General features: G+C 69.2%; 54 protein-coding genes (1 of these 54 running past the window's edge). 21 read left to right on the forward strand and 33 right to left on the reverse strand.

Annotated elements, in window-relative coordinates:
- A protein-coding gene (locus HEP74_RS06405; protein ID WP_185815701.1) for an MFS transporter crosses the window boundary here: on the reverse strand, nucleotides 1-84 show its start. Its footprint begins 1341 nt before the window's first position; 84 of the gene's 1425 nt are visible here — the first part of the coding sequence; it begins with the start codon at nucleotides 82-84; its stop codon lies off the left edge, out of view.
- A gap of 99 nt (nucleotides 85-183) precedes the next feature.
- On the opposite strand from HEP74_RS06405, the gene soxR reads away from it, so the two are divergent.
- Nucleotides 184-621 carry a redox-sensitive transcriptional activator SoxR gene (gene soxR, locus HEP74_RS06410; RefSeq protein WP_185815702.1) on the forward strand — a complete coding sequence of 146 codons (438 nt, stop codon included), beginning with the start codon at nucleotides 184-186 and terminating at the stop codon, nucleotides 619-621.
- 356 nt (nucleotides 622-977) lie between these two features.
- Here soxR and HEP74_RS06415 read toward each other — a convergent pair whose 3' ends face one another.
- The 4 genes from HEP74_RS06415 to HEP74_RS06430 all read right to left on the reverse strand — a co-directional run bounded on the left by HEP74_RS06415 (nucleotide 978) and on the right by HEP74_RS06430 (nucleotide 4454).
- Nucleotides 978-1436, reverse strand: coding sequence for a DUF4426 domain-containing protein (locus HEP74_RS06415; RefSeq protein WP_255427903.1), 459 nt, complete (start codon nucleotides 1434-1436; stop codon nucleotides 978-980).
- Nucleotides 1437-1449: 13 nt separating this feature from the next.
- The gene (gene proC, locus HEP74_RS06420; protein ID WP_185815703.1) at nucleotides 1450-2292 is read right to left on the reverse strand and encodes a pyrroline-5-carboxylate reductase; all 843 of its coding nucleotides are present in this window, start codon (nucleotides 2290-2292) and stop codon (nucleotides 1450-1452) included.
- Between the two features lie 149 nt (nucleotides 2293-2441).
- Nucleotides 2442-3470 (reverse strand): hypothetical protein, encoded by a 1029-nt coding sequence (locus HEP74_RS06425; protein WP_185816528.1) that lies wholly within the window; start codon nucleotides 3468-3470, stop codon nucleotides 2442-2444.
- Nucleotides 3471-3767: 297 nt separating this feature from the next.
- On the reverse strand, nucleotides 3768-4454 hold the full coding sequence (locus HEP74_RS06430; protein WP_185815704.1) for a YggS family pyridoxal phosphate-dependent enzyme: 687 nt from the start codon (nucleotides 4452-4454) through the stop codon (nucleotides 3768-3770).
- 88 nt (nucleotides 4455-4542) lie between these two features.
- Between HEP74_RS06430 and HEP74_RS06435 the strand changes: the two genes are divergently transcribed.
- From HEP74_RS06435 to HEP74_RS06475, 9 genes are all read left to right on the forward strand, one after another.
- The gene (locus HEP74_RS06435; protein ID WP_185815705.1) at nucleotides 4543-5580 is read left to right on the forward strand and encodes a type IV pilus twitching motility protein PilT; all 1038 of its coding nucleotides are present in this window, start codon (nucleotides 4543-4545) and stop codon (nucleotides 5578-5580) included.
- A 99-nt stretch (nucleotides 5581-5679) separates the two neighbouring features.
- On the forward strand, nucleotides 5680-6810 hold the full coding sequence (locus tag HEP74_RS06440; protein ID WP_185815706.1) for a PilT/PilU family type 4a pilus ATPase: 1131 nt from the start codon (nucleotides 5680-5682) through the stop codon (nucleotides 6808-6810).
- A 157-nt stretch (nucleotides 6811-6967) separates the two neighbouring features.
- Nucleotides 6968-8236: a WD40 repeat domain-containing protein gene (locus HEP74_RS06445; RefSeq protein ID WP_185815707.1), complete on the forward strand. Its 1269-nt coding sequence runs from the start codon at nucleotides 6968-6970 to the stop codon at nucleotides 8234-8236.
- A complete protein-coding gene (locus tag HEP74_RS06450; protein WP_185816529.1) occupies nucleotides 8233-9729 on the forward strand; it encodes a GGDEF domain-containing protein in 1497 nt (498 codons plus the stop codon). The genes HEP74_RS06445 and HEP74_RS06450 overlap by 4 nt, the downstream gene beginning before the upstream one ends.
- 110 nt (nucleotides 9730-9839) lie before the next feature.
- A complete protein-coding gene (locus tag HEP74_RS06455) occupies nucleotides 9840-10382 on the forward strand; it encodes an MFS transporter permease (RefSeq protein WP_255427905.1) in 543 nt (180 codons plus the stop codon).
- A gap of 169 nt (nucleotides 10383-10551) precedes the next feature.
- Entirely contained in the window at nucleotides 10552-11226 is a 675-nt protein-coding gene (locus tag HEP74_RS06460) for a YitT family protein (protein WP_185816530.1), read from the forward strand.
- Between the two features lie 735 nt (nucleotides 11227-11961).
- Nucleotides 11962-13194 carry a hypothetical protein gene (locus tag HEP74_RS06465; protein WP_255427906.1) on the forward strand — a complete coding sequence of 411 codons (1233 nt, stop codon included), beginning with the start codon at nucleotides 11962-11964 and terminating at the stop codon, nucleotides 13192-13194.
- 36 nt (nucleotides 13195-13230) lie between these two features.
- The gene (locus HEP74_RS06470) at nucleotides 13231-15282 is read left to right on the forward strand and encodes a LodA/GoxA family CTQ-dependent oxidase (RefSeq protein ID WP_185815709.1); all 2052 of its coding nucleotides are present in this window, start codon (nucleotides 13231-13233) and stop codon (nucleotides 15280-15282) included.
- A gap of 8 nt (nucleotides 15283-15290) precedes the next feature.
- Nucleotides 15291-16433: an FAD-dependent monooxygenase gene (locus tag HEP74_RS06475; protein WP_255427907.1), complete on the forward strand. Its 1143-nt coding sequence runs from the start codon at nucleotides 15291-15293 to the stop codon at nucleotides 16431-16433.
- A gap of 73 nt (nucleotides 16434-16506) precedes the next feature.
- Here HEP74_RS06475 and HEP74_RS06480 read toward each other — a convergent pair whose 3' ends face one another.
- The 4 genes from HEP74_RS06480 to HEP74_RS06495 form a co-directional block, all read right to left on the reverse strand.
- The gene (locus HEP74_RS06480; RefSeq protein WP_185815710.1) at nucleotides 16507-17424 is read right to left on the reverse strand and encodes a DUF72 domain-containing protein; all 918 of its coding nucleotides are present in this window, start codon (nucleotides 17422-17424) and stop codon (nucleotides 16507-16509) included.
- 100 nt (nucleotides 17425-17524) lie between these two features.
- A complete protein-coding gene (locus HEP74_RS06485; protein WP_185815711.1) occupies nucleotides 17525-18772 on the reverse strand; it encodes a hypothetical protein in 1248 nt (415 codons plus the stop codon).
- Nucleotides 18754-19293: a DNA-3-methyladenine glycosylase I gene (locus HEP74_RS06490; protein WP_185815712.1), complete on the reverse strand. Its 540-nt coding sequence runs from the start codon at nucleotides 19291-19293 to the stop codon at nucleotides 18754-18756. The genes HEP74_RS06485 and HEP74_RS06490 overlap by 19 nt, the downstream gene beginning before the upstream one ends.
- A 15-nt stretch (nucleotides 19294-19308) precedes the next feature.
- Entirely contained in the window at nucleotides 19309-21117 is a 1809-nt protein-coding gene (locus HEP74_RS06495) for a DUF4153 domain-containing protein (protein WP_185815713.1), read from the reverse strand.
- Nucleotides 21118-21223: 106 nt separating this feature from the next.
- On the opposite strand from HEP74_RS06495, the gene HEP74_RS06500 reads away from it, so the two are divergent.
- The 7 genes from HEP74_RS06500 (at nucleotide 21224) to HEP74_RS06530 (ending at nucleotide 30838) form a co-directional block, all read left to right on the forward strand.
- Nucleotides 21224-21790, forward strand: a complete 567-nt coding sequence (locus HEP74_RS06500; RefSeq protein WP_145701939.1) for a YqgE/AlgH family protein — start codon at nucleotides 21224-21226, stop codon at nucleotides 21788-21790.
- Complete coding sequence (gene ruvX / locus HEP74_RS06505) at nucleotides 21783-22280, forward strand: Holliday junction resolvase RuvX (RefSeq protein ID WP_185815714.1); 498 nt, start codon at nucleotides 21783-21785, stop codon at nucleotides 22278-22280. The genes HEP74_RS06500 and ruvX overlap by 8 nt, the downstream gene beginning before the upstream one ends.
- A gap of 19 nt (nucleotides 22281-22299) precedes the next feature.
- A complete protein-coding gene (locus HEP74_RS06510) occupies nucleotides 22300-23247 on the forward strand; it encodes an aspartate carbamoyltransferase catalytic subunit (protein ID WP_185815715.1) in 948 nt (315 codons plus the stop codon).
- Between the two features lie 273 nt (nucleotides 23248-23520).
- A complete protein-coding gene (locus HEP74_RS06515) occupies nucleotides 23521-25524 on the forward strand; it encodes a M1 family metallopeptidase (RefSeq protein ID WP_185815716.1) in 2004 nt (667 codons plus the stop codon).
- Between the two features lie 114 nt (nucleotides 25525-25638).
- A complete protein-coding gene (locus HEP74_RS06520; protein ID WP_185815717.1) occupies nucleotides 25639-26556 on the forward strand; it encodes a hypothetical protein in 918 nt (305 codons plus the stop codon).
- A gap of 460 nt (nucleotides 26557-27016) precedes the next feature.
- A complete protein-coding gene (locus tag HEP74_RS06525; RefSeq protein WP_185815718.1) occupies nucleotides 27017-28081 on the forward strand; it encodes a pectate lyase family protein in 1065 nt (354 codons plus the stop codon).
- A gap of 516 nt (nucleotides 28082-28597) precedes the next feature.
- Complete coding sequence (locus tag HEP74_RS06530) at nucleotides 28598-30838, forward strand: methyl-accepting chemotaxis protein (protein ID WP_185815719.1); 2241 nt, start codon at nucleotides 28598-28600, stop codon at nucleotides 30836-30838.
- Between the two features lie 369 nt (nucleotides 30839-31207).
- Here the strand turns inward: HEP74_RS06530 and HEP74_RS06535 are convergent, their stop codons facing one another.
- Nucleotides 31208-31690 (reverse strand): hypothetical protein, encoded by a 483-nt coding sequence (locus HEP74_RS06535; protein WP_185815720.1) that lies wholly within the window; start codon nucleotides 31688-31690, stop codon nucleotides 31208-31210.
- A gap of 698 nt (nucleotides 31691-32388) precedes the next feature.
- On the opposite strand from HEP74_RS06535, the gene HEP74_RS06540 reads away from it, so the two are divergent.
- Nucleotides 32389-33783 (forward strand): amino acid permease, encoded by a 1395-nt coding sequence (locus tag HEP74_RS06540; protein WP_185815721.1) that lies wholly within the window; start codon nucleotides 32389-32391, stop codon nucleotides 33781-33783.
- A gap of 153 nt (nucleotides 33784-33936) precedes the next feature.
- Here HEP74_RS06540 and HEP74_RS06545 read toward each other — a convergent pair whose 3' ends face one another.
- The 17 genes from HEP74_RS06545 to HEP74_RS06625 form a co-directional block, all read right to left on the reverse strand.
- Nucleotides 33937-35205 (reverse strand): arsenic transporter, encoded by a 1269-nt coding sequence (locus tag HEP74_RS06545; RefSeq protein ID WP_185815722.1) that lies wholly within the window; start codon nucleotides 35203-35205, stop codon nucleotides 33937-33939.
- Between the two features lie 435 nt (nucleotides 35206-35640).
- Nucleotides 35641-36090: a hypothetical protein gene (locus HEP74_RS06550; RefSeq protein ID WP_185815723.1), complete on the reverse strand. Its 450-nt coding sequence runs from the start codon at nucleotides 36088-36090 to the stop codon at nucleotides 35641-35643.
- A 310-nt stretch (nucleotides 36091-36400) separates the two neighbouring features.
- Nucleotides 36401-37234: a carboxylesterase family protein gene (locus HEP74_RS06555; RefSeq protein WP_185815724.1), complete on the reverse strand. Its 834-nt coding sequence runs from the start codon at nucleotides 37232-37234 to the stop codon at nucleotides 36401-36403.
- A gap of 225 nt (nucleotides 37235-37459) precedes the next feature.
- Nucleotides 37460-38818 carry a magnesium transporter gene (mgtE, locus tag HEP74_RS06560; protein ID WP_179566246.1) on the reverse strand — a complete coding sequence of 453 codons (1359 nt, stop codon included), beginning with the start codon at nucleotides 38816-38818 and terminating at the stop codon, nucleotides 37460-37462.
- A 338-nt stretch (nucleotides 38819-39156) separates the two neighbouring features.
- The gene (gene ptsP, locus HEP74_RS06565) at nucleotides 39157-40863 is read right to left on the reverse strand and encodes a phosphoenolpyruvate--protein phosphotransferase (protein ID WP_185815725.1); all 1707 of its coding nucleotides are present in this window, start codon (nucleotides 40861-40863) and stop codon (nucleotides 39157-39159) included.
- Between the two features lie 58 nt (nucleotides 40864-40921).
- A complete protein-coding gene (locus tag HEP74_RS06570) occupies nucleotides 40922-41191 on the reverse strand; it encodes an HPr family phosphocarrier protein (protein WP_009591660.1) in 270 nt (89 codons plus the stop codon).
- On the reverse strand, nucleotides 41184-41576 hold the full coding sequence (locus HEP74_RS06575; RefSeq protein ID WP_179566242.1) for a PTS sugar transporter subunit IIA: 393 nt from the start codon (nucleotides 41574-41576) through the stop codon (nucleotides 41184-41186). Before HEP74_RS06575 ends, HEP74_RS06570 begins: the two co-directional genes overlap by 8 nt.
- Nucleotides 41577-41716: 140 nt before the next feature.
- On the reverse strand, nucleotides 41717-42595 hold the full coding sequence (gene rapZ / locus HEP74_RS06580; RefSeq protein ID WP_179566240.1) for an RNase adapter RapZ: 879 nt from the start codon (nucleotides 42593-42595) through the stop codon (nucleotides 41717-41719).
- Nucleotides 42592-43542, reverse strand: coding sequence for an HPr(Ser) kinase/phosphatase (gene hprK, locus HEP74_RS06585; RefSeq protein ID WP_185816533.1), 951 nt, complete (start codon nucleotides 43540-43542; stop codon nucleotides 42592-42594). The genes rapZ and hprK overlap by 4 nt, the downstream gene beginning before the upstream one ends.
- 2 nt (nucleotides 43543-43544) lie before the next feature.
- Nucleotides 43545-44000, reverse strand: coding sequence for a PTS sugar transporter subunit IIA (locus tag HEP74_RS06590; protein WP_185815726.1), 456 nt, complete (start codon nucleotides 43998-44000; stop codon nucleotides 43545-43547).
- Nucleotides 44001-44039: 39 nt separating this feature from the next.
- Complete coding sequence (gene hpf / locus HEP74_RS06595) at nucleotides 44040-44357, reverse strand: ribosome hibernation-promoting factor, HPF/YfiA family (RefSeq protein WP_003478125.1); 318 nt, start codon at nucleotides 44355-44357, stop codon at nucleotides 44040-44042.
- A gap of 58 nt (nucleotides 44358-44415) precedes the next feature.
- Nucleotides 44416-45864, reverse strand: a complete 1449-nt coding sequence (locus tag HEP74_RS06600) for an RNA polymerase factor sigma-54 (protein WP_185815727.1) — start codon at nucleotides 45862-45864, stop codon at nucleotides 44416-44418.
- Between the two features lie 43 nt (nucleotides 45865-45907).
- Entirely contained in the window at nucleotides 45908-46627 is a 720-nt protein-coding gene (gene lptB, locus HEP74_RS06605) for an LPS export ABC transporter ATP-binding protein (RefSeq protein WP_185815728.1), read from the reverse strand.
- Nucleotides 46627-47214, reverse strand: coding sequence for a lipopolysaccharide transport periplasmic protein LptA (gene lptA, locus HEP74_RS06610; protein WP_185815729.1), 588 nt, complete (start codon nucleotides 47212-47214; stop codon nucleotides 46627-46629). Before lptA ends, lptB begins: the two co-directional genes overlap by 1 nt.
- Nucleotides 47192-47758 carry an LPS export ABC transporter periplasmic protein LptC gene (lptC, locus tag HEP74_RS06615; RefSeq protein WP_185815730.1) on the reverse strand — a complete coding sequence of 189 codons (567 nt, stop codon included), beginning with the start codon at nucleotides 47756-47758 and terminating at the stop codon, nucleotides 47192-47194. Before lptC ends, lptA begins: the two co-directional genes overlap by 23 nt.
- The gene (locus HEP74_RS06620) at nucleotides 47755-48303 is read right to left on the reverse strand and encodes a KdsC family phosphatase (protein WP_184410662.1); all 549 of its coding nucleotides are present in this window, start codon (nucleotides 48301-48303) and stop codon (nucleotides 47755-47757) included. The genes lptC and HEP74_RS06620 overlap by 4 nt, the downstream gene beginning before the upstream one ends.
- Nucleotides 48304-48394: 91 nt before the next feature.
- On the reverse strand, nucleotides 48395-49396 hold the full coding sequence (locus HEP74_RS06625) for a KpsF/GutQ family sugar-phosphate isomerase (RefSeq protein WP_185815731.1): 1002 nt from the start codon (nucleotides 49394-49396) through the stop codon (nucleotides 48395-48397).
- 53 nt (nucleotides 49397-49449) lie between these two features.
- On the opposite strand from HEP74_RS06625, the gene HEP74_RS06630 reads away from it, so the two are divergent.
- From HEP74_RS06630 to HEP74_RS06640, 3 genes are read left to right on the forward strand one after another with little or no spacing between them, the layout of a single operon-like run.
- Nucleotides 49450-49680: a BolA family protein gene (locus HEP74_RS06630; protein ID WP_185815732.1), complete on the forward strand. Its 231-nt coding sequence runs from the start codon at nucleotides 49450-49452 to the stop codon at nucleotides 49678-49680.
- Nucleotides 49681-49727: 47 nt separating this feature from the next.
- Nucleotides 49728-51002, forward strand: a complete 1275-nt coding sequence (gene murA, locus HEP74_RS06635) for a UDP-N-acetylglucosamine 1-carboxyvinyltransferase (RefSeq protein WP_185815733.1) — start codon at nucleotides 49728-49730, stop codon at nucleotides 51000-51002.
- Nucleotides 50999-51334 carry an EF-hand domain-containing protein gene (locus HEP74_RS06640; protein ID WP_185815734.1) on the forward strand — a complete coding sequence of 112 codons (336 nt, stop codon included), beginning with the start codon at nucleotides 50999-51001 and terminating at the stop codon, nucleotides 51332-51334. Before murA ends, HEP74_RS06640 begins: the two co-directional genes overlap by 4 nt.
- A gap of 231 nt (nucleotides 51335-51565) precedes the next feature.
- Here HEP74_RS06640 and HEP74_RS06645 read toward each other — a convergent pair whose 3' ends face one another.
- The 6 genes from HEP74_RS06645 to purM all read right to left on the reverse strand — a co-directional run bounded on the left by HEP74_RS06645 (nucleotide 51566) and on the right by purM (nucleotide 55933).
- Complete coding sequence (locus tag HEP74_RS06645) at nucleotides 51566-52249, reverse strand: DUF3108 domain-containing protein (RefSeq protein WP_185815735.1); 684 nt, start codon at nucleotides 52247-52249, stop codon at nucleotides 51566-51568.
- 2 nt (nucleotides 52250-52251) lie between these two features.
- Complete coding sequence (locus HEP74_RS06650; RefSeq protein WP_185815736.1) at nucleotides 52252-53097, reverse strand: DUF3108 domain-containing protein; 846 nt, start codon at nucleotides 53095-53097, stop codon at nucleotides 52252-52254.
- Nucleotides 53098-53168: 71 nt separating this feature from the next.
- Nucleotides 53169-53822, reverse strand: coding sequence for a phosphoribosylglycinamide formyltransferase (gene purN, locus HEP74_RS06655; RefSeq protein ID WP_185815737.1), 654 nt, complete (start codon nucleotides 53820-53822; stop codon nucleotides 53169-53171).
- Nucleotides 53819-54265 (reverse strand): hypothetical protein, encoded by a 447-nt coding sequence (locus HEP74_RS06660; RefSeq protein ID WP_185815738.1) that lies wholly within the window; start codon nucleotides 54263-54265, stop codon nucleotides 53819-53821. The genes purN and HEP74_RS06660 overlap by 4 nt, the downstream gene beginning before the upstream one ends.
- 10 nt (nucleotides 54266-54275) lie before the next feature.
- A complete protein-coding gene (locus tag HEP74_RS06665) occupies nucleotides 54276-54902 on the reverse strand; it encodes a DUF2238 domain-containing protein (protein WP_185815739.1) in 627 nt (208 codons plus the stop codon).
- Nucleotides 54903-54907: 5 nt separating this feature from the next.
- Nucleotides 54908-55933, reverse strand: coding sequence for a phosphoribosylformylglycinamidine cyclo-ligase (purM, locus tag HEP74_RS06670; protein ID WP_185816534.1), 1026 nt, complete (start codon nucleotides 55931-55933; stop codon nucleotides 54908-54910).
- Nucleotides 55934-55972: the final 39 nt, after the last annotated feature.

Here is a 55972-nt window from a genome sequence, read left to right on the forward strand (position 1 = left end):
GCCGGACGCTGCGGTTGCCGCGGCATCCGGCAACGCCGGTGCGGCGCCATGGGGCTCGTTGCTGGAAGGTGTGGCGTGATTCATCGAAAAGCCTCGTGCGGTGCAAGCAGGCTACCAGCGCACGCTTGCGCGGCGGGAAGCGGACGCGCAGCATGCAACCTCAACCGGACTCGAGGTCAAGCGATGCACGAGGAACTGAGCGTGGGGCAGGTGGCCGAGCGCAGCGGCGTGGCGGTGTCCGCGCTGCATTTCTACGAGAAGAAGGGCCTGATCCACAGCCTACGCACCGCCGGCAACCAGCGCCGCTATGCGCGCGACGTGCTGCGCCGGCTGGCGGTGATCCGCGTCGCGCAGCGCGTCGGCGTGCCGCTGGACAGCATCAAGGCCGCGTTCGCGCAGTTGCCCGATGCGCGCACGCCCACGCGCGCGGAGTGGGCGCGGATGTCGGCGGCCTGGCGCCAGGAGCTGGACGCACGCATCCTGCAACTGACCCAGTTGCGCCACCAGCTCACCGATTGCATCGGCTGCGGCTGCCTGTCGCTGCGCCGCTGCCGCTTGAGCAATCCTGCCGATGCACTGGGCGCGCAGGGCGAAGGGCCGCAGCGCTGGACATCGCCCTGAGCACGCCGATGCTGGGCGCCACGTCACGTCACGGCGGAAGCGATGCGATGAAGGTGGCGGTGTACAGCGCGCGACGCTACGACGTGAAGTTGCCGGTGCAGGCCAATGCCGCATGGTCATGATCTGTTGTTCGTGCAGGATGCGCTGAGCGTGGTGCCGTTGGCTGCCGGCGCCTGATGTCGTTTCCGAACGTCATCGTCACCGGCCACCAGCGTTCTTCACCGAAGAGGTGATCGGCCAGATCATGGCGGCTGGACAACATCGGCGCCTTCGAACGCGGCGCGCCGGTGCCGAACCCGATTCCGTTGCCGCTCCCGCCCGGCGCCGCAGACGGCGGCGGTTGAAGCGAAACCGCGCTAGAAGCTGCGGCTGAAGCGCACCGTGCCCGCGCCATCGGCGCTGCGCACGTCCACCACGAAATTCAGCTGATCGTGCTCGCTGGTGCGCACCGTGCCGACATAGTCGGTATAGGCGTCGGTGACCGCTTCGCGCAAGGCGATGGGTTGCCGGCGGCCGCTCAGGTCGGCGGCCACGGCACGCACCTCGCCGGTGGCCGGCAGTTCTTCGCCGCTCTGCACGCGGCGCAGCGCGATCATCACCAGGGCGGTATCGGCGGCGCGCACGATGCCGTAGCGGCGCGCCACGCTGTCGCTCATCGCCAGCGTCGGCAGTGCGTTGTAGTGCACCCGCAGCGCACCCAGATCGGCCTGTGCGGGCGTGGCCGCGACCAGCGTGGCGGGGCGCGGCGCGTCCTGCGCCGAGCAGGCGGCCAGGGCCAGGCACAACAGCACGATGGCAGGCAGGCGACGCATCATCGGCGACTCCGGGTCAGTCGTTGGCGGCGGACAGGGCGCGGCCGCGTGCGGCGGCGGCAGCGATGGCGGTGGCGGTCAGCGCTTCGAAGCCGCCGGCCTGGAAGGTCTCGATCGCGGCCTGGGTGGTGCCGTTGGGCGAGGTCACCCGCCGCCGCAGCTCGCTCGGCGCCTCGCCGGATTCGGTGAGCATGCGCGCCGCGCCGAGCACGGTCTGCAGCACCAGCGTGCGCGCCGCGGCGGCCGGCAGGCCCTGGGCGATGCCGGCCGCTTCCATCGCTTCGGCGAGCAGGAACACGTAGGCCGGACCGCTGCCGGAGACCGCGGTGACCGCATCGATCAACGCCTCGTCCTCGACCCAGACGGTGACGCCGGCGGCGGCCAGCAAGCGTTCGGCCTGAAGCTTCCGTTCGGCGCTGGTCTGCGCGTTGGCGAACAGGCCGGTGACCCCGGCGCCGAGCAGTGCCGGCGTGTTCGGCATCGCCCGCACCACCGCATGCGCGCCGCCCAGCCAGCGGTCCAACTGCAGCGCGGTGATGCCGGCGGCGATGGACAGCAGCAGCGGCCGCTGCGCCGCGGCCAGCGCGCTCAGTTCGCCGCACACGCTGCGCAGCACCTGCGGCTTGACCGCGAATACCCACAACGGCGCGCCGTCGGCTGCCTCGGCCGCCGCGGCCACGGCGTGCACGCCATAGTCCGCCACCAGCGCTTCGCGCAGTGCCGGTACCGGCTCGGCGACGCGGATCGTGTCCGCTGCGATGCCCTGGCGGACCAGCCCGGCGATCAGGCTGCGGGCCATGTTGCCGCCACCGATGAAGGCGATGTCGGCGCTGGGGGAGCCGGAGCGGGTAGAGGGCATGGACAGGCACCGAGAACGCGAGGAGCCCCTATGGTAGCGGCTGCGTCGCGCGCCGGCAGTGCGGCCGCCGTCGGCCGTCGAGCGGGCTTAGGGCGGCGTCTGCCGAGAGGTCCGCGCTGGCGACAGGCCGCATCGCCAGCGCGGCTGGCTCAGTTGGCCTCGGTGAAGGTGATCGACGGCGTGGATCCGCCGGCGGCGGAACAGCTGCCCAGGTTCAAGTTGTTGGTTTCGCCGGTGGTGCCGGCATTGGCGGCGCAGATCGGTGCGGCGGTGGAACCGTTGGTGGCGGCCACCTTGACCGTGATCGACGAGCCGGTGTTGAAATTCGCGCTCGAACCGCCGGCATTGCCGACCACGTTGAACTCGGACAGCTTCCACACCGTCGCCAGTTTGACCACGCTGTCCTTGGCGCTCATGCTGTAGGCGGTGTTGCCGTTGGCGAAGGTGATGGTGTCGTTGCCGTTGGCCGTCGCCGAGCCGGTCAGCTTCAGGTTGGCCAATTGCGTCGCGGGCACGTCGGGGGCGCTGACCGCATTGCTGTTGCGGTAGCAGTCCGTGCCGCCATCGCTGAGCCAGCCGCTCGGGCAGCTGGAACCGTAGCCGATCAGCCAGTACTGCATGAACACCGCCGCTTCGCCCTGGGTCTCGTAGTCGGTCGCGTACACGAACTGCTGCCAGACCGTGCAGCCGGAATGCCCGTTGCAGACGCTGGTGGTGCCGTCGTAGTTGGAGTTGATCTGCAGCGAATACTCGTTGGGTCCGAGAATGCCGCCGCCGCCGAAGGCGGCCACGCCGACGCCCTTTTCGGAGGTGACGCCGCTGACCTGGGGGAAGCTGCCGACGGTCTTGCTGATCAGGCTGCTGGACTGCAGGGCGTAGTCGTAGCCGTTGCCGGTGGTTTGCGACGCACCCCAGTGGACGCGGTGCGGGATCGGGTGGATGTGCCGGGTCAAGGTCTTGCAGGTGTCCGCTTGCCAGTTCGTGTTGGGGTAGGTGGCGTGGAAACAGCCTTCCGCGGGGGTCGGCAGGTGCGCCATGGTGTCGCGCCACGTGGTGCGCGCGCTGGCTTCGGCAGGCGTCATCAGCGGATCGTCCGCACTCCACGCGCCTGTCGCCAACGGCGCCGCCATCGCGGCCGGGACCTGCAGAAAACCGGCAACACAAGCAGCAAGCAACAATCTGGTCGATGCATCCATTTGGTTGACCTCGTACGTGCCGATCGCATTCGGCGATGGACGGCGGAGAGCCCGCTGTCGCCGCCATGGGAGCGGAGTTTTCCGAGTCAGAACCTTGACCGACTTAACGGTTGCACATGCCGTCTATGCATGAGGCTTGCTTCAAGCGGAAACACTATGGTTTTCAAGCGTTTGAGCTACGACATATTTCCGATGTCGCTTAATCGCGTTTGAATATTTCGTAGACAAGCATTCGGCTGCGCCTGCCGCTGCCACCTCTTGCCCGGTTGCGCGGCGTTGTCAGGGCGTGGCGTGCGACGCGCGGCTGCCGAACAGCGCGGTGCCGATGCGGACCATGGTCGCGCCGTCGGCGATCGCCGCGGCGAAGTCGCCGCTCATGCCCATCGACAGCGTGTCGGCGTCGGGGTGCCGCGCTTGCAGGCCGTCGAGCAGGGTGCGCATGCGTTGGAACGCCGCCCGCCGCCGCGCCTGTTCGGGAAACGGCGCCGGGATCGCCATCAGCCCGCGCAGGCGCAGCGTCGGCTGCGCGGCGACGGCCGCGGCCAGCGCGTCCACCGCGTCGGGGGCGCAGCCGTGCTTGCTGGTCTCGTCGTCGATGTTGACCTGGATCAGCACGTTCAGCGGCGGCCGCTGCGCCGGGCGGTAGCGGCCCAGGGCGGCGACCAGCTTGATCCGGTCCACGCTCTGCACCCAGTCGAACAACGCGGCGGCCTGTTCGGCCTTGTTCGACTGCAGGTGGCCGATCAGGTGCCATTGCAACTGCAGCGGCGCCAGTTCGGCGATCTTGCCGGCCGCCTCCTGCACGTAGTTTTCGCCGAACGCGCGTTGCCCCTGCGCGGCCAGGGCCGCGATCGCCGCGACCGGTTGGGTCTTGGACACGGCCAGCAGGTGCGCCGGCGGGCGCTGCGCGGCGGCCGCGGCGCGGTCCATGTCCAGGCGGATCTGCTGCAGGGGGGAGAGGGGCACGGGCGGCGCTTCTGGCAACGGGGAAGGGCGCTATACTGCCGCCCGGGGAATCATCCTTCCAGTCGCAGCCCAAGGGGAAAAGCAGCGTATGGATATCGCTGAACTATTGGCGTTCTCGGTCAAGAACAAGGCATCCGACCTGCACCTGTCCGCCGGCCTGCCGCCGATGATCCGGGTCGATGGCGACGTGCGCCGCATCAACATCCCGGCGCTAGACCACAAACAGGTGCACGCGCTGGTGTACGACATCATGTCGGACAAGCAGCGCCGCGACTACGAAGAGTTCCTCGAAGTCGACTTCTCGTTCGAGATTCCCAGCCTGGCGCGCTTCCGCGTCAACGCGTTCAACCAGAACCGCGGCGCCGGCGCGGTGTTCCGCACCATTCCCTCGGAAGTGCTGACCCTGGAAGACCTGGGCTGCCCGCCGATCTTCCGCCAGCTGATCGACCAGCCGCAGGGCCTGATCCTGGTCACCGGGCCGACCGGCTCGGGCAAGTCGACCACGCTCGCCGGCATGATCGACTACATCAACAAGAACGAATACGGCCACATCCTCACCGTCGAGGATCCGATCGAATTCGTGCACACCTCGCAGAAGTGCCTGATCAACCAGCGCGAAGTGCACCGCGACACGCACGGCTTCAACGAGGCGCTGCGCTCGGCGCTGCGCGAAGACCCGGACATCATCCTGGTCGGCGAGTTGCGCGACCTGGAAACCATCCGCCTGGCGCTGACCGCTGCGGAAACCGGGCACCTGGTGTTTGGCACCCTGCACACCAGCTCGGCGGCCAAGACCATCGACCGCATCATCGACGTGTTCCCGGCCGGCGAAAAGCCGATGGTGCGCTCGATGCTGTCCGAATCGCTGCGCGCGGTGATCTCGCAGGCACTGCTGAAGAAGGTCGGCGGCGGTCGCACCGCGGCCTGGGAGATCATGGTCGGCACCCCGGCGATCCGCAACCTGATCCGCGAGGACAAGGTGGCGCAGATGTATTCGGCGATCCAGACCGGCCAGCAGACCGGCATGCAGACCCTGGACCAGCACCTGCAGGACCTGGTCAAGCGCAGCCTGATCACCCGCAACCAGGCGCGCGAGTATGCCAAGGACAAGCGTGTGTTCGAGTAGCCGGGATTGGGGATTCGGGATTGGGGATTGGCAGGGCAACTCGCCAGCCCGGTTCTTGCGAATCCCGAATCCCCAATCCCCAATCCCGGAGTTCAAGCCATGAGCACCATCGACTTCACCTCGTTCCTGAAACTGATGGCGCACCAGAAGGCGTCGGATCTGTTCATCACTTCGGGCATGCCGCCGGCGATCAAGGTGCACGGCAAGATCACCCCGATCACGCAGACGCCGCTGACCTCGCAGCAGAGCCGCGACCTGGTGCTGAACGTGATGACTCCGGCGCAGCGCGAGGAGTTCGAGAAGACCCACGAGTGCAACTTCGCCATCGGCGTGGCCGGGGTCGGGCGCTTCCGCGTCAGCTGCTTCTACCAGCGCAACCAGGTCGGCATGGTGCTGCGCCGGATCGAGACGCGCATTCCCACCGTCGACGAGCTGAACCTGCCGCCGGTGATCAAGACCCTGGCGATGACCAAGCGCGGCATCATCATCTTCGTCGGCGCCACCGGCACCGGCAAGTCGACCTCGTTGGCGGCGATGATCGGCTACCGCAACCAGAATTCCACCGGCCACATCATCACCATCGAAGACCCGATCGAGTTCGTGCACAAGCACGAGGGCTGCATCATCACCCAGCGCGAAGTCGGCATCGACACCGACAGCTGGGAGAACGCGCTGAAGAACACTCTGCGCCAGGCGCCGGACGTGATCATGATCGGCGAGGTGCGCACCCGCGAAGGCATGGACCACGCGATCTCCTTCGCCGAAACCGGCCACCTGGTGCTGTGCACCCTGCACGCCAACAACGCCAACCAGGCGATGGACCGCATCATCAACTTCTTCCCCGAGGACCGCCGCAGCCAGCTGCTGATGGATCTGTCGCTGAACATGCGCGGCGTGGTCGCCCAGCAGCTGATTCCCACCCCCGACGGCAAGGGCCGGCGCGTGGCGATGGAGATCATGCTCGGCACGCCGCTGGTGCAGGACTACATCCGCGAGGGCGAGATCCACAAGCTCAAGGACGTGATGAAGGAATCCACCAACCTGGGCATGAAGACCTTCGACCAGAGCCTGTTCGAGCTGTACCAGGCCGGCGAGATCAGCTACGAAGACGCGCTGCGCCACGCCGACTCGCAGAACGAAGTGCGCCTGCGCATCAAGCTCGCCCAGGGCGGCGACGCCAAGACCCTGGCGCAGGGCATGGACGGGGTGGAGATCGCCGAGGTGCGCTGAGCCGGCCTGGCCGGCGATCGGGAGTGCAGGCGCAGGGCACGATGACACGGAGTCGACGTGATCCCGGTTATATCCAGTTCGTCAACCGGTGTCGTGTTTTCAGCCACATGCTCGCGGGGTCCATCGAGGACTCTTCAACCAAAGGGAAGGAGTCTGCGTGAACGACGCGCCTGAAGTGCTCTGGTCCACGCAGCCGCATGCCGGCTACTACATCAATTCGGTGGCGGTGTCCGGCGATGGCCATGTCATCGCCGCCGGCACCTTCTTCCACGACTATGGCGGCGGGTCGCAGAGTGCCGGGCTGGACGCCGTGCCCGTCGCCCAGCGCAAGATTTTCGAACGCATCGACCCTGCCGCCACGCGCAGCGATGTGCGCGGCAACCAGGACGGGACCTTCGGCACCTACGCCTGGGATCGTACCGGCCAGCCGCTGCTGGCGAAGGAATTCGACGGCTGGCAGGGCGTGTATTGGGTCGATGTCGCGGCGAACGGCAGTACCGTCGCCAGTTGCGGCTGGAGGAGCCAGAATCCGTACGCGGGCTTCATCGGTGCCTGGTCGGTGCCCGGCGGCGAAGAGCTGCTGTCGTATCCGCTGACTGGGGGCCGCGGCAACATGGTGTCGCTGGATGGGCGCGGGCTGACCTTGCTGGCCGGTGCCGATCAGGGCTATCTGTTCTGCCGCACCGGCGCCGCCGCAACCTTCCCCGCGCCTGTGTACATCACGCTGAGCGCTGCCGGCGACACCGTCGTCGCCACGGGCCTCTCCATCGACGGCAGCACCGGGCTGGTGGCCAGCTACCACGGCGAGATCATCCTGTTCTCGATCGCGTCCGGACAACCGACGGCGCTGGCGCGCTGGCAGTTGCCCAATGGCGCCTACACCCATGTCGCGGCGCTGTCCGGCGATGGGCTCAGGGCCTATGCCGGCGCCGGCGACGGCACGCTGTACGCGTTCGACGTGGCCGCGTTCCAGCGCACGCCCGCGCCGGCCTGGAGCGTGGCGGCACCGGGGGGCGTGAAGACCATCTACGGGCTGGCCTGCGATGCCGCCGGAGACAAGGTCGCGATCGCCGGCAACCTCACGCAGGGCGGCATCGTCGCCGTGTTCGCCGATACCGGCAGCGCGGCCCAGCCGCAGTGGACGGCGTCCAGCCAGTACTCGCCCAACTGCCTGGCATTCGACCCTGGCGGGCGCTGGTTGGGGCTGGCCGATGGCCACCCCGACGGCACGCCTGGCGGGTTTACCCTGTGGGATGCGAGCGATGGCGCGCTGCAATGGAACTGGGCCGCGGGCAACATGAGCTGGCCGATCCGTCTGAGCGGCGATGCGTCGGTGGTGGTGGGCGGCAGCGACGACAGCTCGGTCACCGCGTTCGTCGGCCCCGGTTCGGCCACCGCCCGGAGCCGGCCGGAGGCGGATGGATGACAGGCTGGGACGCCGAGGCGCCGTTCCGCACGCGCGCCGCGGCGCCGCGCCGTCCCGGCGCGCTGCTGGTGTTGTCGGTGGCGCTGGTGGCGGCGTGGTTGGCGGGCTTCGAGTTGGCACGGGTCCTGGGATATCAGACGCATGCCAGCCTGTGGTTCCCGCCGGTGGCGGTGACGTTGGCCGCCTTCATGGTGCTGGGCTGGCGCGGTGCGCCGGCGATCGCCATCGCGTGCGTGCTGGCCACGCTGCTCAGCTTCTATCGCACCACCGGCCACACGGTCGTCCCCGATCGGGCGGTCCTGCAGTACGCGCTGCTGTTCACCGCGCAACATTTCTGCATCTGGGGCGGCCTGGCCTGGCTGCTGCGCCGGGTCGGCCAAGGGATGTCCTCGACCAGCCTGCCGCGCGCGGTCACCTACTTCATCCTGGGCGGCGGAGTGGCCTCGCTGCTGTCTGCCTGCCTGGGCGGCGCGGGTCTGGTCGTCACCGGCGCCATCGACCTGCCGACCATGTTCTCCCAGTCGATCCCGTGGGCGATCGGCGACTACGCCGGTCTGCTGGCGCTCGGCCCGCTGGCGATCCTCGCGCTACTGCGTCTGGCCGAGTCCCTGCAGATCGCGCCGCGGCCTGGCATCCCGCGCTTGTCGGGGATGATCGCGCCGAGCGGAAGCGCCGCGGGCTATGTGGTCAAGCTGGGGCTCCTGCTCGGCATCACCCTGGCGGTGATGTGGCTCGCGGCCGCGTTGCCGCGACAGCCGGCGGTGGTCTTCGCGTTGTTCGTGGTGGTGGTGATCCAGTTGTGGATCGTGCATACCCACGGGATGCTGCAGGCGCTGGTGGCGATCGCCGCCTTCAGTCTGCTGATCGCGCTGGCCACGCCGCTGCTGCGGCTCGAGGCGCAGGCGCTCGCGCTGCAGTTCGCCATGATCAGCCTGGCGGCGAACAGCTACTTCGGTTTGGCCGTCCCCGGGCTCTACGCCGACAACACGCGGCTGCGCCATGCGCTGGTGCGCGATCCGGTGACCGGGGCGCTGTCGCGGACGGGATTCCTGGAGCAGGTGCTCAACGATCTGCAACTGGCCGCGCAGGAGCCACGTCCGTTGGCGGTGATCGTCGCCGACATGGACAACCTCAAGGCGATCAACGACCAGTTCGGACACGCCGCCGGCGATGCGGCCTTGCGTGCTTTCGTCAAGCGGTGCCGGAGCTGTCTGCGGTCGGGCCAGTTGCTTGGGCGCCGCGGGGGCGACGAGTTCGCGCTGTACCTGCCGCTGACCACGCCGGAGAAGGCGCGCGGGCTCACCGATGCGCTGCGTGGGGCGCTTGCCAAGCCCGGCGAGGACGACGGGTTCGCGACCGGGCTGTCGGCCAGCTTCGGCCTGGCCCTGTGCAACCGGCGGGATCTGGACGCGGAGGCGCTGGAGGAACTTCTCGAACGCGCCGATGCGGAGATGTACGCGGACAAGCGGCAGCGCCGCGCCTTCGCTCGCTGACCGCGGTCGACGCGGCGCGATTCGACAAACGCATCGGCCGAGTGCCACGCATGCAAATAGACAACCCCTATGCCGTCCCCGCCGCCGCGCTGCCTGATGCCGCGCCCGCGATGGCCCCTGCCACTGATCCCCTGTCCACGCTGTTCGCGCCGTCGGCGGCCAAGCTGGCGCTGCTGTGCGCCACCACCTTCGGCTGGTACGCGCTGTACTGGTTCTACCGCAATTGGCAGGCGATCCGCCTGATCTCCGGCCGCCGGCGCATCTCGCCGGTGTGGCGCTCGGTGTTCTCGCTGATCTGGATCTTCGCCTGTTTCCGCACGCTCGATCGCTTGATCGGCGCGCATCGTCGCGCGGCGCTGGGTTGGTGGGGGCCGGCCTTGGTCTACGTCGGGTTGAGCCTGCTGTCGGCATGGCCGTCGCGGTTGTCGTTCCTGGCACTGTTGTCGTGGACGCCGCTGCTCGCGATCAACCATCGCCTGGTCCGCTTCAAGCGAGCGCGCGGCTTGCCGGAACGTCCACAGGAGCGGTTCACCGCGTGGACGTGGGGATGGCTGGCGATCGCTGCCCCATTCCTTGCGTTGGCGATCTTTGTGCTGATGTTCAACGTTCTGCTGCAGCAACCGATTCATGTGAACTTGCCGGCACCGCGCTGAGCGGCATCCCGGGGTGGCGGCGCAGCGCCGGTCCAGGCATGCGCTCGCGATCCGCGGACGAAGTTTCATATGCAACCACCGCCCGGCTTGGTGTCTAATACCGCACCCCGCGTCGTGCCTATTCCCCGTGAGCCTCCCCGATTCCGATCTGCGTCCGGACCTGGACCCTTTGCCCGACGACGGCACCGTCGTCACCTCCGGGCCGTTGACGCCGCCTGCCGATTCGGCCGGCACCGCGCTCGATGCGCAGGCGCTGCGGCACAGCGTGGCCGAAGACATCCAGGGCATGCTGCTGGCGACGCTGGTGGCCTCGCTGGGCCTGGCGGTGTTCGCCAAGGGCGGGCTGATGATCGGCGGCATGGCCGGGGTGGCGTTCCTGCTGCACTACGCGCTGGGCTGGAACTTCGGCCTGATGTTCGTGCTGGTGAACCTGCCGTTCTACTGGTTGTCGGTGCGGCGCATGGGCTGGGAATTCACCCTGAAGACCTTCGCCGCGGTCGCCGCCTGCGGAGTGCTGACCGATCTGCTGCCGCGCTGGGCGCAGTATTCGGCGATGACGCCGCTGTATTCGGCGCTGGTCGGCGGCGCGCTGGTCGGGCTGGCGATCCTGTTCTTCATCCGCCACCGCGCCAGCCTCGGCGGCGTCGGCATCCTGGCGGTCTACCTGCAGCGCAGCCGCGGCTGGAGCGCGGGCAAGGTGCAGATGAGTTTCGACGGGGCGCTGATGCTGATCGCGTTCTTCGTGCTGGCGCCGCAGCAGGTGCTGTACTCGGCGATCGGTGCGGTGGTGCTGAGCCTGGTGCTGATGTTCAACCACCGCTCCGGGCGCTACATGGGCGTGTGAGCGCAGGCCGCGGCGCCTGCTGCTTGGTGTGTTCGGCGCAATGCGTATCGCCGCGTCGAACGGCCAGGGCGGATGCCGAGGCTGTTCGATGCTTCGTAACGATGCACCGCTTGCCTGCACGTCGCAGCCGTTTCGCAAAAAAAGCGCGCGTCAGGCGGATTCCATCGATGCGCACTGCATGCCGCACGACCACGCCACCGATCCAGCGACTGCCGCCATGCGGCCGTGGTCCGCGTGCAGCGATCGGCCGTGGACGCAACTGTCTACGGGATATCCCGCGTGTCTACGAAATGGCCTTGTCGGCGCGTTCGTCGTCGGCGCATGCTGGCTGCGCAGGCGAGGGGCAATACGCGCGAATGACGTGACGCGATCCACGGGAGTCATCGTGCCTGCGAAGGGGAAACCGATCTAGATCTTCCAGCGCTTGCCGGTTCGGCATCGCGAGCTGCTGCATGGCCGCGCGCCGTCATGGAAGTGGCGTTTTCAGCTGTCTTTCGAGCACTGAAGGAGAATGCGATGAAGCGTGCGATAGGGTTCGCGGCGTTTGTCTGTGTCTTGGTCGCGGCGTGTTCGGCCGTGAATCCCGGACCCGGTCCCGGTCCGGGTCCGGGACTGCAACAGGGCAGTGGCGGCGTGCTGCCGACCAAGCCTGGATCTGTCGCCAGCGCCTGCGTGCCGCCCGGGTCGCCGAATTCGAACTGGTTTCCGCACGCAAACACCCCGGCGCCGGATTCGATGGATTTCGGTTCCAACAGCACCAATTGCGACTTCCACATCTGGTCGTGGAATGCGTTCCTGTGGCTGACCCAGGATGTGGGCGGGCAGCCGCGTTTCCTGACCATGACCACCGACGGCGTCGGCGGTGTCGCCGACGGCGTGCTGGACCCGTTGATCGGCCGCGCGCAGCAGGCGCGCACCGTGGAGCTGATCGATCAGGCGGGGCCGGACGGGGTGCTGGTGGATCGCAACGGACGCGCGGTCTATTACTCGATCCACTCCAACGACGTCTTCGGCCAGTTCATCGCCAACAACGGCTTGCAGGACCCCAAGAAGCTGCGCGCATTCAATCCCGACACGGCCTTTCCCGTGAACAGCATGACCCTGAAGGCGGCGTGGAGGGTGGTGCAGCCGGGCGAGGACGTGTCCACGTTCTATACCCGCCAGGCGCAGATCGCGAAGCTGGGCATGCGCAAGGGCAAGATCGTCGCTACCGGCGACACCGAGACCCAGACCGTGGCGCTGGTCGGCTTCCACATCGGCGGCACGGTCAACGGCCATCCGGAAATGATCTGGGCCACCTTCGAACACCAGGCCAATGCGCCGGACCTGCCGCAGCCGATGGAGAAGATGCAGCCGAACGACATCGTCTCCGGCAAGGACTGGACGTTCTATCAGGCCAATACCCCGCTGAAGCAGTGCAACCTCAACGCGGCCGGTTCCGGTGCGCTGACCTTGAACGCGCAGACGCAGACCCTGAGCCCGGTCACCCAGGTGTGCCGCATGGTGCCGTACGGCGGGGAGAAGCCGTGCCCACCCGGGGCGACGGACTGCAACATCCCCAACATCATGTCGATGAACACCTCGGTGCAGAGCCAGTTGAACGATGTGTGGAAGAACTACTTCGAGGTCGGCGCGATCTGGTTCAACCAGCTGGACGCGCTGCAGCCCAACTGCACCTTCCAGCCCGGCTCGTCCCTGGAGTGCGTGCCGCCGGATAAAACATCGCCGCTGCTCACCGGCTCGATGCGCCTGTCCAATTCCACCATCGAGACCTTCACCCAGGTGCAGAGCACGCAGGACAACTGCTTCGCCTGCCACAACACCACCCAGGTGATTTCGCCCGATCCGCGCGCGCAGTCGTTGCCGGGGCTGAATGTCAACCTCAGTCATGTGGTGATCAACGACTACTTCCAGGCGCAGTTGCCGCAGAAGGCGCCACCGGCGCCGCGGCCGGCCGCGCAGCGCTGATGCGCGCCATTCCATTCGGATCAGGAGCAAATCATCATGTCCAGCAACGTGTTTCGAGTGCATCCGGCGATCGGCATCGGCCGCGTCGGCGATAGCCAGGAGTTCTATCTGGCGCCAGTGACCGCGGCCGGCGCGCGCGGCGCCGACGGTCTGATGGGCGGGTTGCCGGTGCAGCCCGGCACCGAGTCCACGCCGATCACCGCCGACCAGTTCCGCGATGCCGACGGCAACGTCAAGCGCCAGGCCGCGCGTTTCCACATCTACGCCTATCCCAGCGGCAGTTCCGGCACCTACCCCAACGGTGGCGGCACGCGCGTGGATGTGGGCAGCACGATCGACGGCAGGACGGTCAAGGACATCGTCTGGACCGTGCATCTGGCCAACAAGAAACTCAATAACTATTCGACGGTGAGCAAGGGCAATCTGTTCATCGGCATCGAGGCGTATCCGCCTTCGTCGCAGAGCCCGCTGCAGCTGCGCAATCCGGATTATGCGGGCACCAGCGATCCCCACGATCCGACCCGCCTGCGCCAGTTGGTCATCGATCCCGGCCCGCGCGCGATCAGCGCCGCCAGTGGGACCGGTAAGCTCGTCGACTTCGACAAGTCCACAGCGGCCAGCTACGCCGATGCGTCCGGCAGCATCCAGACGGTGGATTATCCGAAGAGCTTTCCTGACGATTTCCATCAGCTGCACCAACCGCTCGGTCCGATCGACTCGCTGGGCGAGCTGCACGTGGAGCAGGGCGGCGGGCTGATCGTCGCCGGCGGTTTCGCCAGGACGGTGGCGGTGGTGCAGAACGGACAATGGCCGCCGTTGAACGACGCGACCGAAAACGGCCTGTGGTTCGACGACGCCGCCGACGGCCCGGTCAACGCGGTGCTGCTGTTCGACGACGGCTCCAGCGCGAGCGTGCAAGGCGCTTGGTACGTCACTGGCGATCCCGGCTATGCGCCGCAGACTCGCAACGTGGTCTCGACCTGGGACGACGTCTACGACGTATGGGTGCGCCAGCTGGCGCTGGTGCCGTCGCTGTACGCGGGTGGCGGCTTCGTCGCCAGCTACCTCCCGTCCTTCAGCGACGACATCCAGCCGATCTTCCATGCGGCGATGCTGCAGCGCTGGAACACCAACCTGCCGTCCGGCGCGATCCGCGGCCACGACATGATCGGCGCGATCACCCCCAGCGACGATCCCACCGTCAAGATCCCCAACCTGAAGACGCTGATTCGCGACCCGGACTCGGCAGCCGACATCAAGACCGGCTCGCCGATGATGCCGCTGTCGCTCGGCGATGCGGCCAAGAGTTTTTTGACCGTCAGCCCGACCCAGTACTTCCTGCTCGGCCAGTGGCACAACAAGACCTACGCGCAAGGCGCCGGGCCGGCGCTGGGGCCGGGCGAGACGCTGGATCGCATTACCTTGGAGAACTGCCTGGGCGGCCGCTACAGCCCGGGCATCGAGGTGTCGTTCCCGATCCGCGACGTCAACCTCTATGTGCAGGACTGGCAGGCACAGGATTGCGGGCCGTTCCGGGTGCGCCAGGCACCGCTGGACTACAGCAAGGCGACGCCTGGCGCGCCGTTCCTGAGCTTCGGCTACGTGCCGCTGCAGACCCAGCCGGTGGAGCCGGGCGACATCTCAAAGTTCATGTCGGTGCCCTGGCACACCGACTACAACTCATGCGCCACCCATCTGCCCGATCCCAATCCGGGCGTGAACAACACCTTGTTCTGGTCATGGCCGGCCGAACGGCCGTTTGCGGTGTATCCGGTCTCGCTGTGCACCTTCGATCCGCGGGACCTGACCTGGAGCGTGGGCCAGCAGGTGTATTCGGTCCGCGGTACCGGCACCGACAGCGATTACCCAGCGCAAGTGGGGCGCTTCCAGCAGTACCAGGATTTCGTCGACAACTGGGCCAAGGTCGGCTTCGTGATCAGCGGCGCGCATATTCCGGCCGCCGACGGCAAGCCCGCCTATCCCGCGAATATCTTCCTGGAAGTGCAGAGCCTGTTCGACATCGGCAGCGACTACGTGGCGCCGTGGCCGATGGCGGACATTCCCAAGTACACGCCGCCCAAGCCCTGATCGCAGGCATGGCAGCACGCACGTTGGCGAGCGGCTGCGCGGCGAGCGACCGCCACGCCGTGGCGATCGTCGGCGGCGGCGCCGCCGGCTGCGCCACCGCACTCGCGCTGGCCGCGCACGGGATTGAGGATGCGGTGGTCATCGATCTCGGCCGCGCGCCCGGCTGGCGGCTGGGCGAGGCGATGCCGCCGACCAGCGCGGCGGTGCTGCAGCGCCTGGGCGTGTGGGACGCGTTCCGGGCGCAGGCGCCCTTGCCCTCGGCCGGCAGCTGCGCGAGCTGGGGCAAGCCCGAGCTGGGCTACAACGATTTCATCGTCGCCGGGCAGGGCAAGGGCTGGCATGTGGACCGCAGCGCCTTCGACGCGATGCTGGCCGCTGCGGTGCCCGCGCGTGGCGGCACGTCGCTGCGCGGCCTGCGCTTGTGCGGCATCGGCCGCTGTGAGGACGGCGGCTACCTGCTGGAACTGCGCGGCGAGGACGGACGCCGTCGCCAGTTGGCGGCCGGATTCCTGGTCGATGCCAGCGGCATCGCCGCGGCCGCGGTGCGGCGCCTGGGCGTGGCCCGCAACGAAGTCGATTGCCTGGGGTTCGTCGCGGCCATGGTCGCGCTGCAGCGCCCCGAGGCGATCCCGTCGCAGGCCTTGCTGGAGGCCTGCCACGACGGCTGGTGGTATGCGGCCAAGCTGCCGGGCAAGCGCATGGTGGTGGCGCTGGCGGTGGAGCCTGCGCGGCAACGCCATTACCGCGATGCCGCGGTGTGGCTGGCCGCGGCCAAGGACACACAGCACGTTGCGCGCTGGCTGCAGCAGGGCGAGGCGACCTTGCCGGACAACGGCGGCTTGCTGGCGGCCTTGGCGCCTGCGGCGATCCTGAGCCGCGTGGTCGGTGAGCGCTGGCTGGCGGTGGGCGACGCGGCCAGCGCCTACGACCCGCTCGCCGCGCAGGGCATCGTCAAGGCCTTGCAGGACGGCGAGGCCGCCGGACAGGCGCTGGCGCAACATCTGCACGGCGCGGGGCCGGCGGCGCTGGCGAGCTACCAGGATCGCGTATTCGCGCGCTTCACCGAGCACCTGCGCGTGCGCCGCTCGCTGTATGCGCGCGAACGGCGCTGGCCGCAGTCGCCGTTCTGGCAGGCGCGCCTGTCGCGGTGATGGTGCGCGTTTTCCTCGATTGCCTGGCCGAAGCGCAGCCCGTGCCCGGCGCGACCGCGCAGCGGCGAATCGCTCAGTCCTCTTCGGCTGCGTCCAGCGGCTGCGCACGATCCGGACACGGCGTCGGCACGCCCAGCCGCTGCGCCAGGCGCCGCGCATCGAACGGCGCATGCACCTTCATGTCGTTGTCGAAGTAGCAATACACGTCGCGACGCGTACGCCGCGCGGCGGCCGGGCCTGCGCGTTGCGCCGCGGCCGGCTCGCCGCCGCGGTGCCAGGCGTCGATCCGTTCGGCCCAGGTGTCCAGCGCCTTGTCGCTGTAGCCGCTGGCATACAACTGCGCGTCGCCGTGCAGGCGCAGGTACAGGAAATCGGCGGTCACGTCCTCCAGGTATGGCCACTTGCCGGCGGTGTCGGCCTGCACCAGGGCGACGCGGTGCTTGCGCAGCAGCGCGATCGCCGCGGGCGTGGCGAAGCTGGGGTGGCGCACCTCCAGCGCATGGCGCAGGCGCCGGTTGCGGTCGATATGCAGCAGGCTGCGCTCGCGCATGCGTGCGGTGTCGCGCTTGCCGGCCAGGGCCAGCGCGGCCTCGCTGGTGCGCGGCAGCAGCGACAGGAAATCGTCCAGCAGCGCGTGGTCGAAGGCCAGCGACGGCGGCAGCTGCCACAGCAGCGGTCCCAGCTTTGGCCCCAGCCCGAGCAGGCCTGAGGCGAAGAAGTTGGCCAGCGGCTGCTCGCAATCGCGCAGCCGTTTCAGGTGGGTGACGAAACGCGGACCCTTGACCGCGAACACGAAGCCGCGCGGCGTCGCGTCGTGCCAGGCGGCGTAGCTCTTCGGTGTCTGCAGCGAGTAGAACGAGCCGTTGAGTTCGACCGAGCGGAAGCAGCGCGAGGCGTATTCGAGTTCGCGCCGCTGCACCAGGTCGGGCGGATAGAACACGCCGCGCCACCGCGGGTAGCGCCAGCCGGAGATGCCGATACGCAGGCTCATGCGCCGACCATGCCGGTGGCGGCGTGCAAGCGCCGTGCATGCCATGGCAAGGCCGCGTCGACCGTGGCCGGCGCGGCGCAAGACGCTCAGCCGGCGGCGTTCATTGCCCAGCCGGCGTAGCCGCGATCACTGCGACGCCGGCGCGCTCGCGCACGGACAGCAACGGCACGGCCACCGCCTGCTGGCCGGGCGCGGCGTACAGCCACAGCGCGCAGCAGGCGGCGTAGGAGGTCAGGTAGCTGCTGCGGAAGGCGACGATGCTGGCGCTGTAGCAGTCCGATCCGTGCCGCAGGCGCAGGTCGGCGACGTAGTCGAAGGTGTAGTGGCCGGCATCGCGCCACGGCCATTGCGCGCGTTCCTCGGGATCTTCGATCCCGGACGGCACCGGGCAGCGCGCGTTCGGGTCCGGGCTGCGTTGCCGGCCCTGCGCATCGAAGCCGAGGCGCTGCAATTCCCGCTCCGCGACCGCGCGCAGCTGCGGGTGCTGCGCCAGCCAGCGCGCCGCGTCCTGGTCCTCGGGCGTGGTCTGCGCCGGATCTGGCGACGGCGCCAGCGTATGCCGGTAGCGGTAGCGCACCTGCAGCACGCGCGGGCTGTTGCGCTCGCCGGGCAGCGGCGACAGCGGGCGTGACAGGGTCAGCGTGTCCTGGAAATAGTCGCCGTCGCGATAGGCCGCATAGCTGCGGCCGTCGATGCGCAGCCAGTACAGGGCCTGGTCGCTGCCGCGGCCGTTGATGCTGAACGCGGCCGTCGCCGGTTCCGCGTCGGCTGCGGGGTGGGGCGGGGCGAGGAAACCGTGCGCGGCGTCGCGGCGCAGCACCGCGATCTCGGTGAACAGGCCGGTGCCGCCGACATAGGCCGTGTCCAACAGGTCGCGTTGCCCGTCTTCGTCCAGGTCGAGCAGGGTGTAGTGGTGGTTGCCGCTTTCGGAGACGTCGTCCTGCACCGTGCTCGCGGCACCCAGGTACGTGCGCAACGCCTGCCATTCGGCGGCGGTGACACCGGCCGGTTGCATGGGCGGCGGCGCCGCGGCGCCGTCCGCACCCACCGTGGCGATGTCGAAGCTCAGGCCGGTGCTGTCCGCGTGGCGCTGCAGCACCGTGTCGATCGGGGTGGGATCGGTGGTCGGTTCGGCCTCGATCTCGCGGCGCAGTTGTTCCAGCACCTGCGGCAGCGTCGTCGTCGCGGTATCGGCCGCACGCGCCTGCGCCGCGCTGAAGGCGGCCAGCGCAAGCAGCGTTGCCGCCGCCCACGATGTCGGCCGTGCCCGTCGTGTCCACTGCGATGCGGCGTCTGCGACGCACGCATGCGCATGCGCCGCAGAACGGTTCACGCGCTGCGCATCCATGCCGGATCCAGCCGCGCGATGCGCGCGAAGGCCGGACAGTCCTCGCGGTGCGCGCCGCGCAGATAGCCCAGGCTCATCAGGAACTCGCCGGTGATCTCGCCGCCGGTGAAGCGGAAGGTGCGCTTGAACAGCTTGATCCATTCGGCCTTGTCGCGCGGATGGTGCGCGTCCAGCCAGGCGGCGAAACCGCCATGCGAGGCGCGCAGGCCCTGGATCACCTGCGCGTTGTGGATCGCCGCGTGCACCTTGAGCCGGTTGCGGACGATGCCGGGGTCGGCGAGCAGGCGCAGCACGTCCGCCTCGCCGTAGCCGGCGACCGTGTCCACATCGAACCCGGCGTAGGCGGCACGGAAGCCGGCGCGCTTCTTCAGCATCAACTCCCAGCTCAGCCCGGCCTGGTTGATCTCCAGCACCAGCCGCTCGAACAGGTCGGATTCGGCGCGCTGCGGAACGCCGTATTCGTCGTCGTGGTAGGGGCCGTGCAGCGCGTGGCCGGGGGCGATGTCGCAATAGCTGGTCATGTCGGGCGGATTCCGTCAGTCGTCCTGGTCGTGTTCGGGGGAAACTTCGGCGCGCTGCGCATCGGGCAAGGTCAGGTCCGGCCAGCGTCGCGGCGCCAATTCCAGCTTGCCGGCGCGCAATGCGTCGAACGCCGCGCCCGGGCGATTGACGTCGCTGGGCGAGAAATGCACCCGTGCCACGTCCTGCCAGCGGTCCTGGCGGTGCGCATGGATCCGGCATTCCATGCCGAAGTTGTCGCTGTCGTTGCACAGCAGCGCCTCGCCGCTGCCGTCGCCGTCGAGGTCGCGCACCAGCAGCACGCAGCGGTCCTCGCGCTGGCGGCAGCCGCCGTCTTGCAGGGTGCCGGCGAGCAGCGCCTGCCACCATCCATCGCCGGGATCGGCGCTGCCCGTGGCGAGCGGGATGTGCTGGCGCAATTCGGCCGGCGCGGCGATGCGCTCTTGCGTGCGCTTCCCGCCGCTGCCGTCGCCGTCGTCGTCGCCCCAGCGCTGCGTGCGTTGCAGGATGCGTTGCAGCCGTTCGTGCTGCGCCGGGTCCTCGGCAAAGCCTGGCGCGTCGCGCAGCGACTGCGCCGCCTGGTAACCGCGGCGGCCGCTGTCGAAACGCAGGTAGTACAGATCCACGTCCGCGGCCGCGGTGCGGCCGTCGGCGAAGCGCTGCAACTGGCTGCCGACCACGATGCGGTACGGGTCCAGCAGCGGCGAACTGGTGGCCAGCGCCAGCGCGATCACCACCCAGGACATGACCCGGTTGACCGGCGCCAGCGGCCGCAGCCAGCGTCCGTCCGGGCGTAGCACCGCCCACGCATAGCCGAACGCGTAGCCGCAGGCCACCACCGCCACCAGCACGCCGTTGAAGCGCTCCGCGCTCCAGCCGTACTGGTCGATGCGCAGCCACAGCGCGTACAACGCCAGCAGCGCGTACAGCGACAGGCTCAGCAGGCCGGCGTCGATCAGCCGCTGCAGCCATTGCGGATAGGGCGCGGTGGCGGTGCCGTCCTGGTAGACCGCATTGACGAACACCACCAGGGCCGCCACCAGCGCGATCAGGATCTTCGCCGCGGCGCGGGTTTCCCACAGCGGCTGCAGCCCGGTGAACGGCAGGCTCAGCGCGAACAGCACCGCCACGAACGCCAGCAACGGCAGCAGCCCGGTGCAGATCGCAAACAGGATCTGCCGCATCACCTGCACCGCGCGCTGCTGGGTGCGGCCGATCAGCAGGCCCAGGCCGAACATGATGCCGGTGGCGAGGTAGGCGAACGCGCTCTGGCGGAACAGCTCGCGGAAGAACTCCAGCTTCACCAGCGCGAACAGCGCGCCCCACAGCCACAGCACCAGCCAGCAGATGCCGACGAACAGCCAGGCCAGGGCCAGGGTCAGCGCGTTCTGCCAGGCATGTTCGAACAATTCGCGGTACGGTGCCTGCCAGTGGCCATGCTGCAGCCGGCACTGCAGCCACGGCAGCAGCACGAACATGCCCAGCGCGATGGCCATGCCGAACGGCACCAGCACTTCCTCGCTGCGCAGCCCGGGCGCGCCGGTGGCGCTCCATGCGGCCCAGGCCGACAGCGCCGCCACCAGCAGCGCCACGGCGATCGCGTGCTGCCACAGGCGCAATTCGCCCAGGCGCCGCACCGACAGCAGGGTCAGCGTCGGCACGGTCAGCACCAGGGTGTACCAGCACACCCGGCCGCCCAGCGCCGCGAACGGCCACCACCCGGCATCGGCGCCACGCTGGGCCAGGTACAGCAGCGCGCCCTGCAGCAGCGCCACCAGGACGATGAAGGCGCGGGTCTGGCGCGGCAGATCGGGGGCGGTTTCCATGCGAGACAGCATCCTTGGCGGCGCGGCGGTGCGCGATCGGGGCGATTATGGCAGTCCGCTCCGGCCCGGCGCAGCGCCGGCGCGGGAGGGACGATAGAATGGGGCCATGTCCGCTTTGCCTACCCCCCTGGCCAACCAACTGCTGATCGCGCTGCCGGCGCTGTCCGATCCCAATTTCGCCCGCGGCGTGGCCCTGATCTGCCAGCACGACGCCAACGGCGCGATGGGCGTGCTGGTCAACCGCGCCTCCGAATACACGCTGGGCGAAGTACTGGCGCAGATGGGCATCGACACCATCGACGACGCCCTGCGCGAGCAGGTGGTGCTCAGCGGCGGGCCGGTGCATCCGGAACGCGGCTTCGTGATCCACGACGGCGAACGCGCCTGGGATTCGAGCCTGGCGTTCGGCGACGGCCTGTTCCTGACCACCTCGCGCGACGTGCTCGAAGCGATGGCGCGCGGCGACGGTCCGCGCAACGCGGTGGTCGCGCTGGGCTGCGCCGGCTGGGGCGCCGGCCAGCTCGAATACGAACTGGGCGAGAACAGCTGGCTGACCGCGCCGGCCGATGCCGAACTGCTGTTCGAGCTGCCGCTGGAGCGGCGCTGGCAGACCGCCGCCGGCCGCATCGGCGTGGACCTGTTCCGCCTCACCGACTACAGCGGGCATGCCTGAGCCCGGCGCACCCGCTGCGGACAGCGCCGCTGCCGGCACCATTCGCCGCGACGGCACCGTGCTCGGTTTCGACGTCGGCAATCGCCGCATCGGCGTGGCCGTGGGCAGCAGTTTCGGCAGCGGCGCGCGCGCCCTGGCCGTGGTCGATGTGCATGCGCAGGGGCCGGACTGGCCGGCGCTGGACCGCCTGTACGCCGAATGGCGCCCGCACGGCCTGGTGGTCGGCGATCCGCTGACCCTGGAAGGCGCCGACCAACCCAACCGCAAGCGCGCGCATGCCTTCGCCCGCGAACTCGGCGCCCGTTATAAGGTGCCGGTGGTGCTGGTCGACGAGCGCTCCAGTTCGGTCGAGGCGGCCAAGCGCTTCGCCGTAGACCGCGCCGCAGGCCGCAAGCGCCGCCGCGACGCCGCCGCGCTGGATGCGGTGGCCGCTGCGGTGATCATCGAGCGCTGGCTGGCCGCGCCCGACGACGCCACTCCCATTTCCTGATCCCCTGCCCGGACCCGCCATGACTGACCCGCAACTCGATTCGAACGGGCGCCTGCGCCATCTGCTGACCCTGGAAGGCCTGCCGCGCGCGACCTTGCTGCAATTGCTGGACCGCGCCGGGCAGATCCGCGACGCGGCGGTAGGCCGGGTCGGCAAGCGCAACGTGCTGGCCGGCACCGCGGTGTGCACGCTGTTCTTCGAACCGTCCACGCGCACCCGCAGCTCGTTCCAACTGGCCGCGCAGCGGCTCGGCGCAGACGTGCTGAACTTCGATGCCTCGACCTCGTCCACGCGCAAGGGCGAGACCGCGCGCGACACGCTGAAGAACCTGGAAGCGATGGGCGTGCGCGGCTTCGTCGTGCGCCATCCCGAAGACGGCGCGGTCGAGCGCCTGGCCGAGGCGGCCGGCGAGGGCACCGCGCTGATCAACGCCGGCGATGGCCGCAGCGCGCATCCCACCCAGGGTCTGCTCGACATGCTGACCCTGCGCCACGCCAAGGGCGGCGATTTCTCCAAGCTCAAGCTGGTCATCGTCGGCGACGTCAAGCACTCGCGCGTGGCGCGTTCGGACCTGCACGCACTGCGCACGCTCGGCGCCGGCGAAGTGCGCGTGTGCGGCCCGCAGGCGCTGCTGCCCGACGACGGCACCCTGGACGGCTGCGTGGTCGGCGACGACTTCGACGCCATGCTCGACGGCGTGGACGCGGTGATGATGCTGCGCCTGCAGCGCGAGCGCATGGAGGAAGGCCTGGTGTCCTCGCTGGAGGGCTACCACGCGCAGTACGGCCTCACCGCCGAACGCCTGCGCCGCGCCGCGCCGGGCGCGGTGGTGCTGCATCCGGGCCCGATCAACCGCGGCGTGGAAATCACCGACGAGGTCGCCGACGGCCCGCAGTCGTGCGTGCTGCGTCAGGTCGCCAACGGCGTGGCGGTGCGCATGGCGGTGCTGGAGACGTTGTTGGGGTGAGGCGTGGGGTGTGCGGTGGCCGTCACTCCGGCTCGGATGCCTTGCTTGCGCCGATGAGGTATCGCTCCGCTCGTCGCGGCTGAAGCCGCTCCTACAGTGAGCCCAGCCGGTTCCCTGCAGGTTCGTGTAGGAGCGGCTTCAGCCGCGACGAACGCAAGCGACGGACCACCCGCCTGCGCTGAATGTCCACACCGACGACCACGCCGACCGGCACATCCACGCCACGCCGTTTCGGCCTACCATCGGGGGCGATCCTCCCCACGGACGCCCCACATGATCCATGTCCTGCGCCGCGCCGGCTTCGCCGCGGCTTGCGCTTCCCTCGTCGCCTTCGCCCAGGCCAGCGCCGCCGCGCCGGCCGCTGCCGCGCCCGCCGGCGGCTACGATCCGCTGGCCCTGTTCGCGCCGCTGCAACTGCCGCAGCCGGCCAACGCCTATCGCAGCGGCGGCGGCGTGCCCGGGCCGCTGTACTGGCAGAACCGCGCCGACTACGACCTGCACGCCAGCATCGATCCGGCCACGCGCACGCTCAGCGGCCAGGAAACCATCACCTACAGCAACCGCAGCCCGGACACGCTGGACGTGCTGTGGCTGCAGCTGGACCAGAACATCTACCGCGCCGACGCGCGCGCTCGCGGCGTGCGCCCGGCGCGGGCGGAGCGCCCGCCGGCGCCGTCCAGCGACGGCTACCGCATCGCCAAGGTGGAAGTGGAGCAGGGCGGCAAGCGCTTGCCGGCCAACTTCCTGGTCGACGACACGCGCATGCGCGTGGACCTGCCGCAACCGCTGGCCGGCGCCGGCAAGGCGCTGAAGCTGCATATCGACTACGCCTACACGGTGCCCGGCACCTGGGGCGGGCGCACCGCGGTCACCCCGACCGGCGACGGCGACATCTACGAGATCGCGCAGTGGTATCCGCGCATGGCGGTGTACGACGACCAGCGCGGCTGGGACACGCAGCCCTACCTGGGCGCGGAGTTCTACCTGGAATACGGCGATTTCGACTACGCGGTGACGGTACCGTGGAACTACCTGGTCGCCGGCTCCGGCGAGCTGGTGAACCCGGCGCAGGTGCTGACCGCCACGCAGCGCCAGCGCCTGGCCCAGGCCGCGGCCAGCGACCGCACCGTGGCGATCCGCAGCGCCGCCGAAATCGGCGACGCGGCCAGCCGGCCCACCGCCAGCGGCACCCAGACCTGGCGCTTCCACATGGCGCATACCCGCGACGTGGCTTTCGCCGCCTCGCCGGCGTTCGTCTGGGACGCCGCGCGCATCAATCTGCCCGACGGCAAGCATGCGCTGGCGATGTCGGTGTATCCGCGCGAAGGCGTCGGCGCCGACAAGTGGGACCGCTCCACCGAGTTCGTCAAGGCGTCGATCGAGCATTTCTCGCAGTGGTACCCGTATCCGTGGCCGGCGGCGGTGAACCTCGGCGGCCACGGCGCCGGCATGGAGTATCCGGGCATCGTCTTCGACGACATGCACGACGGCGGCAAGGACCTGTTCTGGATCACCGCGCACGAACTGGGCCACGGCTGGTTCCCGATGATCGTCGGCTCCAACGAGCGCCGCTACGCGTTCATGGACGAGGGCTTCAACACCTTCATCGACGTCTACGCCTCCGATGCAATCAACCACGGCGAATTCGCGCCCAAGCGCGACAGCGAATACGCGCCCAAGGGCGGCAACCCGGTCGACGAGATCCTGCCGCTGCTGGCCGATGCGCAGGCGCCGAACCTGCTCGACCGCGCCGACGCCACCAGCGAGACCTATCGGCATTCGCTGACCTACTTCAAGGGCGCGCTGGGCCTGGTGCTGCTGCGCGAACAGATCCTCGGCCCGGCGCGCTTCGACCCGGCGTTCCGCAAGTACATCGCCACCTGGGCGTACAAGCATCCCACGCCCTCGGATTTCTTCCGGCTGATGGAAAGCGAATCCGGCGAGGACCTGGCGTGGTGGTGGCGCGGTTGGTATCTCAACAACTGGCAGCTGGACATGGGCGTGCGTGCGGCCAGCTATGTCGAACACGATCCGGCCAAGGGCCTGCTGGTGACCTTGCAGAGCCGGCAGAAGCTGGTGATGCCGGCGACGCTGCGCATCGACTTCGCCGACGGCAGCCACCTCGACCAGCGCGTGCCGGTGGAGACCTGGATCCAGCAGACCCAGCCGCAGGTCCGCGTGCCGAGCACGCAGAAGGTGCTGCACGTGACCCTGGATCCAGAGCACAAACTGCCCGACGCCGATCGCGGCGACAACGAGATCGACGCGGTGAGCTGAGTCCGCGGGCTGCGCGGCGCGTGGCGGCTGCGCGTCGCTTGCGCGATGTCGCCGGCGCGGCGATAGTGCCGCGCCGCACGCGCCCGCGTGCGTTCGCACGCAGGGAGAAGGATCTTGCCAACCCGTATCGGCGCCGCCGTCGCGATCGCTGCATGTAGTGCCGTAGCGCCGAGCAGAATGGCGCGCGTTGCGCTGGCCATGCGCATGCGCCGGATCCACGCGATGGCGCCGCCACGCGCACGCCTGTTGCGGCGATGGCACGGCGCCGCGTCGCGCCTGGCAGCGCTGCTGTGCCTGCTGGCGGCCGCGCCACTGGCCAGCGCCTGGCATCCGCAATACCCGCCCTGGGCCGGCACGCCGCCGAGCGCGGCATGCAAGGTCCAGGCGTTGGAGCCGGCCGATGGCGGCAAGATGCGCTGGGACGGGATCACGACCTATCGCCATGCCGGTCTCCGCCTGCAGCTCGACTTCACCGACATGCCGATGTTGCAACTGTTCGATGCGCAGGATCGCGCCCTGGTCGCGCCGGTCGCCTTGGGCGGCTCGCCGATGGGGTTCCACGGCGTGGAAACGGCGGATCTCAACCACGACCGGCGGCCGGATTTCATCGTCACCCTCGGCAGCGGCGGGGTCGGCCTGGCCGGCGGCAACGCCTGGCGCCGGGTGCTGCTGTCCGACGGCGAGGGCTACCGCTCGATCGACGTGGAGACCCACGAACCCGGCGCCGACGACTACCGGACACTACCGCAGCGTGCCGGCTGCGGACTGCTGCAACTGGTGCCGGTCTGGGCCGATGCGTCGTTGACCCGCGACCGCAAGCCGCACCTTTTCTGGGTCTATCGCCTGTTGCGTTTCGAGCATGGGCGCGCCGCATACGCCGACGCGCGCCTGCCCGGCTTGCCCAAGTGGATTCTCTACACCGCGCGGCCGCACAACAGCCGCGCCACCGCGCTGCTCGGCGCCACACAGAAGCGCGCGTCGTGGGCGGCGCGCGAGCACGGCAGGATCACGCCGGCACCGGCCGGCCCGTAGCATTCCCGATCGGCCGCACGGTCGTTGCGACGACGCTCGACCGGCGTCGCCTGCGCCGGTGCATGCTGCACGCGCAACATCGGCTGCATGTGTGGCAGATGCGCCAATGGCGCGCGAATGTCTCCGCCGCGAAGCGAGCGCGTTTGGCGGGCGGCGCCGGGCGTCGTGCCGATGACGCTGCATCGCGGTTCTTCGCCGTCTTCGGCACGCCTGCAACGTCGCGCGCGAGTGCGTTGCAGGCGCCTGTCTTCGCCTGTCGTTGTCTGTCTCCCTCTGTCCGTTCGTGTCTGTTCCGCATGTCTTGCGGCGCGATCGTAGGTGCGGATCTAGCTTCCCGCTTTGGCCGATTGCGCCGGCCCCTGCGCCAGGCGAAGACTGCGCCCGGCCCCCACGCCCCGTGCCATCGCCCATCGCATCCGCGAGGGCGCAGGCATCTATCGCTGCAAGATGGGAGAGTCTGATGAACATCCAGCCGCTCAAGGGCGCGCTCGCGCTTGCCCTGGTTTTCTGCGTATCGCCGGCCGTCGCCGGCCCGGTCGGCTACGGCGCCGCCACCACCGGCGGCGGCAACGCGATTCCGATCAACGTCGCCACGATGGAGGCGATGCAGGCCGCGATCAATAATTATTCCGGCAGCGGCGGCCTGGTGCTGAACTACACCGGCCAGTTCAACTTCGCCAGCATCGGCAACGTCTGCGCGCAGTGGCAGTTGCCGGCCAAGACCGTGCAGATCAAGAACAAGAGCAACATCACCATCAAGGGCGCCAACGGTTCCTCGGCGAACTTCGGCCTGTGGGTGGGGGGCAATGCGCACAACATCATCATCCGCAACATGACCATCGGCCTGCTGCCCGGCGGCGAGGACGCCGACTCGATCTCGCTGGAAGGCAATTCCAGTGGCGAGCCGTCCAATATCTGGATCGACCACAACACCGTGTTCGCCTCGCTGACCAAGTGCTCCGGCGCCGGCGACGCCTCTTTCGACGGTGGCATCGACATGAAGAAGGGCGCCCACCACGTCACCGTGTCGTACAACTACGTGCACGACTACCAGAAGGTCGCGCTCAACGGCTACAGCGACAACGACACCAAGAACGCCGCCGCGCGCACCACCTATCACCACAACCGCTTCGAGAACGTGGAATCGCGGCTGCCGCTGCAACGCCGCGGGCTGAGCCACATCTACAACAACTACTTCAACAACGTGCTCACCTCCGGCATCAACGTGCGCATGGGCGGGATCGCGCTGATCGAGGCCAACTACTTCGAGAACGCGAAGAACCCGGTGACCTCGCGCGACAGCAGCGAGATCGGCTACTGGGACCTGATCAACAACTACGTCGGCGGCGGCATCACCTGGAGCGTGCCGGACAGCACCAGCAAGCCCTACGCCAACGCCACGACCTGGATCTCGTCGACGACGTTCCCGCAGCCGATCGGCTACGTCTATACCGCGATCCCGGCGGCGCAGGTCAAGGCCAAGGTCATCGCCACCGCCGGCGCGGGCACCAACCTGGCCGAGTAGGCCATCCGACTGCCGTGCGTCCGCCCCGGCGTGGTCCGGAGCGGACGCCGGCCGTCCATCCGCGTGCGCACCGGGCATGCGACGCAAGCGGCGTGTGCACCGATCCGCACCGCATCGGCCGCTCGGCCTGAGCTAGATCCCGAAGGGCATGCGGGTCGCAACGACCCGCCACTGCGTACCGCGACCCGTCGCCGTGCGCCGGCCAGACGCATTTTTCACACGGATTTCATCGATCCGGTCGCGTCGCGGCCGCTGCGCCGGCCTGCCTACACACGCCGCTCACCTGTATGAGGGCGTTCAATAAAATATGCGCAATTGCGCATCAAGAATCCGCGGCGGTCGCCGTTACTTGGCCCAAGCACCGACGCTTGCGTTGCGCAAAACTGTCTCGAAATTGAAATATCAGGCTTGGCGCTCGCGCTGCGCCGAGGCTTTTCCGCCTTTCGATTTCGTGCCCGGTTCCGCACCTGCCAGGCCGTGGCGCCTTTCCATTCCATTCCCCCAGTAGGTACCTCCATGATCGGATTCCTCCAGCGCTACAACGTCGGTACGCGACTCTCCGCGGCCTTCGGCGTGCTCATCCTGCTTTCCTGCGCGCTCGTCGTCGCCGGGTTGATGACCCTGGCGCAGGCGCGCGAACGCATGGATAGCATCGTCAAGCGCAACATGACCTTCCTCGAATACACCAGCGCGATGCGCGAGGCCAGTTCGGTCATCGCGGTCAACCTGCGCAATATCGTCCTGCCGACCACGCAGGAAGAGAACATCCAGTTCGCCCAGCGCATCGACGAGCAGCGGCAGAAATACAGCGAGGTCCACGACAAGCTCTACGCGGTTCCGGTGACCGATGCCACCGGCGCGGAGATGCGCAGGCAGATCGATCTCGGTTACGAACGCTCGCGCGCCGCCAACCAGCAAGTGCTGGATCTGGGCATGAACGACAAGTCCGACGAGGCGCTGCAGGTGCTGATGAAGCAGGCCGCGCCGGCCACCCAGCAGTGGCAGGACGCGATCAACGCGTATTCGGAGCGCCAGCGCCAGCGCGGCGCGAAGGCTTTTGACGACGCCAATGCGGCAATGGACCATGGCCGCGCCATGCTGATCGGCGGTGGCGTCGCGGTGGTGCTGGTCAGCGTGCTGCTGGCCTGGCTGATCACTCGCAGCCTCACCGTGCCGCTGAGCCGCGCCACGCGCGCCGCCGAGGCGATCGCGCGCGGCGATCTGGACAACGACGTGCAGACCCAGGCCAGCGACGAGACCGGGCGCCTGCTGGGCGCGATGCATGGCATGCAGCAGCAACTGCGCAGCCTGATCGCCGCGCAGCTGGACATGGCCAAGCGCCACGACGCCGGCCAGATCAGTTTCCGCATGGACGCCTCGGCGTTCCCGGGCGACTACGGGCGCATGGCGGCGGAAACCAATGCCGTGGTCGGCTCGCATATCGAGGTCAAGCTGAAGCTGGCGCAGATCATGGGCCGCTACGCGATCGGCGACCTCAGCCAGGACATGGACCGTCTGCCCGGCGAAAAGGCGGTGCTGACCCAGACCATGGACGAGGTGAAGGCCAACCTGTCGGCGATGAACGGCCAGATCAAGCAGCTGGCGCAGTCCGCCGCCGACGGCGACTTCAGCGCCCGCGGCGATGCGGACAGTTTCCAGTTCGACTTCCGGGTCATGGTCGAGAGTCTCAACCAGTTGATGACTACTGCCGACGGCAACCTGCAGTCCCTGTCGGCCTTGCTGCAATCCATCGCCGCCGGCGACCTGACCGCGCGCATGCACGGCGAGTTCCGCGGCGTGTTCGCACAGATGCGTGACGACGCCAACGCCACTGCCGAGCAGCTGTCGGAGATCGTCAGCCGGATCAAGCATTCGGCGGTGTCGATCAATGCCGCGGCCAGCGAGATCGCGACCGGCAACGACGACCTGTCGCGCCGCACCGAACAGCAAGCGGCCAGCCTGGAGGAAACCGCCGCCTCGATGGAGGAATTGACCTCCACCGTGAAGCAGAACGCCGATCACGCGCGCCAGGCCAACCAACTCGCGGCCGGTGCCGCGACGGTGGCGTCGGAAGGCGGTGAGGTGGTCGGCCAGGTGGTCAGCACGATGAGCGGGATCGAGGCGTCCTCGAAGAAGATCGCCGACATCATCAGCGTCATCGACGGCATCGCCTTCCAGACCAACATCCTGGCGCTCAACGCGGCGGTGGAAGCGGCGCGGGCCGGCGAACAGGGCCGCGGCTTCGCCGTGGTCGCCTCGGAAGTGCGCACCCTGGCGCAGCGTTCGGCCAGCGCGGCCAAGGAGATCAAGGAACTGATCGACGACTCGGTAAGCCGTGTCGCCGAAGGCTCGGCGCTGGTCGGCCAGGCCGGCAAGACCATGCACGAGATCGTGTCCTCGGTGCAGCGCGTCACCGACATCATGAGCGAGATCTCCGCTGCCTCGCAGGAGCAGTACGCCGGCATCGAGCAGGTCAACCAGACCGTGACCCAGATGGACGAGAGCACGCAGCAGAATGCGGCCCTGGTGGAAGAGGCCAGCGCCGCGGCGCGGTCGATGGAACAGCAGGCGACCGAACTGGCACAGGCAGTGGCCCTGTTCAAACTGGAAGAGAACGCCGCGCCGGTGCGCCAGCCGGTCCTGGCGATGGCGCCGAAGCCGAAGAGCTACGCCCGTCCGGCGCCGGCGCCGACCGCTGCGCGTCGCCTGCAATCGGCCGCCGCCATGGCCACCGACAAGGATTGGCAGGAGTTCTGATCCCGAGCAGCGCCGCAACCGCTTCAGATGGCTGCATCGCGAGGGCGTCCTGAGCAGCGAGGAACTGGAGCAGCGTCTGCAGCAGGTGGATGCCCGCGATCCGGCACTGCTGGTGGTGCAACAGGTCTTGTCGGGCAACCAGCTGCCCTGAGCCGGCGGCGCTCGCCGATGCGGACGTCCATACCGCACGCCGCTGCATGGAGGTGCAGTAGCGTCCGCCATCCCCGTAGCGCCGGTGCGCCTGTTTCGTCCAGTCGGGCACACGGTTACCGAGCGCGCGCACGGCTCGTTCGCATGTGGACGCTTGCGCGCGCAACGAAAACGCCGCGGCCGTCGCCGGCCGCGGCGCTATGGTGCAGGTGAGGCCGATTACTGCGGCGCGCTCGGTGCCTTGGTGCGCGGGAGCACGTACGAGGTGATGTACTCGCCGTTGGAGCCGTAGACCACGACGATCATCTGGGTGGCGTCCTGGTAAACCACGGTGGCGCTGCACGGGCAGCTCGCGGCGGCGGTGACCATGCCGAGCGGGCGGTCTTTCTCGTCGTTGACGACGATCAGCTGCTCTTCGGCGGCCAAGCCGATCGGCAGGCGCGATTGGGCGCCCGGGGTGAGCGCGAGCACGGTGATCACTTCGTCCTTCGACGAGTTGACCTGGGCGAAGGTCAGCCCGGACTTCTCGAACGTGTAGACCTTGAACAGCGGCGACAGGCTGACGTTTTTCTTGCCGGCCGGGACGCGTTCGCCCAGGCCTTGGATCGTGTCGTTGGCTTCCAGCTTCTGCCCGGTGGCATGGGTCTGCGCCGCGGTGAATGCGACGGCCAGAACGGCCAGGGTCAACAGGGGTTTGATCATGGTGTCTCTCCTTGTCTTGATGCAGCGGACCGTTGCGCTCGGGCCGGGCGGCAGCCGTGGTCCTTTCCGGCCGAACCGCTCGGTGCAGGCCATCTCCTGGCCTGCCATCACACGTGCGGACGGAGCCGTACATGGCGACCGGCGTAGCGCCTTTGGGCGGCGCTACGTCGGTCGCCGGGCCACGCTTCCGACTCGACGCTTTGTTCAGTATTTCTGACGTTAGTATCGCTGTCAATATCTAAAATCAACGACATGCGACGCGCTTGGCGAAATATCGATGTTTCGTATCTCCGAACCTCGTGTGTCGTCTCTCTGTCGCGCAGGAGTTTTGTATTCCAGAACTTCGCGGTGTCGCCTACGGGCCGTGCATGCCGCGCCCCGTTTGCGCGTGCGCAGGCTGGTCGAGAAGGGACCTGGGAGGCGAAGGGCAGGGCGGCGGGCACGCGTCCGGTGGCCAGCGACGCTGCGGCCGCTGGACGCGCCAGCGCGTCGCGGTGGCGCGGGGGCGGCCGCCGCTCGTCAGTGAGGACGCTGCGCCGCACGCTCGGTGCCGCTGAGCGGAGACCTTGCTGATCTCTCGTCGGCTGCGGGTCTGAAGACCCGGCGCGATCCGCTCAGGATCGGTTGACGCGCGGCGGCGAGCACGGCGCTATCGCGACGCGGTATCGTGTCGGGATTCCTGCCAATCGACGAACCCGATGCCGCATCCGTCCATGCCTCCCGGTCCCGCCGCCCCGTCCGCCGCGCCTGCGTTGCGCCATGCGCTGAAGCCGCGGCAACTGATCATGATGGGGCTGGGCAGCGCGATCGGCGCCGGCCTGTTCCTGGGGTCGGGCGTGGGCGTGCACGCGGCCGGGCCGGCGGTGCTGATTTCCTACCTGGTCGCCGGCGCGCTGGTGATCATCGTGATGAACGCGCTGGGCGAGATGGCCGCGGCCAAGCCGGCCAGCGGCGCGTTCTCGGTGTATGCCGCCGATGCGATGGGCGCCACCGCCGGCGCGACGGTGGGCTGGTTGTGGTGGCTGCAGCTGGTGATCGTGATCGCCGCCGAGGCGGTGGGCGCGGCCGGCCTGTTGGCGACGGTGTGGCCGGCGTTGCCGGTGCCGCTGGTCGCGGTGGTGTTCATGGCTGCCTTCACCGCGATCAACCTGCTCGGCGTGCGCAATTTCGGCGAGTTCGAATTCTGGTTCGCGATCCTCAAGGTGGTGGCGATCGTCGGCTTCATCCTGGTCGGCGTAGCGCTGCTGGCCGGCTGGTTGCCGAACGTGCCTGCGCCGGGCTGGTCCAACGTCACCGGCAACGGCGGTTTCGCGCCCAAGGGGCTGGCCGGCATCGGCGCGGCGCTGCTGGTGGTGGTGTTCGCCTTCGGCGGCACCGAGATCGTGGCGGTGGCCGCGGCCGAAACCGCCGACCCGGAGCGCAGCATCGCGCGCGCGATCCGCACCGTGGCCTGGCGCATCCTGGTGTTCTACATCGGCTCGCTGAGCGTGATCATCGCGGTGGTGCCGTGGCAGAGCGAGGCGCTGAGTTCGCCGTTTGCGGCGGTGCTGCAGGCGGCCAAGATTCCCGGCGCGGCCACCGGCATCACCCTGATCGCGGTGATCGCGCTGCTGTCGGCGCTCAACGCCAATCTGTACGGCGCCTCGCGGATGATCTTTTCGCTGGCGCAGCGCGGCGAAGCGCCGCGCGCGCTGGCCTTCACCAACGGCCAGCAGGTGCCGCTGCTGGCGGTGCTGTCCAGCGTGCTGTTCGGCTTCGTCGCCGCGGTGCTGGAATTGCTGTATCCGAATCGGGTGCTGCCGACGCTGCTGAACATCGTTGGCGCGACCTGCCTGCTGGTGTGGACGATCTCGCTGCTGTCGCAGCTGATCCTGCGCGCGCGCGCCGATCGCGCCGGCACGCGCCTGCCGTTCCGCATGCGCGGCTATCCGGTGCTGACCGTTCTGGCGCTGGCGATCCTGGCGCTGATCTTCGGCCTGCTGGTGGCCTCGCCCGACACCCGCGCGCAATTCCTGTCGATGGCCGCGCTGACCGCCGCGATCGCGCTGATCAGCGGCGTGGCGCGACGCCTGCGCGCGCAGCGGGCAGGGTAGGGCACCGCGCTTCCTGTAGGAGCGGCTTCAGCCGCGACCGGAAGGTGGGCAATGCGATTAGGCCCGCACTGCACGGAGTTTTTTCGGGAACGCAAAGCCCTCTACTCACGTTCGTCGCGGCTGAAGCCGCTCCTACACGAAAGCGGTAGCGGCTCAGCCCAGCAACAAGCGCGCGCCCAGCGCGCACAGCAGCGCCGGCGGCATCACCAGCGCGCCGACTTTCAGGAAGCGCCAGAAGCCCACGTCCTCGCCTTCGCGGCGGATCGCGGTCAGCCACAGGATGGTGGCCAGCGAGCCGGTGATCGACAGGTTCGGGCCCAGGTCCACGCCGATCAGCAGCGCGTCGACCACCAACTGCGGCGGATGCGCCTGGGCGATGGTGGTGCTGGCGATCAATCCGGCCGGCAGGTTGTTCATTAGATTGGAGGCGAACGCCAGCAGCGTGCCGGCCGCGCCGGCGGTGGTCACCGGCGACTGCGCGGCGGCGGCGGACAGCGTCTGCGCGAGCCAGGCGATGACCCCGGTGCGCGACAACGCCTCGACCAGCACGAACAGGCCGGCCACCAGCGGCAGCACCGCCCACGACACCGCCTTGGCCAGCGGCAGCGGCGACTGCCGTCCGCCCAGGCACACCGCCGCTAGCGTGGCCACGCCGGCCAGGCAGGTGGGCAGGCCCAGCTCCAGGCCCAGCGCGGAGACACCAACCAGCAGCGCCGCGGTGGCGAGGATGCCGGCCAGCGCGAAGGCGCCGCCGCGGCTCAGCGGCACCGTGTCCACGCGTTCGGCGCAGCGCCCGCGCAGGTCCTTGCGCTCGGCCCAGTACAGCATGCCGAAGGTGACCCCGATCGCCAGCAGCGACGGCAGCGCGAAGGCGGCCATCCATGCGCCCAGGGTCGGCATGGTGCCGCCGTACAGCACCAGGTTGGCGGGATTGGAGATCGGCAGCACGAAGCTGGCGGCGTTGGCGATCAGCGCGCAGGCGAACAGCAGCGGCAGCGGCTTGGCTCCGGCCTTGCGCGCGGCCGCGTACACCGCCGGGGTCAGCACCACCGCGGTGGCGTCGTTGGACAGGAACGCGGTGACCACGATGCCGACCCCGAACACCAGCGCGAACAGGCGCCGCGGCGAGCCCTTGGCCAGGTTCACCGCATGCATCGCCACCCAGTCGAACAGGCCTTCGGCACGCGCGGTTTCCGACAGCAGCATCATCCCGATCAGGAACAGGTAGACGTCGTAGCCTTTCAGCACCGCGTGCCAGGCATCGACGCCGGGCATCAGGCCCAGGACCATCAACAGCGCCGCGCCGCCCACCGCCCACAGCGCTTCGGGCAGCTTGAACGGCCGCGTGATCACCCCGGCCGTGGCCAGCGCGCAGATGCTCCAGGTGGCGAGGTTCGCCGTGTGTCCGCTTAGCATGATCATGCCGCCGTCGCGGCGGGTGCGGCCGGGCAGGGCGCATGCGCGCGGCCGTCGGCGAGGGCGGTGGCGCGGACTGCGGCGGATGCGTGGGGAAGGACGGACATGGCGGCAGTCGGCGCGCGGATCGGCGAGAAAGAACGGCCGGCAAGGATAGCAAGCCGCTCGCCGCCGGCCTGGCGTTCAAGCCTGCTTCGCGGAGCGTGCGCGCGTTTGCGTTCAGCGGCGAGGCGGCAGCGAAGCGCGAACGCCAACCAGCGAGTGCCAGTGCCATGGCTGCGCCGCGGCTATGCGTTGCACGCGGCGACCGCCCAGGCATGTTTCTGCCGGTCTCAGAAAAGCAGGCAGCACGACTGCGGATGCGCTGCGAGTGCGCGTTGCAGGCAGCGCTCGACCAAGCCGCGCTTCTGCCGATTCCCCATTCCCTTTTCCCGATTCCCGCTACCGCACGTGCCGATCGATCCAGCGCTGCAGGAACTCGCTCAGGCTCAGCTTGGTCGGCGGCGCCAGACCGGCGCTGCGCGCGAAACCGGCCGCGGCCTGCGCGAAATCCTGTTTCGCCCGCCGCGTCGCCTGTTGCGCCGCGGCCTGCTGCTGGCGCAGCTGCACCAGGTGCAGCGACGGCCGCCCGGGCGGCGCGAACTTCTGGTCGCGGCGCAGCGCATCGGCGGACAGGGTGGTGGCGTGCGCGGCATGCGACAGCGCCTGCCTGGCCTTCAGCAGGTGCAGCAGCCATTGCCCGGTCTCGCTGAGCTGCCAGGGCGCGGCCGGATCGGACGTGGCGATCAGCAACGGCGGGATCGCGGCATCGGCGAGGCCCGCGGCGCTCGCGTCCAGGCGCTGTAGCCGTTCGAGGAAGTCGGCCTGTGCGAAGGCGGTGTCGGTTGCCATGGGCGGCCCGGGAAGAAACGAGCGCGGACTGTACGCGGTTTTCGCGCGTGGGTGATGCTGCGCCGTTGAGGGGTGCGCAGTATCGGCGCGTGCACATTCGCGGCGGGCGCGCGCGCCGCGGCGTTATTCATTCGTCTTCGGCGCTATCGGCTGGCTGTCGCTGCTGTCTTTCCTTCGCCTGGCTCAGCGCCGGCAGCGTCGGGCGCATTATTTCCGGTGCGGACGCTGCCGCGCGTGTGGGATGGGTTCGGTCGCGGCTGAAGCCGCTCCTACAAGGGGATGGGCCGGAACGCGCCGGTTCTGGCGCCGCTCAGCTGCCGCCGGTCGCGGCTTCCGGCGCCGCGTCGGCGGTGTCGCCGCCGCGCTTCTGCGCGAACAGCCATTGCCACATCTTCGGGTCGCGGTAGGTGGCGTCCCAGGCGTTGTGGTTGCCTTCCGGGTATTCGGTGTACTGCACGTCGGCATCCAGGTTCTTGAACGCGCGGTAGATCTTGCGGTCGTCGTGCGGCAGCACCACGTCGTCCTCGGCGCCATGGAACATCCACACCGGAATCCGCTGCAGGCGTTCGGCCAGCGCGGTGTAGGGGTCGGGCAGTTCCGCCACCGGGGTCACCACCAGGTATTCGCGGTCCTCGTGCGGGGACAGGATCGCGCCGCACACCGGCACCAGCGCGGCGAAACGCTGCGGCTGCTGCAGCGCGATTTCCCACGTGCCGTAGCCGCCCATCGACATGCCGGTCAGGTAGGTGCGCTGCGGATCGCCGTTGAATTCGGCGCTGGCCGCGTCCAGCGCCTGCAGCGCCATGGTCGCGTTGACCCCGTTCCACTCCTGCTCGTCCGGTACCTGCGGCATCACCACCAGCGCCGGGAAGTCGCCCAGGTGGCGGCGCAGGTACGGACCCACGCCGGAGTCGGCCTGCTGCTTGCCGTCGCTGCCGCGCTCGCCGGAGCCGTGCAGGAACAGCACCACCGGCACCGGTCCCTGGCGGTGCGGCGGCGCCGGCACGAACACCTGGTAGCGGTACAGGCGGCCGTCCACGGTCAATTGGCGGGACACGAAATGGCCGGTGGCCGGGTCGCTGGGCAGGCTGCTGCAACCGACCATCGACAGGCACAGCAACATCAGCAACGAACGCATGGACATGGGCGGCCCTCGGCGGTGGAGATCCCCAGTATCGGTGTCCAGGCGCTTCGGGGACAGCGCGGCGTGCGGTCGGGGCCGGCGCCGGACATGCGCCAGTCAGGCGCCGCCCGCGCGGCGTTCAGCCTGTCGCGGGCGTCCGGCACGCGGCGGCGAGAGAGCCGACACATGTGCGCGCGCGGGCGATGCGGCGGCGTTCGCGGCAATGCGCATGCCGCGTAGATCGGTCTACAGCAGCACCAGCGTGGCCAGGCCGAGGAAGCTGAGGAAGCCCATCACGTCGGTCAGGGTGGTCAGGATCACGCCGCCGGCCAGCGCCGGATCGAAGCCCAGGCGCTTGAGCGTCAGCGGCACCAGCACGCCGCCGAGCGCGGCGGTGAGCAGGTTGATGGTCAGCGCCGAGCCGATCACCAGCGACAGCAGCGGCTGCTTGAACCACGCCAGCACGATCAGGCCCAGGCCGATGCCCAGCGCCAGGCCGTTGATCAGCGCCACTGCCAGTTCCTTGCGCAGCAGCACGGTGACGTTGGACGCGCCGATCTGGCCCAGCGCCAGGCCGCGCACCATCAGCGCCAGCACCTGGGTGCCGGCGTTGCCGCCCATGCCGGCCACGATCGGCATCAGCGCGGCCAGCGCCACCAGCTTGGAGATGGTGCCCTCGAACTGGCTGACCACGCTGGAGGCGATGAACGCGGTGCCGAGGTTGATGGTCAGCCACAGCAGGCGGCGCCGGAACGCGCGCCGCACCGGGCTGAACATGTCCTCGTCCTCGTCCAGGCCGGCGGCGCTCATCGCCTGGTGCTCGGCCTGGTCGCGGATGATGTCGACCACGTCGTCGATGGTGATGCGGCCGAGCAGGATGTTGTTGTCGTCCACCACCGGCGCGGAGATCCAGTCGTGGTCGGAGAATTGCCGCGCGACCTCGTCGGCGCCTTCGCCCACGTCGATGGCCGGCTGTTCGTCGTCGATCAGCCGGTTGATCGGGGTGGAATCCTCGTGGGTGACCAGCGCGGCCAGCGACACCCGGCCCAGGTACTGGTGGCGGCGGCTGACCACGAACAGGTGATCGGTGTGGTCCGGCAGTTCGCCGCGCAGGCGCAGGTAGCGCAGCACCACGTCGACGTTGACGTCGGCGCGCACGGTGACCACGTCCGGGTTCATCAGGCGCCCGGCGCTGTCCTCGGGATAGGACAGCACCTGTTCCAGGCGCTCGCGGTTCTCGCGGTCCATCGACTTGAGCACTTCGTCGATGACCGTGTCGGGCAGATCCTCGACCAGGTTGGCCAGATCGTCGATGTCGAGGTCTTCGACCGCGGCGATGATTTCGTCCGGGTCCATGTCCGCGAGCAGGCTTTCGCGCACTTCCTCGCCGACGTGCAGCAGCACCTCGCCGTCGTCTTCCGGATCGACCAGGCCCCACACCACCACGCGCTTGCCGGGCGGCAGCGACTCGAGCAGGTTGCCGATCTCGGCCGGCGCCAGCGTATTGACCAGCCGCCGCACCGGGCCCAGGCGCCCGCTGTCCAGCGCATCGGACAGCAAACGCAGCTGCCGCGCGGTCTTGTCGTGGCGGACGGCATCGGCCATGCGCTGCTCCTGAAAGTGGAAGGCCGCGCGCCGAAGGCGGGCGGTCGGTCAGATGTTCATCGCAACATTATCGCCTGCATGTTGCGGGAAGCACAGCGGGCAGGGATTGGGGAGTCGGGATGACCAGCCATTCGGCTGTGGAAAAGCGGGGATTCGCAAGTGCGCGGCTTCTGCGCTCTTCTGTAGAGGGGCTTCAGCCCCGACGCGCTACCGGTAAGGCGTCGGGGCTGAAACCCCTCCTACAGAGAAGCGGCAGGTTGGTGATTTTTTCAGCAGGTCGCTTGGCGGTGGCTGTGAGCGGTCAGCATCACCGAATCCCCAATCCCCAATCCCGGCTCTCAACCCAGCCAGCGCTCGATGCCCTTGCGGTCGCGCGCCTGCAGCAGCTTGGCGCCGCGCAGGCGCAGCGCCTGCAGATCGGTGTCGCGGATCACCCGGCGCACTTCCAGCATCGTCGCCGGGTGCAGGCTGAACTCGCGCAGGCCCAGCGCCAGCAGGATCGGGGTCAGCGCCGGGTCGCCGGCGATCTCGCCGCATACCGCCACCGGCTTGGCGTGCGCCTGACCGGTGGCGATGACCTGCGCGATCAGGCGCAGCACCGCCGGGTGCAGCGGCGAATACAGCTCGCCCAGCGCTTCGTTGTTGCGATCGGCGGCGAGCAGGTACTGCACCAGGTCGTTGGTGCCGATCGACAGGAAGTCGATGGCGTCGATGAAGGTGTCCAGCGCGATCGCCGCGGCCGGCACCTCGATCATCGCGCCGATCTGCACCTGTTCGGCGATGGCGTGGCCCTCGCGGCGCAGCTGCGCGGCGATGCGCTTGAGATGCCGGCGCATCGCCATGATCTCCTCGCGCGCGCTGATCATCGGCAGCAGCACGCGCACCGGGCCGTAGCCTGAGGCGCGCAGGATCGCGCGCAGTTGCGTGTCCGAGACCTTCGGCCGGGCCAGCGACAGGCGCACGCCGCGCAGGCCCAGCGCCGGGTTCTGCTCGTTGCTCATGGTCAGGCCGGTGCGATCGGCCTTGTCCGCGCCCAGGTCCAGGGTGCGGATGGTCACCGGCCGCCCGCTCATGCCGAGCACCGCGTCGCGGTAGGTGCGGAACTGTTCCTCCTCGTCGGGCAGCGCATCGCGCTGCAGGAACAGGAATTCGGTGCGGTACAGGCCCAGGCCGTCGGCGCCGAGCGCATGCGCGCGGGCCACGTCGTCGCGCGACTCGGCATTGGCCAGCAGCACGATATCGACCCCGTCCAGGGTGCGGCTGGGCTTGGAGCGCAGCTTGCCGAGGCCGCGTTGCAGCTTGGCCTGGTCGCGCACGCGGGTCCGGTAGTCGCGCAGGTCGTCGGGCGTGGGCTCGACGATCACCGCGCCCTGCACGCCGTCGACGATCAGCACGTCGCCGTCGTTGATCTTCTGCAGCGCATCGGCGACGCCGACCACCAGCGGCAGGTGCAGGCTGCGCGCCAGGATCGCGCTGTGCGACAGCGCGCTGCCGGCGCTGGTGACGATGCCGACCACGCCCTGCGCCTGCAGTTGCGCCAGTTCCGACGGCGCCACGTTCTCGCACACCAGGATCTCGCCGGCCAGGCCGGCGCTGTCGGGCTGGCGCTTCTGCAGGAACGCGTGGATGCGCCCGATCACATGGTCCAGATCGTCCATGCGACTTTTCAGGTAGGCGTCTTCCATGTCGTCGAACACGGTCGCCAGGCGGTCGCGTTGCAGGCGCAAGGCGTAGTCGGCGCTGTAGCGGCCGGTGCGGATCAGTTCGTCCAGGCCATGCAGCAGTTCCGGGTCGTCGAGCAGCAGCGCGTGCAGGTCGAGGAACTCGCCGACCTCCTTGGCCAGCGCGCCGTGCAGGCGCTGGCGCAGGCCGTGCATTTCCTCGCGCGCGGCGTTCACCGCCAGGTGCAGGCGTTCCAGTTCCTCGGGCACCTGCGCTGCGCCGATGCGTTGTTCGGCCACGTCCAGCGCATGCGGCAGGCGCACGCGCGCGCGGCCCAGCGCGTTGCCGCGCGAGGCGCCATGGCCGGCGATGCGCAGGCTCACCGCGCGCACCCGCGTCGGCGCGGCGGCGTGGTCGCGAACGGCGGCCGGCGCCGCATGCTCAGCTGTCCTCGTCGAAGCGCCGCTCGAACAGGCCGACCACGGCCTCCAGCGCGTCGGCTTCGTCGGCGCCGTCCACCCGCACCGTCACCGGCGTGCCCTGCGCGGCGGCCAGCAGCATCACGCCCATGATGCTCTTGGCGTTGACCTCGCGGCCCTTGGCGGCCAGCGTGGCGTTGCACCGGAACGAGGACAGCGTCTGCACCAGCTTGGCGGTCGCGCGCGCATGCAGGCCCAGTCGGTTGGATACGATGAGTTCGCGTTCAAGCATCGTCGATCACCACTCCATTGCGCGAGCCAGCGGCCGCGGTCGCGGGCAACTGGTCCAGCCCCTGTTCGGGGTAATTCATGATCCGCAGCAGCATCGGCAGGCTCAGCGCCGAGACGCGCCGTACCGGCGTGCCGAGGCGGGCGAGTTTCGTCGCCAGGTTGCTCGGGCTGGCGCCATACAGATCGGTGACGACCAGCACGCCGTCGCCGTCGTCGACCCGCCGCAACGCCGCCGATGCCTGCGGCAGCAGCGCGTCCAGATCGGCATCGAGCGGAACTTCGAACGCTTCGGTTTTCAGCGGCAACTGCCGCAACAGTCCGGTGGCCACGCTCAACAGCGACGCGCCCACACCGGGATGAGTAATCAGGAGAATGCCACAGGCCATGGGAGAACGTTAACAGGTCGGGCAGGGCGCAGGGAATGGTTGGAAGGCCGGGATTGGGGATTCGGGATTGGGGATTCGCAAGAGCCAGAGCCGCTCCCGCTTTTGCCAATCCCTAATCCCGAATCCCCAATCCCGGCCCCTCAGTCCTGCTCGCGATGGAACGTCGCCACTTCCGGCCAGCCCTGCTCGCGCGCGTGGCGGGCCAGGCGTTCGGCCAGGTAGACGGAGCGGTGCTTGCCGCCGGTGCAGCCGAAGGCGATGGTGACGTAGCTGCGGGTGTCGTTGCGCAGCCGTGGCAGCCAGGTGTCGAGCAGGTCGACGATCTGCGCGGTGTACCGCTGCACGTCCGGCTGCGCGTCCAGGTAGTCGCGCACGCCGCTGTCGCGGCCGGTCAGCGGCCGCAGTTCCGGATCCCAGTGCGGATTGGGCAGCACCCGCGCGTCGAACACGAAGTCGGCTTCGGCCGGCACGCCGCGCCTGTAGGCGAAGGACTCGAACAGCAGCGACAGGCTGTTTTCGTTGGTCAGCGCGAACTCGGTGGTCACCCGCCGGCGCAGCTGGTGCACGTTGAGCGTGCTGGTGTCGATCACCGCGTCGGCCTCGCGGCGCAGCGGCTCGGTGAGCGCGCGCTCGCGCTCGATCGCCTCGGGCAGCGACAGGCCCAGGTGCGAGAGCGGATGCCGACGGCGGGTGTCGGCGTAGCGCTTGATCAGCGCTTCGTCGGTGGCGTCGAAGAACAGCAGCCGCGCGTCCAGGCCGAACTGCGCCACCGCCTCGCGCCAGCGCGACAGCTGCGCCAGGTCGCTGTGGCGGCTGCGCACGTCGATGCCCACCGCCAGCTTGCCGGGGCCGACGTCGTCGCGCACCAGGCTCTTGACGAAGGCCGGCAGCAGTTCCACCGGCAGGTTGTCGACGCAGTAGTAGTCCAGGTCCTCGAAGGTCTTCAGCGCCACCGATTTGCCGGAGCCGGACAGGCCGCTGACGATCACCAGGGTGGAGGTGTTCGCCACCGCGTTCATGGCGTGCGCCGTTCGAGCAGGTTGCTGTGGCGGGCGATGAACATCGCCGCCGGGTCGATGCCCTTAGTGCGCAGGATGTGCAGGCGCGTGGCGGCCTCGGTCAGCACCGCCAGGTTGCGCCCGGGCATCACCGGCAGGGTGATCAGCGGCACGTCCAGGTCCAGCACGTGGCGGGTGCCGGAATCGCCGGTCAGGCGCTCGTAGCCATGCGGGGTCGGTTCGGTCATGGGCCGGGTCAGGTGCACGATCAGGCGAAGATACTTGTTCTTCTTTACAGCGGTGTCGCCGAACATGTCGCGCACGTTGAGCACGCCCAGGCCGCGCACTTCCAGCAGGTCCTGCAGCAGTTCCGGACAGGTGCCGTCGAGCACGTCTGGGGCGATCTGGGTGAACTCGGGGGCGTCGTCGGCGACCAGCCGATGGCCGCGGCTGAGCAGTTCCAGCGCCAGCTCGCTCTTGCCGGAGCCGGCCTCGCCGGTGATCAGCACGCCGATCGAGTAGATCTCCATGAACACCCCGTGCAGGATCACCCGCGGCGCCAGCGTGCGCGCCAGGTGATAGGAGAGGTGGTTGAGCAGTTCGTGGCCGCGCTTGGGCGAGCCCCACAGCGGCGTGTCGGATTCGTCGGCGGCCGCGCGCAGGTCTTCCGGGCACGACTGGTTCTTGGTGATCACCAGCGCCAGCGGCCGCACCTGCACGATCTTCTCGATGGTCTCCCAGCGCTGGCGCGAATCCAGCGAATCCAGCCAGGCCAGTTCCTCGGTGCCGAGGATCTGCACCTTGTTCGGGTAGATCGTATTGAGATAGCCGGCCAGCGATGGGCGCCGCGACACCGCGTTGCCGGCTTCCAGCTCGCGGTGTTCGCCCTTCTGCCCGCCCAGCCAGCGCAGGTTGAGCCGATCGCGTTGCTGGTCGAACAGTTCGCGGGCGGTGATGCTGGTGTTCATGCTCATGCGGCGCTGGCCTGGGGCGCGCCGCCGAGCAGGTCGTGCAGCGCGGCAGCGTCGGGGGCGCGGCGCAGGGCCTCGCGGAAGCCGTCGTCGGAGAACTGTTCGGCCAGTTCCGACAACAGCATCAGGTGTTGGTGGGTGTAGTGCGCCGGCACGGCCATCGCGAAGATCAGATCGACCTGCGTGCCGTGGCCGTCGAAGTCGATCGGCTGGTCCAGCCGCAACAAGGCGCCACGCGGTGCGTCGAGATGCGGGGCGCGGCCATGCGGGATGGCGATGCCATGGCCGATGGCGGTGCTGCCGAGCTGTTCGCGCTCGCGCAGGCTGGCGAAGAGTTCGTCGAAGCCGGCTTGCGGACAGGCCAGCAGGCTGGCAGCCGTACGCAGCAGGGTGTCGCGATCGGCGGCCGGCAGCACCTGGGTGCGGACGGCCGCTAATAGCTCGGTCAGAGGCATGGATCGGTCAATGGCATGGCAGGAGCAACGTGTGCGGGATCACACGATATTGTCGCGCACCTCGGCGGCGTGGTGGTCCTGTTTCTTTTCCTTGTGCTTGATGATCAGCCGGTCGAGCTTGTCGGCGAGCAGGTCGATCGCCGCGTACATGGTCTGCGCGCTGGCATCGGCGTGCAGGGTGCGGCCGGGAACGTTGACGGTGGCTTCGACGTGGTGGTCGGGCTTGCGCAGCGCCAGCTGGGCGCGGACCTCGATGGTTTCCTCGTAATGCCGCTTCAGCCGCTGCAGCTTGGTCTCCACGTACTCGCGCAAGGCGGGGGTGACTTCGATCTGCTGGCCGTAGGTCTCGATACGCATCGGATACTCCTTGGTTCGGGATTCACCTTATGAACCATTGCCGCCTGCCGCCGATGCATCAACCGATGCGAACGCGTTCGTGGGAAGCGGAAATGTTCATGGCCTCACGATACTTCGCAACCGTGCGCCGCGCTACAGGCACGCCGGCGGCTTTCAGCAGGTCGGCCAGCTTGGCGTCAGAAAGCGGCTTGCGCGGGTTCTCGGCCTCGATCAGGCGCCGGATCATCGCCTGAATGGCGGTGCTGGAGGCTTCGCCGCCGCTGTCGGTGTCGATGCCCGAGGCGAAGAAGGCGCGCAGCGGGATGGTGCCGCGCGGGGTGCGCACGTACTTGCGGGCGATGGCGCGGGAGATGGTGCTCTCGTGCAGACCCAGTTCGCCGGCGATCTCGCGCAGGGTCAGCGGGCGCAGCGCCTGTTCGCCGAATTCGAGGAAGCCGGCCTGCTGGCGCAGCAGGCAGCGGGTCACCTTGAGCAGGGTCTCGCCGCGCGCCTCCAGGCTCTTCAGCAGCCAGCGCGCTTCCTGCAGCTGGCCGCGCAGGTAGCCGGCGTCGCTTTCGCCGCACTGGCGGATCAGCTGTTCGTAGCCGCGGTGGATGGTGACCTTGGGCCGCGCATGCCCGGCCAGGGCCGCATGCCAGACGCCGCGCTGGCGCCAGATCACGCAGTCCGGCACCACGTAGGTGTCGGCGCTGAGTTCGCCGACCTGCTTGCCCGGGCGCGGGTCCAGCGAGCGCAGCAGAGCGACCGCGGTCTCCACCGCCGAGGCCGGGCGCTTGAGTTCGTGGGCGATGCCGGCGATGCCGCTGCGCGGCAGCTTTTCCAGCGGGCCATTGGCAATCGTGCGCGCCAGCTCAAGCCCGGGCGTGTCCGCGGGCAGTACGTCCAACTGCAGGTTCAGGCATTCGCCCAGCGTGCGCGCGGCGATGCCGACCGGGTCGAAGCGCTGGATCTGGTGCAGCACGGTGAGGATTTCCTCCTCTTCGGCGACGATGTCCGGCTGCAAGGTCTCGGCGATCGTGGCCAGCGGTTCGCGCAGGTAGCCGTCGTCGTCGAGCGCATCGATCAACGCCGCGCCGATGCTGCGGTCGCGCGGCGACAGGTGCGACAGGTGCAACTGCCACAGCAGGTGATCGATCAGCGTATCGGGTTCGGCGACGCGCTCGGCGGCGCTGCCCATGTCGTCATCGTCGTCGAAGGAGCCGCCGCTGCCGCTGCTCCAGGCCGGCTCGGCATCGGACCAGTCGTCGCCGTCGTGCTGCGGCACGTTGTCCAGCGTATCGCCGGCCGGCGGCGCGACCTCGGCCTCGCCTTCGGCGCGGCCGGCACCGGCCACATCGAGCGTGGGTGCGGCGTCTTCGGTCCATTCCAGCAGCGGATTGCTCTCCACCGCCTCGGCGATCTCCACTTCCAGCTCGGCGCTGGACATCTGCAACAGCTTGATCGCCTGCCGCAACTGCGGCGTCATGACCAGATGCTGTCCCAGCGATGTCTGCAGCCGTGCTTTCATGCCTGTGCCGAACGGGAAGGGGCGTGGCGCAACGCCCGCGCGGTCAGAGCCTGAAGGTTTCCCCGAGGTAGACACGGCGGACTTCGCTATTGGCCAGCAGCGCTTCCGGCACCCCCTGCGCCAACACGCTGCCTTCGTTGAGGATATACGCCCGGTCGCAGATTCCCAAGGTTTCGCGCACGTTGTGGTCGGTGATGAGCACGCCGATGCCGCGTTGCTTGAGGTGGGTGACGATGCGCTGGATTTCGCCGACCGAGATCGGATCGACGCCGGCGAAGGGCTCGTCGAGCAGCATCATCCGCGGTTTGGCGGCCAGCGCGCGGGCGATCTCGCAGCGGCGGCGCTCGCCGCCGGACAAGCTGGCGCCGAGCTGCTCGGCGACGTGGCCGATCTGCAGTTCGTCCAGCAGCGAGGACAGTTCGCGCTCGCGGCCGGCGTCGTCCAGATCTTCGCGCAGTTCCAGCACCAGGCGGATGTTGTCGGCCACGCTGAGCTTGCGGAACACCGACGGCTCCTGCGGCAGGTAGCCCACGCCGAGCTTGGCGCGCTTGTACATCGGCAGCGCGGTGATGTCGTTGCCGTCGAGCACGATGCGCCCGGCATCGGCCTCGACCAGGCCGACGATCATGTAGAAGCAGGTGGTCTTGCCGGCGCCGTTGGGGCCGAGCAGGCCGACCACTTCGCCCGCCTCCAGGGTCAGCGCGAACTCGCGCACGACCTCGCGCTGCTTGTAGCGCTTGCGCAGGCCTTCGGCGAGCAGCATCACTGGCCTCCTTGCTTGGCCGGCGTGGTGGGCTTGGCCGGCGTCGCGGCGGGCTTGGCGGCCGGCTTGGCGCCAGCGGCAGGGGCGCCGGCCGGCGCCGCGTTCTTCGGCTGGATCACCGTGTGCACGCGGGTGCCGTCGCCGCCGCCCTGCATGTCGCCGGTCTTGGTGTTGTAGACCATGCGCTGGCCGGCATTGGTGCCCTTGGGCGAGGTCATGCGGTAGTTGCCGGTCAGCACCACGGTATCGGTGCCGACCTTGTAGTCGATGTTGTCGGCCACGGCATCCATCGGCGAGCCGTCGTCCAGTTCCTGCTTCAGCGTGGCCTGCTTGCCGACTAGCACGACGCGGTCGATGTCGCCGTCCTTGCGGAACAGGTCGGCGGTGTCGGCATGGATTTCGAGCGTGCCCTGGATGATGACGACATTGCCCGTGTAACGGATCTTGCCGTTGTCGTCGAGCATGTTGCCGCTCTGGCTGGCGGAGGTGATATCCATCGGCTGATTGCGATCGGACGACTTGGCCATCGCCAGTGCGGGCAGCAGCAGGGCGAGCAGCGCGAGCTTAGCGGGCAGCGTTCGGTTCATAGCGGGTCTTGACCTGTGAAAGGAGCTTGTACTGCCGGGACTTCAAGTCGACCTCGAAGCCGACGCCGGACTGCATCATACCGGGCCGGGTCATGGTGACCGGTTCGGCGGTGCGCGCGGTGCTGGTCTGCGGGAAGACGTCCAGGCTCTGGGTACGGAAGGTGGTGGGCGGGATGCTGGGCACCTTGGGACTGTCGCCGGCGACGTCGCCGCGCAGGCGCAGTTCGTTGCCGTCGGCGCTGACCCAGCCGGTCTTGCTGCGCATTTCCCAGTGCTGGCCATTAGCGTCCGGCATCAGGAACAGCGGGGTTTCGATCGCCATGGTCTGGTCGGCGCGGCTGCGTTCCATCTGCGGCGCGCGCAGGGTCATCGACTCCTTGCCCTGCTTGTCCAGCGCGACGATCTGGAAATCGTGCGCGATATAGTCCGAGCGCGCCTCGGCGTCGGTGGTCGGCACCCGCTTGCTGCGCTGCTGCCAGGCCGACCAGCCGCTGACCAGGGCCGCGACCAGCAACAGGCCGCCGAGAACGGTGCGCCAGTTCATGCGCCATGCTCCTGCAGCAGCGAAGGGACGTGGCCTTGCGCGGCCAGCAGCACGTCGCACAGCTCGCGCGCGGCGCCTTCGCCGCCGCGGGCGCGGGTCAGCCAGTGCACGTGCTCGGCGGTCCACGGATGCGCATTGGCCGGGGCCACCGCCAGGCCGACCACGCGCAGCGGCGCCAGATCCGGCAGGTCGTCGCCCATGAAGCACACCTGGTCCAGGCTCAGCCCGCGTTCGTCGCACAGCGCCTGCACACCGGCGCGCTTGTCCTTGACCCCGATCTGCACCAGCAGCCCCAGTTCCTGGCCGCGCTTCTCCGCGGCCAGGCTGGGCCGCGCGGTGATCAGCGCCACCTCGATGCCGTGCCGGCGCAGCTGCACCAAACCCTGGCCATCGAGCACGTTGAACGCCTTGCTCTCGTTGCCGTCGCGGTCGTAGTACAGGCGGCCGTCGGTCAGCGTGCCGTCCACGTCGAAGCACGCCAGGCGGATGCGCGCGGCGCGGTCAATCAGGTCGGCGGGAAGGTCGGCCAGCGGGGAATAGGGCATGGTTCGCTATATCGGGGCGGGAAGGCCGGCTTTCCAGCAGGCCAGGGCCAGCGGCGCAGGGCGCCGGCAGGCAGTGAACAAGTTCAGGCTGTTAAACCACTCTGGCGCGCAACAGGTCGTGAATGTTGAGCGCGCCGACCGCGCGGCCGTCGCCGTCGACCACGATCAAGCCGTTGATCTTGTGGGTTTCCATCAGCCGTGCGGCCTCGGCGGCGAGCTGGTCGGCGCCGATCGTGCGCGGCTGCCTGGTCATCACGTCGGCGATGCGGGTCTGGCGCACGTCCAGCGGGCTGTCCAGGGTGCGCCGCAGGTCGCCGTCGGTGAACAGGCCGAGCAGGCGGCCCTCGCCGTCGACCACCGCGGTCATGCCCAGGCGCTTGCGGCTCATCTCCACCAGCGCCTCGCTGAGGCTGGCGTCCGCGCCCACGCTCGGCAGTTCGTCGCCGCCGTGCATCACGTCGGTGATGTGCAGCAACAGGCGCCGGCCCAGGCTGCCGGCCGGGTGCGAGCGGGCGAAGTCGTCGGCGGTGAAGCCGCGCGCGTCCAGCAGCGCCACCGCCAGCGCATCGCCCAGCGCCAGCGAGGCGGTGGTGCTGGAGGTCGGCGCCAGGTCCAGCGGGCAGGCCTCGGCCGGGACGCTGACGTCCAGGTGCAGGTCGGCCTCGCGCGCCAGGGTGGACTGGGCGCGGCCGGTCATCGCGATCACCGCGTTGCCCTGGCGCTTGAGCACCGGCAGCAGCATCAGGATCTCGTCGGACTCGCCGGAATAGGACAGCGCCAGGACCACGTCGGCATCGGTGATCATGCCCAGGTCGCCGTGCCCGGCCTCGCCCGGATGCACATAGAACGCCGGGGTGCCGGTGGAGGCGAGGGTCGCGGCGATCTTGCGCGCCACGTGCCCGGACTTGCCCATGCCGGTGGCGACCACGCGCCCGCGCGAGCCCAGGATCAGCCGGCAGGCGGCGGCGAACTCGGCGCCGATGCGCGCGCCCACCGCGCCCAGCGCGGCCTGCTCGATCTCGACCACGCGGCGGCCGCTGGCGACCAGGCTGGCGTCGTCGATCGCAGCGGGGGACAGGGGCGATACAGCCATGCGGATGCCGGTCGGAGGGTAGAATGGCCGATCATTTTATATAGGAAAGCCCGTTGGACGCCGAAACCATCCGTAAACTGATCGAGGCCGGCCTGCCTGGCGCGCGCGTGCAGGTGCAGGGCGACGATGGCGTGCATTTCGAGGCCACCGTGGTCAGCGAGGCCTTCGCCGGCAAGCTGCCGCTGGCCCGCCACCGCATGGTCTACGCGACGCTGGGCGAGCTGATGGGCGGGGCGATCCACGCGCTGGCGCTGACCACGCTGACTCCCGACCAGGCCGGCTGAGCCGCGCTTTCGTTCCTTTCTCTTCGAATTCCGATCCCCCGAGACCCATGGCCAAAATCGTAGTGACCGGCGGCAATGCGCTGCACGGTGAAGTGAACATTTCCGGCGCCAAGAACGCGGTGCTGCCGATCCTGTGCGCGACCCTGCTGGCCGATGCGCCGGTGGAGATCACCAACGTGCCGCAGCTGCACGACGTGATCACCACGGTGAAGCTGCTCGGCGAACTGGGCGCCGAAGTCACCATCGACGAAGGCACCCTGGCGCGCGGCAGCGCGATCACCGTCGATCCGCGCAAGGTCGACCAGCACGTCGCGCCGTACGAGTTGGTGCGCACCATGCGCGCCTCGATCCTGGTGCTGGGCCCGCTGCTGGCCAAGTTCGGCGCGGCCGAAGTGTCGCTGCCCGGCGGCTGCGCGATCGGCTCGCGGCCGGTGGACCAGCACATCAAGGGCCTGCAGGCGTTGGGCGCGGAGATCAGCGTCGAGAACGGCTACATCAAGGCGACCAGCAATGGGCGGCTGAAGGGCGGCCGCTACGTGTTCGACATGGTCAGCGTCACCGGCACCGAGAACGTGCTGATGGCCGCGACCCTGGCCGACGGCACCACCGTGCTGGAGAACGCGGCGATGGAGCCGGAAGTCACCGACCTGGCCGACTGCCTGATCGCGCTCGGCGCGAAGATCGAAGGCGCCGGCACCTCGCGCATCGTGGTGCATGGCGTGGAACGCCTGTCCGGCGGCCGCCACGCGGTGCTGCCCGACCGCATCGAGACCGGCACCTTCCTGGTCGCCGCGGCGATGACCGGCGGCAGCGTCACCGTGCGCCGCGCGCGCGCCGACACGCTCGACGCGGTGCTCGACAAGCTGAGCGAGGCCGGCGCCACCATCGAGACCGGCCCGGACTGGATCCGCCTGGACATGCACGGCAAGCGTCCGCGCGCGGTCAGCCTGACCACCGCGCCGTACCCGGCGTTCCCGACCGACATGCAGGCGCAATTCATGGCGCTCAACTGCGTGGCCGACGGCGTCGGCGTGATCAACGAGACGATCTTCGAAAACCGCTTCATGCACGTCAACGAGCTGCTGCGCCTGGGCGCGGACATCCAGGTCGAAGGCCATACCGCGATCGTGCGCGGCAACGAGCGGCTCAGCGGCGCGCCGGTGATGGCCACCGACCTGCGCGCCTCGGCCTCGCTGATCCTGGCCGGGCTGGTCGCCGACGGCGACACCACCATCGACCGCATCTACCACCTGGACCGTGGCTACGAGAACATCGAGGAGAAGCTGGGGGCGCTGGGCGCGTCCATCCGGCGCATCGCATGATCCTCAAGGGCCGCTTTACCCGCCGGCGCAAGGTGCTGCTGGCGGTGGTGATCCTGGTGCTGGCCTGGGTCGGCTACGCCTGGTATGCCGGCATCGCCATCACCCAGGGCATCGAACAGCGCGACATGGACTGGAACGGCGACGGCCAGGTCAGCCGCAGCGAGATCGCGCAGGCGTTCTATGCGGTCGGCGTGACCCGTACCCAGGACGGCCCACGCCAATGCAGCACCTTCTACTGGCGCAACAGCGGCGCGCAGATCCGCGTGGACTGCCGCACCACGTTCGCGCCGGCCGCGGACGCCAAGAAGCCAGCTGCCGACGCGAAGAAGTAAGTCGGCGGGCGTGTAGGCGCCGTCTCGTCTGCCCAGCTGCGCAGGCATGCGCCCGTCGGCGTCCGCTGCGCGCGGTGCCTGGTGAGGCGAGGCTTACAGGCGCTTCGCTGCCAATGGCTGCAGCGAAGCGTGCCGCTGTCGAGCGGACAACAAAAGGGCGGACCGACCGGTCCGCCCTTTTTTGTGGCAGCGTCTCCGCGAAATGCGGCCGCCGCGTGCGTTACCGAGCGATCAGTGCAGCGTCTTGATGGTCAGGTCCAGCGCGTCCTGGCCGTTCTCGCGCTGCAGGATGCGCACCGGCACCGGCATGTCCGGCACGATCCAGGCGATGATTTCCTTGGAGCCGTCGCTGCGGCTGACCTTGGTCGCCTGCTCGCTCTTGCCGTTGACGGTGATGGTTTCCTTGCCGGCCACCTTGTAGGTCATCGGCTTGGCGCGGCCCTCGTCGACCATGCGGTAGCTGGGGGTCTTGCCGGCGTTGACGTCGCGCGCGATCGCCAGGTTGATCAGCAGCGCGTCCATGTCGCCGGGCTGCAGCTTCACCGGGCCGCGGCGGTCGGGCTTGACGTCGCCGGCCCAGGTCGCCTGCGCGGTGCTCCAGTCGTAATTGGCGGTCACCGCCTTCTTCTTGATCAGGAACAGCGAGCGGTCGTCGCTGCTGAGCGGGCGCAGCTGCCCGCCCTTTTCCTCGAACACGGTGCTCTGGCTCAGGTCGGCGACCTGGTTCTTGATCGACAGGCTGTAGCGCCAGCGGTTGTTGCCTTCGCTGGCCAGGGTCATCAAGCCGTTGGCCTGCATGCCCATGTAGCTGGCCTGGTAGTCCGCCTTGAACGGCTCCAGCGCCAGGGCGGGCAGGCTGGCCAGCGCCAGCAGGGCGGCGGCGACGGCGGACAGCGGGCGGGCGATGCGTGTCATGGTCAGACTCCTTGGTATTCGGTCAGGCGCAGGTCGATGCGGTCTTCGCCGTCTTCGCGCTGCAGGATGCGCACCGGCGTCGGCACGCCGTTGGCGATCCACAGAATGGTCTCATTCTTGCCGCCGTTGGTGCGCGACACGCGCAGCGCGTCGTAGCTGATGTCGCCGACCTGCACCGTCTCGGTCTGCTCGGCGGCGTGGTAGATGTGTTCGCGGACCCGGCCGACATCGACGAAGCGGTAGGTCATGGTCTTGCCCGGCTGCGCGTCGCGCATGATCGACAGGTTGATCAGCAGCGCGCTCTGGTCGCCGGGTTGCAGCGGGATCGGCTGCTGCCGGTCCTTCTTCAGGTCGCCGTCCCAGCGCGCCACGCCCTTGCTCCAGTCGTAGACGCCGGTGACCTTCTTGCCGAAGAACATCGCCTTCTTCACCGTGCTCTGGCTCTGCGGCACGTAGCGCCCGTCCTGGGTGCGGAACACCGTGCTCTGCTCGATGTTCAGGCCGAGGATGCTGGCGAAGCCGCTGCGGCCCTGCACGCCCAGGTCCACGCGCCATTCGTCGCCACTGCCGTGGCTGACTTCCATGCGCGCATCGCCGGCCTGCTTGCCCTTGTACAGCGCCTGGTAGGTGGCCACGAACGGTTGCAACGGCGGCGCCGTCCACGGCGCGGCCTGCAGCCCGGGGGCGGCGGCCGCTGCGGGAGCTGCAGGCGCGGTCGGCGCTTGCGCGGGAGGCGTCGGCGCGGCCGTCTGCGGCGGGGGCGCCTGCGCCAGCACGCCGACGGCCGGCGCCAGCAGGCCGAGGCAGGCCACGGCTAGAACAGCGAACTGACGCGGAAGGGGCTTCATGGGATCGGCTGCAAGGGAAGGGGGTTGGGGCGCGGATGCGCCGCAGCGGGATTAAATAAGCTGCGGCGTATTCAGGGAATCAGCGTGCCCTGGCAATCTAGGCGCAGCGGACTAAACCGGCACTGACCGTCGAGCCAGACGCTGCCATCCCGTTCAGCCAGGCGTCCGGCCGCGGCCAATTGCAGCACCGCGCACAGCAACTGGTGCTCGCGCGGCAGCAGGCGTTGCGCCAGGTCCTCCGCGCGGTCGCCGGCCTGCACCGGCACCCGCGCCTGCGCGATCACCGCGCCGGCGTCCAGTTCCGGCACCACGAAGTGCACGCTGGCGCCGTGTTCGGTGTCGCCGGCCGCCAGCGCCAGCGCATGCGTGTGCAGGCCGCGGTACTTGGGCAGCAGCGAGGGGTGGATGTTGAGCAGGCGGCCGGCGAAGCGCTGCACGAAGCCGGCGCCGAGGATGCGCATGTAGCCGGCGCAGACGATCCAGTCCGGCTGCACGGCGGCGACCGCGTCGCCCAGCGCCTGGTCGAATGCGGCGCGGTCGGGGAAGCCGTTCGGCGCCGCCGACCAGCGCTGCGCCGGCGCCACCTTGGCCAGCGCCGGCGCCTGTGCGCGGTCGCTGAACACCCCGACCACCTGCGCGTCCAGCGCGCCGGCGGCGATCGCATCGAGCAGGGCCTGCAGGTTGGAGCCGCGGCCGGAGACCAGCACCGCCAGGCGGATTGTCATCGGCGCGGGTCCCGAAACAGCGCGGCGCAGGCCGGGCGCTGCAGCGCCAGCAGGGTCCACACCCCCAGCGCGGTGCCCAGCGGGAAACCGAAACAGCCCAGCGTCGCGGCGGCCTTGCACAGCGTCAGCTGGCGCCGCCGGCGCAGCGCCAACGCGGCGGCCACGTTCGCCAGCAGCATCACCAGCCCCAGCGCCAGCATCACCGAGAACATGACGATCACCGCCTGGCCGTTGCTCGCGTCGTGGGCGCTTTGCCCGGCCGCGGTCTTGGCCGCTTCGTAGTGGATGCCGAAGGCCAGGAAGCCGCCCAGGAACAGGACCGACAGGCCTTGCAGCCACGCCATCACCGCGTACAGGGTCGCCAGGGTGCGGACATCCGATTCGGCGCGCAGGGACGCCATCCGATCCAGGTCCGGGGTGGGCAGGGGCGGGGGCAGCGACATCGTGCGGTCTCTAGCGCGTCAGTGGGATGGGGTGGCCGGCGCGCCGCCACGGCCAGGCGCTGGCGCAGCCCAGGGTGGCCAGCAGCATGTCCATGTGCGCATCCCACGGATCGCCCTGCTGGCCGTTGTAGGACTCGGCCTGCTCGGGCGACAGCAGCAGCGCGATCAGCCATTCCAGCCATTCGTAGAGCAGGCTGGCGCACATGATCGCCATCGTCGCCAGCACGAACGCCTGCCGCGGCGAAAGCGCCGGCCAGCGCTGCCGCGCGTACTCGCGCAGCGCCGGCGCGAAGCACACTCCGAACAGCAGGTGGATCAGCCGGTCGGTGTGGTTGCGCTGCCAGCCGAACGCGGCATTCGGCGACCAACCGCCGCTCAGCGTGCGCAGCCACTGGTCGTAGGGCACGTTGGAATACAGCCAGTGCGCGGCGATGTTGTGCACGCTGATGAAGGCGCAGATCGCGGCGAAGTGCGCGCTGCGCAGCGGCCAGCGGCGGTCGTGCCAGACCAGCCAGACGATGCCCAGCACCGCCAGCGAACTGTGCATCGCCTGTTCCGCCGGCCACAGCGGATGCACCCAGCTGGCGGCGAACACCGCCAGGGTCAGCGCCAGCCAGGCGCGTTTGCCCGCCGCCATGCGGCTCAGCCGATGTGCACGCGTTCGCCGGCGCCGGCCGCCACCACCGCGCCGATCTGCCAATGCGCCAGACCCAGCGTGTCCAGGCTGCGCTCCAGCGCGGCGACCTGGTCGGGCGCGGCCACCAGCACGAAGCCGATGCCGCAGTTGAAGGTGCGCCACATCTCGCTGTCGGCGACCGCGCCTTCGCGCTGCAGCCACTCGAACACCGGCGGCAGGGTCCAGGCGCTGGCGCGGATGTCCAGGCCCAGGCCGTCGGGGATGACGCGGATGATGTTCTCGGTCAGGCCGCCGCCGGTGATGTGCGCCATCGCGTGGATGCCGTCGGCGTGCTCGCCGCGCAGCAGCGACAGGATCGGCTTGACGTACAGCGCGGTCGGCGCCATCAGCGCGTCGGCCAGGGTGGTGCCGCCGAGCTGCAGTTCGGCCGGGCGCCCGGCGCGGTCGTAGATGCGGCGGATCAGCGAATAGCCGTTGGAGTGCGGGCCGGAGGAGGCGATGCCGATCAGCACGTCGCCCTGGCGCACCTTGGCGCCGTCGAGCAGCTGCGACTTCTCCACCGCGCCGACGGTGAAGCCGGCCAGGTCGTACTCGCCCGGCGGGTACATGTCGGGCATTTCCGCGGTCTCGCCGCCGATCAGCGCGCAGCCGGCCAGTTCGCAGCCGCGGGCGATGCCGCCGACCACCGCCACCGTGGTCTCCACGTCGAGCTTGCCGGTGGCGAAGTAGTCCAGGAAGAACAGCGGCTCGGCGCCCTGCACCAGCACGTCGTTGACGCACATGCCGACCAGGTCGATGCCGATGCTGTCGTGCCGGCCCAGCTGTTGCGCCAGCTTCAGCTTGGTGCCGACGCCGTCGGTGCCGGACACCAGGACCGGCTCACGGTACTTGCCGGACAGGTCGAACAGCGCGCCGAAACCGCCCAGCCCGCCCATCACCTCGGGGCGGAAACTGCGCTTGACCAAGGGTTTAATGCGTTCGACGACGGCATTGCCGGCATCGATGTCGACGCCGGCGTCGCGGTAGGTCAACGGGGCGGCGGCGGGGGTCTTGGGAGTGGTCACGGGCGG

The organism is Xanthomonas sp. SS (assembly GCF_014236835.1).
Lineage (GTDB): Bacteria > Pseudomonadota > Gammaproteobacteria > Xanthomonadales > Xanthomonadaceae > Xanthomonas_A.

Coding starts and splice junctions, on each gene's coding strand:
- soxR (WP_185815702.1), top strand. CDS start 184: ATGCACGAGGAACTGAGCGTGGGGCAGGTGGCCGAGCGCAGCGGCGTG.
- HEP74_RS06415 (WP_255427903.1), bottom strand. CDS start 1,436: ATGATGCGTCGCCTGCCTGCCATCGTGCTGTTGTGCCTGGCCCTGGCC.
- proC (WP_185815703.1), bottom strand. CDS start 2,292: ATGCCCTCTACCCGCTCCGGCTCCCCCAGCGCCGACATCGCCTTCATC.
- HEP74_RS06435 (WP_185815705.1), top strand. CDS start 4,543: ATGGATATCGCTGAACTATTGGCGTTCTCGGTCAAGAACAAGGCATCC.
- HEP74_RS06440 (WP_185815706.1), top strand. CDS start 5,680: ATGAGCACCATCGACTTCACCTCGTTCCTGAAACTGATGGCGCACCAG.
- HEP74_RS06450 (WP_185816529.1), top strand. CDS start 8,233: ATGACAGGCTGGGACGCCGAGGCGCCGTTCCGCACGCGCGCCGCGGCG.
- HEP74_RS06455 (WP_255427905.1), top strand. CDS start 9,840: ATGGCCCCTGCCACTGATCCCCTGTCCACGCTGTTCGCGCCGTCGGCG.
- HEP74_RS06465 (WP_255427906.1), top strand. CDS start 11,962: ATGGATTTCGGTTCCAACAGCACCAATTGCGACTTCCACATCTGGTCG.
- HEP74_RS06470 (WP_185815709.1), top strand. CDS start 13,231: ATGTCCAGCAACGTGTTTCGAGTGCATCCGGCGATCGGCATCGGCCGC.
- HEP74_RS06475 (WP_255427907.1), top strand. CDS start 15,291: ATGGCAGCACGCACGTTGGCGAGCGGCTGCGCGGCGAGCGACCGCCAC.
- HEP74_RS06480 (WP_185815710.1), bottom strand. CDS start 17,424: ATGAGCCTGCGTATCGGCATCTCCGGCTGGCGCTACCCGCGGTGGCGC.
- HEP74_RS06485 (WP_185815711.1), bottom strand. CDS start 18,772: ATGGATGCGCAGCGCGTGAACCGTTCTGCGGCGCATGCGCATGCGTGC.
- HEP74_RS06490 (WP_185815712.1), bottom strand. CDS start 19,293: ATGACCAGCTATTGCGACATCGCCCCCGGCCACGCGCTGCACGGCCCC.
- HEP74_RS06495 (WP_185815713.1), bottom strand. CDS start 21,117: ATGGAAACCGCCCCCGATCTGCCGCGCCAGACCCGCGCCTTCATCGTC.
- HEP74_RS06500 (WP_145701939.1), top strand. CDS start 21,224: ATGTCCGCTTTGCCTACCCCCCTGGCCAACCAACTGCTGATCGCGCTG.
- ruvX (WP_185815714.1), top strand. CDS start 21,783: ATGCCTGAGCCCGGCGCACCCGCTGCGGACAGCGCCGCTGCCGGCACC.
- HEP74_RS06510 (WP_185815715.1), top strand. CDS start 22,300: ATGACTGACCCGCAACTCGATTCGAACGGGCGCCTGCGCCATCTGCTG.
- HEP74_RS06515 (WP_185815716.1), top strand. CDS start 23,521: ATGATCCATGTCCTGCGCCGCGCCGGCTTCGCCGCGGCTTGCGCTTCC.
- HEP74_RS06525 (WP_185815718.1), top strand. CDS start 27,017: ATGAACATCCAGCCGCTCAAGGGCGCGCTCGCGCTTGCCCTGGTTTTC.
- HEP74_RS06530 (WP_185815719.1), top strand. CDS start 28,598: ATGATCGGATTCCTCCAGCGCTACAACGTCGGTACGCGACTCTCCGCG.
- HEP74_RS06535 (WP_185815720.1), bottom strand. CDS start 31,690: ATGATCAAACCCCTGTTGACCCTGGCCGTTCTGGCCGTCGCATTCACC.
- HEP74_RS06540 (WP_185815721.1), top strand. CDS start 32,389: ATGCCGCATCCGTCCATGCCTCCCGGTCCCGCCGCCCCGTCCGCCGCG.
- HEP74_RS06545 (WP_185815722.1), bottom strand. CDS start 35,205: ATGATCATGCTAAGCGGACACACGGCGAACCTCGCCACCTGGAGCATC.
- HEP74_RS06550 (WP_185815723.1), bottom strand. CDS start 36,090: ATGGCAACCGACACCGCCTTCGCACAGGCCGACTTCCTCGAACGGCTA.
- HEP74_RS06555 (WP_185815724.1), bottom strand. CDS start 37,234: ATGTCCATGCGTTCGTTGCTGATGTTGCTGTGCCTGTCGATGGTCGGT.
- mgtE (WP_179566246.1), bottom strand. CDS start 38,818: ATGGCCGATGCCGTCCGCCACGACAAGACCGCGCGGCAGCTGCGTTTG.
- HEP74_RS06570 (WP_009591660.1), bottom strand. CDS start 41,191: ATGCTTGAACGCGAACTCATCGTATCCAACCGACTGGGCCTGCATGCG.
- HEP74_RS06575 (WP_179566242.1), bottom strand. CDS start 41,576: ATGGCCTGTGGCATTCTCCTGATTACTCATCCCGGTGTGGGCGCGTCG.
- rapZ (WP_179566240.1), bottom strand. CDS start 42,595: ATGAACGCGGTGGCGAACACCTCCACCCTGGTGATCGTCAGCGGCCTG.
- hprK (WP_185816533.1), bottom strand. CDS start 43,542: ATGAACACCAGCATCACCGCCCGCGAACTGTTCGACCAGCAACGCGAT.
- HEP74_RS06590 (WP_185815726.1), bottom strand. CDS start 44,000: ATGCCTCTGACCGAGCTATTAGCGGCCGTCCGCACCCAGGTGCTGCCG.
- hpf (WP_003478125.1), bottom strand. CDS start 44,357: ATGCGTATCGAGACCTACGGCCAGCAGATCGAAGTCACCCCCGCCTTG.
- HEP74_RS06600 (WP_185815727.1), bottom strand. CDS start 45,864: ATGAAAGCACGGCTGCAGACATCGCTGGGACAGCATCTGGTCATGACG.
- lptB (WP_185815728.1), bottom strand. CDS start 46,627: ATGCTGCTCGCCGAAGGCCTGCGCAAGCGCTACAAGCAGCGCGAGGTC.
- lptA (WP_185815729.1), bottom strand. CDS start 47,214: ATGAACCGAACGCTGCCCGCTAAGCTCGCGCTGCTCGCCCTGCTGCTG.
- lptC (WP_185815730.1), bottom strand. CDS start 47,758: ATGAACTGGCGCACCGTTCTCGGCGGCCTGTTGCTGGTCGCGGCCCTG.
- HEP74_RS06620 (WP_184410662.1), bottom strand. CDS start 48,303: ATGCCCTATTCCCCGCTGGCCGACCTTCCCGCCGACCTGATTGACCGC.
- HEP74_RS06625 (WP_185815731.1), bottom strand. CDS start 49,396: ATGGCTGTATCGCCCCTGTCCCCCGCTGCGATCGACGACGCCAGCCTG.
- murA (WP_185815733.1), top strand. CDS start 49,728: ATGGCCAAAATCGTAGTGACCGGCGGCAATGCGCTGCACGGTGAAGTG.
- HEP74_RS06640 (WP_185815734.1), top strand. CDS start 50,999: ATGATCCTCAAGGGCCGCTTTACCCGCCGGCGCAAGGTGCTGCTGGCG.
- HEP74_RS06645 (WP_185815735.1), bottom strand. CDS start 52,249: ATGACACGCATCGCCCGCCCGCTGTCCGCCGTCGCCGCCGCCCTGCTG.
- HEP74_RS06650 (WP_185815736.1), bottom strand. CDS start 53,097: ATGAAGCCCCTTCCGCGTCAGTTCGCTGTTCTAGCCGTGGCCTGCCTC.
- purN (WP_185815737.1), bottom strand. CDS start 53,822: ATGACAATCCGCCTGGCGGTGCTGGTCTCCGGCCGCGGCTCCAACCTG.
- HEP74_RS06660 (WP_185815738.1), bottom strand. CDS start 54,265: ATGTCGCTGCCCCCGCCCCTGCCCACCCCGGACCTGGATCGGATGGCG.
- HEP74_RS06665 (WP_185815739.1), bottom strand. CDS start 54,902: ATGGCGGCGGGCAAACGCGCCTGGCTGGCGCTGACCCTGGCGGTGTTC.